The 51,876-nt window shown below is 71.4% G+C and carries 31 protein-coding genes and 1 pseudogene; 20 read left to right on the plus strand and 12 right to left on the minus strand.

Features of this window, described 5'->3' with window-relative positions; genetic code table 11:
• Nucleotides 1-120: 120 nt before the first annotated feature.
• Complete coding sequence (locus ACFWXC_RS47635; protein ID WP_384489593.1) at nt 121-1,503, minus strand: LCP family protein; 1,383 nt, start codon at nt 1,501-1,503, stop codon at nt 121-123.
• 249 nt (nt 1,504-1,752) lie between these two features.
• Between ACFWXC_RS47635 and ACFWXC_RS47640 the strand changes: the two genes are divergently transcribed.
• The gene (locus ACFWXC_RS47640; protein ID WP_384489595.1) at nt 1,753-2,790 is read left to right on the plus strand and encodes a glycosyltransferase family 2 protein; all 1,038 of its coding nucleotides are present in this window, start codon (nt 1,753-1,755) and stop codon (nt 2,788-2,790) included.
• Nucleotides 2,791-2,818: 28 nt separating this feature from the next.
• Here the strand turns inward: ACFWXC_RS47640 and ACFWXC_RS47645 are convergent, their stop codons facing one another.
• From ACFWXC_RS47645 to ACFWXC_RS47665, 5 genes are all read right to left on the minus strand, one after another.
• Complete coding sequence (locus tag ACFWXC_RS47645; RefSeq protein ID WP_384489642.1) at nt 2,819-4,378, minus strand: LCP family protein; 1,560 nt, start codon at nt 4,376-4,378, stop codon at nt 2,819-2,821.
• Between the two features lie 224 nt (nt 4,379-4,602).
• The gene (locus tag ACFWXC_RS47650; RefSeq protein ID WP_384489597.1) at nt 4,603-6,228 is read right to left on the minus strand and encodes an LCP family protein; all 1,626 of its coding nucleotides are present in this window, start codon (nt 6,226-6,228) and stop codon (nt 4,603-4,605) included.
• 241 nt (nt 6,229-6,469) lie between these two features.
• The gene (locus ACFWXC_RS47655; RefSeq protein WP_384489599.1) at nt 6,470-8,218 is read right to left on the minus strand and encodes an LCP family protein; all 1,749 of its coding nucleotides are present in this window, start codon (nt 8,216-8,218) and stop codon (nt 6,470-6,472) included.
• 242 nt (nt 8,219-8,460) lie between these two features.
• Nucleotides 8,461-9,585 carry an LCP family protein gene (locus ACFWXC_RS47660; RefSeq protein ID WP_384489601.1) on the minus strand — a complete coding sequence of 375 codons (1,125 nt, stop codon included), beginning with the start codon at nt 9,583-9,585 and terminating at the stop codon, nt 8,461-8,463.
• Nucleotides 9,586-9,791: 206 nt separating this feature from the next.
• Entirely contained in the window at nt 9,792-10,547 is a 756-nt protein-coding gene (locus ACFWXC_RS47665; RefSeq protein WP_384489603.1) for a TIGR03089 family protein, read from the minus strand.
• A 111-nt stretch (nt 10,548-10,658) separates the two neighbouring features.
• Between ACFWXC_RS47665 and ACFWXC_RS47670 the strand changes: the two genes are divergently transcribed.
• On the plus strand, nt 10,659-12,044 hold the full coding sequence (locus ACFWXC_RS47670; protein WP_384489604.1) for a peptidoglycan recognition protein: 1,386 nt from the start codon (nt 10,659-10,661) through the stop codon (nt 12,042-12,044).
• Nucleotides 12,045-12,205: 161 nt separating this feature from the next.
• Nucleotides 12,206-13,288: a sugar phosphate nucleotidyltransferase gene (locus ACFWXC_RS47675; protein ID WP_384489606.1), complete on the plus strand. Its 1,083-nt coding sequence runs from the start codon at nt 12,206-12,208 to the stop codon at nt 13,286-13,288.
• Between the two features lie 193 nt (nt 13,289-13,481).
• On the opposite strand, the gene ACFWXC_RS47680 is transcribed toward ACFWXC_RS47675, so the two are convergent.
• The 4 genes from ACFWXC_RS47680 to ACFWXC_RS47695 form a co-directional block, all read right to left on the minus strand.
• On the minus strand, nt 13,482-14,492 hold the full coding sequence (locus ACFWXC_RS47680; RefSeq protein ID WP_384489608.1) for a DNA-3-methyladenine glycosylase family protein: 1,011 nt from the start codon (nt 14,490-14,492) through the stop codon (nt 13,482-13,484).
• Between the two features lie 143 nt (nt 14,493-14,635).
• Complete coding sequence (locus ACFWXC_RS47685) at nt 14,636-15,991, minus strand: coenzyme F420-0:L-glutamate ligase (protein ID WP_384489610.1); 1,356 nt, start codon at nt 15,989-15,991, stop codon at nt 14,636-14,638.
• On the minus strand, nt 15,988-16,947 hold the full coding sequence (gene cofD, locus ACFWXC_RS47690) for a 2-phospho-L-lactate transferase (protein WP_384489612.1): 960 nt from the start codon (nt 16,945-16,947) through the stop codon (nt 15,988-15,990). Before cofD ends, ACFWXC_RS47685 begins: the two co-directional genes overlap by 4 nt.
• 33 nt (nt 16,948-16,980) lie before the next feature.
• The gene (locus ACFWXC_RS47695) at nt 16,981-17,475 is read right to left on the minus strand and encodes a cysteine dioxygenase (protein ID WP_384489614.1); all 495 of its coding nucleotides are present in this window, start codon (nt 17,473-17,475) and stop codon (nt 16,981-16,983) included.
• A gap of 616 nt (nt 17,476-18,091) precedes the next feature.
• Here ACFWXC_RS47695 and ACFWXC_RS47700 point away from each other — a divergent pair.
• From ACFWXC_RS47700 to ACFWXC_RS47710, 3 genes are all read left to right on the plus strand, one after another.
• Nucleotides 18,092-18,355, plus strand: coding sequence for a WhiB family transcriptional regulator (locus tag ACFWXC_RS47700; RefSeq protein ID WP_003975777.1), 264 nt, complete (start codon nt 18,092-18,094; stop codon nt 18,353-18,355).
• Nucleotides 18,356-18,557: 202 nt separating this feature from the next.
• Nucleotides 18,558-22,223, plus strand: a complete 3,666-nt coding sequence (locus ACFWXC_RS47705) for a glycosyltransferase (RefSeq protein WP_384489616.1) — start codon at nt 18,558-18,560, stop codon at nt 22,221-22,223.
• Entirely contained in the window at nt 22,220-23,707 is a 1,488-nt protein-coding gene (locus ACFWXC_RS47710) for a DUF5719 family protein (protein WP_384489618.1), read from the plus strand. Before ACFWXC_RS47705 ends, ACFWXC_RS47710 begins: the two co-directional genes overlap by 4 nt.
• 35 nt (nt 23,708-23,742) lie before the next feature.
• Here the strand turns inward: ACFWXC_RS47710 and ACFWXC_RS47715 are convergent, their stop codons facing one another.
• Nucleotides 23,743-24,195 (minus strand): metallopeptidase family protein, encoded by a 453-nt coding sequence (locus ACFWXC_RS47715; protein ID WP_384489644.1) that lies wholly within the window; start codon nt 24,193-24,195, stop codon nt 23,743-23,745.
• A 278-nt stretch (nt 24,196-24,473) separates the two neighbouring features.
• Between ACFWXC_RS47715 and ACFWXC_RS47720 the strand changes: the two genes are divergently transcribed.
• The 7 genes and pseudogenes from ACFWXC_RS47720 to ACFWXC_RS47750 form a co-directional block, all read left to right on the plus strand.
• The gene (locus ACFWXC_RS47720) at nt 24,474-24,896 is read left to right on the plus strand and encodes a DUF3499 domain-containing protein (protein WP_351706829.1); all 423 of its coding nucleotides are present in this window, start codon (nt 24,474-24,476) and stop codon (nt 24,894-24,896) included.
• 173 nt (nt 24,897-25,069) lie between these two features.
• Nucleotides 25,070-26,686, plus strand: coding sequence for an L-lactate permease (locus tag ACFWXC_RS47725; RefSeq protein WP_384489646.1), 1,617 nt, complete (start codon nt 25,070-25,072; stop codon nt 26,684-26,686).
• Nucleotides 26,687-27,048: 362 nt separating this feature from the next.
• Nucleotides 27,049-28,413, plus strand: a complete 1,365-nt coding sequence (locus ACFWXC_RS47730; protein WP_384489620.1) for a phosphomannomutase/phosphoglucomutase — start codon at nt 27,049-27,051, stop codon at nt 28,411-28,413.
• 132 nt (nt 28,414-28,545) lie between these two features.
• Complete coding sequence (locus tag ACFWXC_RS47735) at nt 28,546-28,716, plus strand: Trm112 family protein (protein ID WP_020940431.1); 171 nt, start codon at nt 28,546-28,548, stop codon at nt 28,714-28,716.
• Nucleotides 28,717-28,777: 61 nt separating this feature from the next.
• On the plus strand, nt 28,778-29,905 hold the full coding sequence (locus tag ACFWXC_RS47740) for an SIS domain-containing protein (RefSeq protein WP_384489622.1): 1,128 nt from the start codon (nt 28,778-28,780) through the stop codon (nt 29,903-29,905).
• Between the two features lie 255 nt (nt 29,906-30,160).
• Nucleotides 30,161-31,312, plus strand: a complete 1,152-nt coding sequence (manA, locus tag ACFWXC_RS47745; RefSeq protein WP_384489624.1) for a mannose-6-phosphate isomerase, class I — start codon at nt 30,161-30,163, stop codon at nt 31,310-31,312.
• A 170-nt stretch (nt 31,313-31,482) separates the two neighbouring features.
• Nucleotides 31,483-31,926: pseudogene (locus tag ACFWXC_RS47750) on the plus strand (cation diffusion facilitator family transporter); the annotation flags it as partial.
• A 352-nt stretch (nt 31,927-32,278) separates the two neighbouring features.
• Here the strand turns inward: ACFWXC_RS47750 and ACFWXC_RS47755 are convergent.
• On the minus strand, nt 32,279-33,010 hold the full coding sequence (locus ACFWXC_RS47755) for an ABC transporter ATP-binding protein (RefSeq protein ID WP_384489626.1): 732 nt from the start codon (nt 33,008-33,010) through the stop codon (nt 32,279-32,281).
• A 353-nt stretch (nt 33,011-33,363) separates the two neighbouring features.
• Here ACFWXC_RS47755 and ACFWXC_RS47760 point away from each other — a divergent pair, with 353 nt between their 5' ends.
• The 7 genes from ACFWXC_RS47760 to ACFWXC_RS47790 all read left to right on the plus strand — a co-directional run bounded on the left by ACFWXC_RS47760 (nt 33,364) and on the right by ACFWXC_RS47790 (nt 51,822).
• On the plus strand, nt 33,364-36,156 hold the full coding sequence (locus ACFWXC_RS47760) for a carbohydrate-binding protein (RefSeq protein ID WP_384489628.1): 2,793 nt from the start codon (nt 33,364-33,366) through the stop codon (nt 36,154-36,156).
• A gap of 235 nt (nt 36,157-36,391) precedes the next feature.
• Entirely contained in the window at nt 36,392-39,952 is a 3,561-nt protein-coding gene (locus ACFWXC_RS47765; RefSeq protein WP_384489630.1) for a choice-of-anchor D domain-containing protein, read from the plus strand.
• Nucleotides 39,953-40,024: 72 nt separating this feature from the next.
• The gene (locus ACFWXC_RS47770) at nt 40,025-41,998 is read left to right on the plus strand and encodes a discoidin domain-containing protein (RefSeq protein WP_384489632.1); all 1,974 of its coding nucleotides are present in this window, start codon (nt 40,025-40,027) and stop codon (nt 41,996-41,998) included.
• 145 nt (nt 41,999-42,143) lie between these two features.
• Complete coding sequence (locus ACFWXC_RS47775; protein WP_384489634.1) at nt 42,144-43,130, plus strand: hypothetical protein; 987 nt, start codon at nt 42,144-42,146, stop codon at nt 43,128-43,130.
• Between the two features lie 101 nt (nt 43,131-43,231).
• A complete protein-coding gene (locus tag ACFWXC_RS47780; protein ID WP_384489636.1) occupies nt 43,232-45,079 on the plus strand; it encodes an HSP90 family protein in 1,848 nt (615 codons plus the stop codon).
• 2 nt (nt 45,080-45,081) lie between these two features.
• Nucleotides 45,082-48,009, plus strand: coding sequence for a hypothetical protein (locus ACFWXC_RS47785; RefSeq protein WP_384489638.1), 2,928 nt, complete (start codon nt 45,082-45,084; stop codon nt 48,007-48,009).
• A gap of 489 nt (nt 48,010-48,498) precedes the next feature.
• Complete coding sequence (locus ACFWXC_RS47790; RefSeq protein WP_384489640.1) at nt 48,499-51,822, plus strand: lectin; 3,324 nt, start codon at nt 48,499-48,501, stop codon at nt 51,820-51,822.
• Nucleotides 51,823-51,876 lie beyond the last annotated feature (54 nt).

Raw genomic sequence — 51,876 nt, forward strand, 5'->3', positions numbered from 1 at the left:
AGGGCTACGAGGACTAGGCTCCGGCCCCGCGCCCCTCACGGGGCGCAGCACCAGCGCCCCTACAGGGGCGCGGGGAACTGCGCGAACAACCCCCACGCGCCCGCAGCCGGGACACGACCCTCAGCACACCGTCTCGTCGCCCCGGATAACCGCCGCTTCTCCCTGCGGCGCCGGGTCCTCCGCCCGTACCTTCCGGACATTCGCCGGCCCCTTGAAGTCCGCCCCGGTCGTCACCCGCAGCACCGGGCCCATCCCCTTCACCGCCCGCACCTCGCTCCCGGGCAGCGCCGCCGCGAGCGACCGGGCCGAGCGGTCCCAGCGGGGGTCGTAGGAGATCACCGTCCGCCGCACGTCGTGCCGGGCGCCGGTGACCGGCTGGTGGTTCGTCGCGAACCCCGCCGCCGCCAGTGCCGCGTCCATCCGCCGCGCGAGCCCCGCCGTCCCCGTGCCGTTCTCCACCTGCACACGGATCTGTTCCGGCGCCACCTCCACGGTCACCGGCACCGGCCCGGCGGGCCGCTTGGGTGCCGGCGGTGCCAGCGGCTTGTCGTCGCGCAGGGACTGGAACAGCTGGTCCGACTTGGCCTGGTCCCACTTCAGCGTCGAGCCGATGCCCTTCACGGGGTACGCGATCTGCCCGATGGGGACGGTCGTGAACTCGGACGAGGACGGGGAGAAGTTCCGCATCGCCCGGCCGAGATCCAGCAGCTCGTCCGTGCCGAAGCCCGTGTCGGCCCGTACGGAGCCCAGCACCGCCCGTGTCACGTCCCGGAACCTGATCGGGTTCAGCAGCACCCCCGACGACGACACCCGCTCGATCAGCGCGGCCAGGAACCGCTGCTGCCGTTTCATCCGGCCGAGGTCGCTCGCCCCGTCGACGTGCCGGGCGCGGACGTACTGCAGGGCCTGGCCGCCGTTCAGCCTGTGCGTGCCGGAGGAGAGGTCGAGGCCGGTGTAGGAGTCCTTCAGCGGCTGGGGCGTGCAGATCCGGACCCCGCCGAGCACGTCGACGGTCCGCATGAACGTGATGAAGTCGACCTCCAGATAGTGGTCGATCTTCAGATGGGTCATGGCCTCGACCGTGCGGACGGTCAGCTGCGGGCCGCCCTCCGCGTAGGCCGCGTTCAGCTTGATGGGATGGGCGCTGTGCGTCCGGCCCGTCGTCTCGTCGACGTGCGGCGGGACCTCGGCGTACGAGTCGCGCGGCAGGCTGACGACCGTCGCCCGCTCCCGGTCCGGCGAGATGTGCACGATCATGATCGTGTCCGTGCAGTGGCAGGGCGCACCGCCCAGCCGGTACCGGCGCCGCTCCTTCTCCGTGATCTTGTCGCGGCCGTCGGTACCGACCAGCAGGACGTTCATGCCGTGACCCGGGGCCGGACGGTTCTTCATGTCCTTGAACGGGTCGACCCGGGCGATGTCCGCGTCCAGACTGGCCATCACCGAGTGTCCGATCCCGGCCGACGCCAGCACCACCACCGAGAGTGTGGTCACGGCCCGCATGGCCCAGCGCGGCCGCCGGGGCCTCGTGGGTCGTACCGGCGGCCGCGGGGCCTGACGGGTGGGCTGCGGTCGACGCTGCGGCGGGGCGGGCCGGGCGGGGGACCGGGGCGGGCTGGCGGCCAAAGGACACCTCCGGACGAGGCCGTACGTGGGATCCGTGAGAACCGTAGGCCGATACGACCTTCAGCCCGCGGCTTGGCCCCGGCGGCGCGCACCGGTGTCCCCCGTTCGCGGTAACGTGAGCCCCCTATGAACGCCAAGCCCGACGTGCGGCACCCCGCAGTTTCTGTGATCATGCCCGTCCTCGACGAGGAGCGGCATCTGCGTGGGGCCGTCCAAGCGATCCTCGCGCAGGAGTACGCCGGCGAGCTGGAGGTCGTCATCGCCCTCGGTCCGTCCACGGACCGCACGGACGAGATCGCGGCTCAGCTCGTGGCGGACGACCCCCGCGTGCACACCGTCCCGAACCCGACCGGCCGCACCCCGGCCGCGCTGAACGCCGCGATCAAGGCCTCCCGGCATCCGATCGTGGTGCGCGTGGACGGCCACGGCATGCTCTCCCCGAACTACATCGCGACCGCCGTACGGCTGCTCGAGGAGACCGGCGCGCAGAACGTCGGCGGCATCATGCACGCCGAGGGCGAGAACGCCTGGGAGCACGCGGTCGCGGCGGCCATGACCTCGAAGATCGGCGTCGGCAACGCCGCCTTCCACACGGGTGGCGAGGCCGGTCCCGCCGAGACCGTGTACCTGGGCGTCTTCCGGCGCGAGGCCCTGGAGCAGCAGGGCGGCTACAACGAGGAGTTCATCCGCGCCCAGGACTGGGAGCTGAACTTCCGGATCCGCGAGGCCGGCGGGCTGATCTGGTTCTCGCCGGAGCTGAAGGTGTCGTACCGGCCGCGGCCGTCGGTGAAGGCCCTCGCCAAGCAGTACAAGGACTACGGCCGTTGGCGGCACGTCGTCGCCCGCTACCACGAGGGCTCCATCAACCTGCGCTACCTCGCCCCGCCGACGGCGGTGTGCGCGATAGCCGCGGGGATCGTCGTGGGGGCCCTGGTCACCCCGTTCGGGTTCGTCGTCCCCGGCGGCTACCTCGCGGCGATCGCCGCCGGGTCCCTCCCGGCCGGCAAGGGGCTGCCGCTCAAGGCGCGGCTCCAGATCCCGCTCGCCCTCGCCACCATGCACATGTCGTGGGGATACGGCTTCCTGACCAGCCCCAGGTCCCTGGCGAAGCGGGTCATCGCGTCCCGCCGCCCCGCGGTGCTCAGCCCCACCTCCTCCGGCTGAGCACCCGTCTCAGGCGGCGCGGCCCGGACTACCAGGTGTAGTCCGGGTCGACGTGCATGCACGCCTTGGTGTCCGCGGCGTTGAGGGCGCTCGCCGAGGCCGGGGTGGTGTCATCGTCGTCGGCGGTGTACTTCGTGCCCGAGCGCCAGTCGGCGCCCACCACCAGCGTGACCCCGTCGACGTCCGTGGACTTCTTCACCTGGTCGGCCGGGACGCCCAGCGCCTTCGCGACCCGCTGGGCGTCGCCCGCCAGGTCGGCGCTCGGATAGCGCACCAGCGTCCGGTCCTCGCTCAGCAGCGCCGAGGAGTCGGCGGCCGCCCTGGTGAAGCCCTTGCCGACGAGCAGTTCGGTGACGGCGGCGGCCCGGCCGGTGACGGCGGACTCCGTACTGCTGCTGGTGCCGTTCTGCACCTGTACGGCGATCCGGTCGTCGGCCGCCGCCTTGTCGGTGACCTTGGTCGCGGTCGTCGTCTTCTTCTTGTCCTTGCCGTCGAGGGCGATGTCCTCGCGGACCAGCCGCCACAGCTTGGCCGCGTCGGTGGGCTTGGGCAGCACGCGGTTGCCGTCCGCGGAGTACACCCACGGCATGGTCGTCATGGTGATGCGCTCGGTGGGGACCTTCTTCAGCTCCTTGCTCAGGTCGTAGAGCTCGGTGACCGTGCCGAGGCCGTCGTCCACGGTCAGTGCCTTGGTGGCCGTCTCGGCGAGCTTGAGGAGCTTGTCGGGGTTGCTGAGGGTCGCGTTGGAGCGCAGCTGGCGGACCATCGAGTTCATGTACATGTGCTGGGCCTTGGTGCGGGCGATGTCGCTGCCGTCCTCGAAGCCGTACCGGGTGCGCAGCCACTGCAGGGCCTGCTTGCCCTTGACGGAGGTGGTGCCCTTCGTCAGCTTCAGGCCCGAGCCGTGGCCCGTGGAGGTGTGCGAGTAGATGTTGGCGTCCACGCACACCGGGACCCCGCCGATCGCGTCCGCCATGGACACCACGCCCGAGAAGTCGACCATCATGAAGTGGTCGATGTGGATGTCGGTGAGCTTCTCCCAGGTGGCCACCGTGCAGCCGGGGCCGCCGCGCTCCAGGGAGGAGTTGGTCATGGTGTCGGAGGTCGCCGCGTAGACCTTGCCGGTGTCGGTGTCCGTGCACTTGGGGATATCGACCAGGGTGTCGCGGGGCATGGACACCACCGACATGTTGGTGCGGTCGGCCGAGACGTGCAGCAGCATCTGCACGTCGGCGCGGGCGGCGGTGCCGATGTCCTTGGCGCCGCCCAGCTTCTGGTTCTCGGCGGTGTCCCGGGCGTCGGAGCCGATCAGCAGGATGTTCAGGGGCGTCTGCCCGGCCGCGTTCGCCTTCGACTCGGCCGCGCGGTCCTTGGAGTCCCCGATGTTCAGGGACTCCTTCTTGATGTTGCCGTTGAGGTGCTCGTAGTACAGGTATCCGGCGGTGGCGGTGCCGGCTATCGCCAGCGCCACGACCGAGGCCGACCAGCGCAGCACCCCGCGTCTGCGCCGCCCGCGGTCACCGTCCGCCCCGCCGTCGCGCCGTCTGCCGCCGTGCCGACCGCCACCGTCCTGGGGCGTCAGGGTCATCGTGTCGTCGACCACGGCCACGTCGGACACCTCCCCTCGCACATTGCCGCGCACCAACTGCCCGCCCTCCCGCTCGCCACTGCCGCCGCACCCGACTCCCGGGCACCTGGGCACGGCGGCAGTGTCATGCAGTCGTTTAGGAGTTGCCTGTGCTTACCTGTGCGGTTCTGTGTGTGAGGGGACCGTGCCGCCTGTAATGACCTTGTATGGGACCGGGTGCCGGGCTACCAGCGATAGGGCGCGTACACGTCCATGCACTGCTTGGTGTCCGAGCCGTTGATGGCGTCGGAGTTGTCGGGCAGGTCACCGGCCTTCGGCGCGGACTGCTTGGGATACGTCGTCCCCTCGCGCCAGTCGGCACCGACGACGAGCGTGACGCCCGACACATCGGTGGTCTGCTTCACCTGACCGACCGGGATCCCCAGCGCCTTGGCGACCGCCTGGGCGTCGCCCTGCAGGTCCGCGCTCGGATACTCCACGACTGTCTTCTCCACGGACTCGGTGGCCGCCGAGGTGTCCGCCGCCGCCCTGGTGTAGCCCTTGGCGCCGAGTTCCGTGGCCATCGCCCGGGCCCGGCCGGGGACCGCGGCCTCGGTCGAACTCCCGGTGGCGTTCTGCACCAGCACCCCGAGTTGGCCGGCGGAGACGGAGGGCGCCTTGGTCGCCGCGGCGGTCGCCGTGGGCTTCTTGCTCTCCTCGGCGTCGCCGTTCTTGTCGAACGCCACGTCGTCGCGGAGCATCTGCCACATCTTGTCGGCGTTGGCGGTGTCCGGCACGAGGTGGTCCCTGTTCTGCGGGTCCTGGAGGTTCGGCATCGTGAGCGAGGTGATGCGGTCCGTCGGCGCCGACTTGAGCTGCATGCCCAGGTCGTAGAGCTTCTTCGGGGTGCCGATCTCCTCGGAGACCGTCAGCGACTTGGTGGCCGCCTCGGCCAGGTCCATCAGCCTGCCGCTGTCGGTGAAGACGTTCTGCCCCTTCAGTGTCCGGATCATCGAGTTGAGGTACATGTGCTGGGCCTTGGCCCGCAGCGGGTCACTGCCCCAGGCGTGCCGGGTGCGCAGCCACTGCAGGGCCTGCTTGCCCTGCACCTTGTGGGTGCCGGCGGTCAGCTTGAGCCCGGAGCCGCCGGACACCGCGGCCGTCGGCCGGTCCCACACGTTCTGCTTCACACAGACGTCGACGCCGCCGATGGCGTCCGCCATGTTCACCACGCCCGCGAAGTCGATCGTGATCCAGTGGTCGATGTAGACCCCGGTGAGGTTCTCCCAGGTGGCCAGCGTGCAGCCGGCGCCGCCGCGGGCCAGCGACTCGTTGATGATGGTGTTGGTCGCCGGGTACACCTTGCCGGTGTCCGGGTCCGTGCACTTGGGGATGTCCACGCGGGTGTCCCGGGGGATGCTCACCATCGCCGCGCTCTTCCGGTCCGCCGACAGGTGGATCAGCATCTGGACATCCCCGAGCGGCGGGCTGCCCCGGTCGTACTTGGCGCCGCCGAGCTTCACGTTCTCGTCGGAGTTACGGCTGTCGGAGCCGATCAGCAGGATGTTCAGCGGCGTCTGACCGGCCGCGTTGGCCGCGGTCTTCCGCGCCTTGGCGTCGCCGATGTCGCGCTCGCCCTTGTGGATGTTGCCGTTCAGGTGCTGGTAGTAGAGGTAACCGGCACCGGCCGTACCGAGGATCACCACCGACAGCACGGTCGCCGACCAGCGCAGCGCGCGCCGTCCCCGTCTGCCCCGTCCGCCGTTCGAGCCCTGCGACCCGGTCGGGCCGTTCGGGCCGTTCGTGCTGCCCTTGTGCCGGCCGCCGCCCGCACCGCCCGGCGCCCCGGATGCCTTCGGTGCGAGGGACATCGTGTCCTCGACCGCAGGCTTTTCCCCCCGCACATCGCTCTGCGTCAACGCCCTGCCCTCCCCGCCCTGCGCTCTGCGCGCACCGGTCCGCCGCCGACGCCCCCCATCGGACGCTCCGCGGACCACACGGGTCCGCCCCGCGCCCGGTTAGACGCGTGACGGACCCATAGGGTTACCTGCTTATTCGCCGTGACTTGGTGTCATCGGGGAGCAACTCCCCGCCACCGCGCGCCGCTTGTCGCTACTTGGCGCAGGTCACCTTGTCCGCGGTGGTCTTGCTGTCCACGTCCGGCGCCTTTGTCGGAGTGGTGAGGGACACCCCCGCCCCCTGGAAGTCCTTGCCCAGCGTCAGGGTCATCGCCGGCAGCCCCTGGGAGTTGGTCACGCTCTTGCCGGGCTTCAGTGCCGAACCGGACAGCCCCATGAGGCTGGCCAGTTCACGCGCCTGGGCGGCCTGGTCGGGGGCGTACTCCAGGGTCGTCTTGGCGAGTTCGGCGGGTGCGTTGCCGGCGTTCTCCGACTTGAGGACGCCCTTGTCGTTCTGCAGCCAGGCGAGGGTCTCCTGGGCGCTGCCGGACGGGGCCCCGCCGTTGAGGATCCGCACCCGCACCTCGGAGGCCGCGGACTTGCTGCCCTCCAGGCGGGCGGCCGCCGCGTCCTTGCTGGCCTTCGCCTGCTTCTTCTTGACGTCGGTGAAGGAGACGTCTTCCTTGATGGCCTGGAACACCGGCGGGGCCTTCGTGTCGTTGAGCACGACCGTCGCCTTGACCGTCTCGGCCGGGTTGTCGATGACCGGGATGGTGGTGAAGGTCAGGTTCTTCGGGTTGAGCTTGCCGAGCTCCAGACCCAGGTCCTTCAGCTTGCCGATGCTGTCCAGCTTGGAGTCGACGGTCAGCGCCTTGGTGCCGACCTCGGCCAGCTTCAGCAGCTTGGTCGGGCTGGTGAGCGTCGAGTTGGAGCTGAGCTTGCGCATCAGCGCGCTCAGGAACTGTTGTTGGAGCTGGATCCGGCTCAGGTCACCGCCGAAGCCGACCGAGTGCCGGGTGCGCACGAAGGCCAGCGCGGTCTCGCCGGAGATGTTGTGGGTGCCCTTGGACAGCTTCAGATGCGAGTCCGAGTCGTCGATGTCCTTGGCCAGGCAGACCTCGACCCCGCCCACCGCGTCGGTGAGCGTCTTCACCGCGTTGAAGTCGGCCACCATGAAGTTGTCGGCCTGGATTCCGGTCAGCTCGGTCACCGTGCGCACCGTGCAGCTGGGGGTACGGCCGTCCTGGCCGAGGCTGGTGTTGAACCGGACGCTCTCGGAACCCGGGATGACCTTCTGTGTCCCGTCCTCCTGCGTCGTCTGGCAGTCCGGTACATCGACGATGAGGTCACGCGGGATGCTCAACGCGGTGGCGTTCGAGCGGTCCTTGGAGATGTGCAGCAGGATCGTGGTGTCGGCGTGCCCGACGCTCCCCGCGTCGCCGTACCCCTCGTTGCCGCTGCCGGTGCGCTTGTCGGTGCCGATCACCAGCAGGTTGATCGCCTTGTCCTTGCTGAAGCCACCGGTGCTCGCGCCATCGTCGGAGACGGACGTGATGTTGTCGTTGAGGTGCTTCACGTACAGATAGCCGGCGGCCGAGACGGCGACCAGGACGAAGGCCATCGAACCGCCGGTCCACAGCAGCACCTTCTTGGCCTTCGACTTCTTCTTCACCGGCCGCCGTGAGCGCCGCCCGGCCGGCGGCTCGGGCTCACTTCGGCGCCTGCGCTGCCCCGGAACCTGCCCCGGAACCTGCCCCGGAATCTGGCCCGGAACTTCCCGGTCCGCCGTCTCCCGCGGCGCGTTCGTGCCGGCGCGCGACGAAGTCGGTCGGCGCGGTCCGGGTACCGACGACTGCGGTGCGGAAGGTGTCAGTCGCAGTTCGTATTCGCCGGTGTTCGGATTGAGTACCCACTGGTCTGCGGGATCGATGTTGTCCGCCCGCCCACGGCCTTGCGCGTCCACGGTTGTCCGAATCCTCCGTCGGGGCCACGCGGCGCCTTCCCCCCATCAAGGCGCTCGGTCACGGTTAACAGTGCACGACCCCAGGTCGGACCTCGCGGCCGGGTGCACCGGAGGGCTCACACTATCCGTCCAGTTCGGCGTCAAGTGACGCCAGTGACAAATTAGTCATCCCTACAACCGGGCAATCCATCTCATTTAACTGACAACGAACGGCGCGGAAGTTCGCCGCCTTGGCTGGTGCTTTACGCGCAACTGTCCTCGGCGGCGGTGTTCCCGCGAAACCCGGGTGCCTCGGAGTTTTCGGAAGCGGGAACGTTCTTCTTGGTGACCGGCACCGGTCTGTCGGCCCGCAGCAGCGCGAAGAGCGCGTCCGCCCTGCCCTCCACGAGCTGGTCACGATTGGAGTCATATACATACGGCTCCCTCGGAACGGTGAGGAACTGCACCTGTTCCGTGGGGATGTCCCGCAGTCCGCGGACGAGTTGGTACAAACCGCGCAGACTGGCCAGCTCCGGGTCGGTGGTGAGCGCGGAGGTCGCCGCGTCCAGCAGCGGATAGAGCTTCGCCGGGTTCAGCAGTACGTCACTGCCCCGCACCTTGCTGACCAGCGCCCCCAGGAACAGCTGCTGCCGCTCCATCCGCTCGGTGTCGCTGCCGTCGCCGAGCGACTTGCGCACCCGTACGTACCCGAGCGCCTGCTCCCCGTCGAGGGTGACCCGCCCGGCGGGCAGCCGCAGTTTGGCGGCCTTGTCGTCGATCGGTTCCTTCAGGCAGACCTGCACCCCGTCGATCGAGTCGACCATGTTCTTGAACCCGCTGAAGTCGACGACGACGTGATGGTCGATCCGGATGTCCGTGAGCTTCTCGACGGTACGGATGGTGCAGGCCGAACCCCCGACCTCGAAGGCCGAGTTGAACAGCGTGAACGAGGACTCGCTGCGGCGGCCGTCGCCCCGCAGACAGCTCGGCACGTGCACCATCAGGTCCCGGGGCAGGGACACCGCGGTGGCGCTGCGCCGGTCGGCGGCGAGATGCAGCAGGATCGTGGTGTCGGACCGCTCGGTGCCCAGGTCCTTGCCGTAGTGGCGGTTCCCGTCCCCCGCGCGGGTGTCGGAACCGATGAGGAGGATGTTCTGCGCGCCCCGCACCAGCGCGGTGGGCCGCTCCCGCTCGTAGCGGGCGAGCTCGGCGGCGGCCGCTTCGTCGGGGGTGATGTTGTCACTGAGCCGGTCGTAGAGCACCCAGCCGCAGGCGAGGGTGCCGGCGCCGAGGAGCCCGGCGGCCGCCGCCGCACCCGTCAGCCAACGCCGCCGCCGGCGCCGGGCAATGCCGTCTCCGGTCGCGGTGGCCCCTCCGGCATCGGTCACTCCTCCAGAGTGCCTGGGGGCGGGGGTGGGGGGTGGCGGTAACTACTCCACAAGGGTGAGCGCACCTACCCAGGGGCGCGGGCCGCGGCGATATGCGGCTCCGCCGCGTGGGCGCGAACAACCCCCACGGGCCCGCGCCCGGCGAACAACCCCCACCGGCCCGCGCCCGGCGGACGGCCTCACCGGCCCGCGCCCCGCGGACGGCCTCACCGGACCGTCGCGGTCACCCGCTCGCTCTCGATCCGCTTGGCGATCCCTTCCTCGTCCAGTTCCCCCAGGTGCCGGCACAGCACCACGGATCCCCCGACCGCGAGCGGCGCGTACAGACCCGCGCTCAGCCCCTCCCACGTGTCGAACCCCAGCCCCGACAGCAGCCGCGACCCCGGCCCGGTCAGATCCAGCCCCGGTGCGTCCCCGAGCGCCCGCTCCGTGACCTCGGCCCCGCTCATCTCCGCACCGGCCACGATCAGCGCGGGCTCGTCCGGATCGACGGGCGAGAACGGAGCGAACCGGTCTCCCTGGCTCGGCACCTCCACCGCGTAGTCGGCGAACCCCTCCGGGACCGCCGGGAAACGCCCGCCCAGCGGCCGTAGCGCGAGAGCGATCCGCTCCCCGCGGCAGGCCCGAGCCGCCTCCAGCGCGTCCGGCCCGCTGACCACCACGTCGGCCGCCGCCGGGTCGCCGGCCACGTCGGCGATCGCACCCACCGACGAACAGGCGAGCAGCCACACCGCCGTCTGCCAGTGCGCGGGCAGCAGCAGGGCCACCCGGTCGCCGGGCTGTGCCGCGAGGTCGCCCTGGAGCAGGTTCGCCGTCTTGGCCACCCAATTGGCGAAGGTGGCCACGGACAATTCGACACGTTCACCCGTGGCGTCGTCGTAGAAGGTCACCAGGGGGCGTCCGGGGTCCGCGGCGAGCGCGGAACGCAGCAGGTCGGCAGGGGTGCGATCGGTGGCGTTCACCCGGGCAAGCGTACGCCGCGACCGGTGCCCGCACCGACCGGCGGGGCCACCGGTTCGGCGCAATCGCTCCCGACGGACCGTCAGATCCGCAATGGACATATATGTCTGACTATGTTCAAGATCAGGAGCATGCGTGGATTCCTGACTTCCTCGATCGGCGTCACCTGCGCGGCGGCCCTCACCCTCCCCGTGGCCGCGCTGAACGTGCCGTCCGCGGCCGCCGCACCGGCGGAGCGGGCCACGACGACCACCGGCCGTCCCGCCGGGACCGCTGCCCTCGCCGGCCGCACATGGTCACTGCCCCTCGTCCCCCGCACCCGTGAGCGCGTCCTCGGCCGGGCCCCCGAACAGGGCCTGTACCGCGACGACCTGGAGCACTTCTCGCTCGTCGGCGTCAGCTGGGACAACCCCGGCACCGAACTGCACGGCCTGGTCCAGGTCCGCACCCGGTCCGCCGCCACCGGCCACTGGTCGGGCTGGCAGGACGTCGAGACGCACAACGCCGACCACGGCGCCGACCCGGACACGGCCGAGGCCGACTCGGGCCATGTGCACGGCGGCACCGCGCCCCTGTGGGTGGGCGACTCGGACGGCGTCGACGTACGCGTGCGTGCCGAACTCGACGACGATCCCGGGCCGCGCGGCAGCACCCCCACCGGCGGGCACGACCTGCTCCCGGCCGGCCTGCGCCTCGAACTCGTCGACCCCGGCGAGGAGGCCCCGCCCCAGGGCTCGCCGGCCGACGTCCCCCGCACCGGCACCGAGGCCGACGCGGCGGCGGCCGTCAACACCGACCTCGCCCCCTTCGGCGCCGCCGAGATCCCGGCCCTGGACCGGCAGGACACCGAGGACGAACTGGCCGAGCTGACCGGCGTACCGCGCGCGAAGCCGTACATCGGACCGCGCCCGAGGATCGTCACCCGCCGCGGCTGGGGCGCCGACGAGTCACTGCGCGAGAAGGGGTTCGTCTACACCGGAAAGGTCAAGGCGGCCTTCGTCCACCACACCGCCTCCGGCAACGGTTACAAGTGCTCCCAGGCCCCGTCCGTCATCCGCAGTATCTACCGCTACCACGTGGTGAGCATGGGCTGGCGGGACATCGGCTACAACTTCGTCGTCGACAAGTGCGGAACCATCTACGAGGGCCGCGCCGGGGGAGTGGCGAAGGCCGTCAAGGGCGCCCACACCCTCGGCTTCAACAACAACAGCATGGGCATCGCGGTGATCGGCTCGTTCGGCTCGCACAAGCCGCCCGCCGCCGTCGTGACGGCCATCGCCAAGCTCACCGCGTGGAAGCTCGGGCTCTTCGGAGCCAATCCGAAGGGAAAGACATATCTGAAGTCCGGAGGTGGCAATCTCTACCCAAAGGGGAAGAACGTACGACTGAACGTGATCTCCGGTCATAGGGACGGGTACGCCACCGAGTGTCCCGGCGCGAAGCTCTACGCCAAACTCGGCTCGGCCCGGACCAGCTCCGCGCACCTGCAAGGACGCTGAGCACGGGGGCCGCGTTCAACGCCGTCGGGGGCAGTCGGGGGAAACCGCACACCCATGCCGCGTGGCACCGCGCGGCCGTCGAAGGCGCCGTCGCACGGTCTGCATACACTGGCCGGCCGACAGAGAGTTCGGCCGGTCCCGGCAGGAAGCAGAGACGACAGGTGACAGAAGCGATCCTCCTGGTCGGCGGCAAAGGCACCCGGCTGCGCCCGCTCACGGTCCACACGCCCAAGCCGATGGTCCCGGCGGCGGGTGTGCCGTTCCTGACGCACCAGCTGGCCAGAGCCAGAGCGGCGGGCGTGGACCACATCGTCCTCGCGACGAGCTATCTGGCGGAGGTCTTCGAGCCGTACTTCGGCGACGGCACGGCACTCGGCCTGCACATCGAGTACGTCACCGAGGAGGAACCGCTCGGCACCGGCGGCGCGATCCGCAACGTGGCCGCCCGTCTGCACTCGGGCCCCGACGACCCGGTCCTGATCTTCAACGGCGACATCCTGACGGGCCTTGACATCAGGGCACTCGTCGAGATGCACGAGACGACGAACGCCGACGTGTCCCTCCACCTCACCAAGGTGACGGACCCGCGCGCCTACGGCCTGGTCCCCACCGACGCGACGGGCCGGGTCCTCGCCTTCCTGGAGAAGCCGACGACGCCCGAGGAGATCGTCACCGACCAGATCAACGCGGGGGCGTACGTCTTCCGGCGCTCGGTCATCGACACGATCCCGCAGGGCCGCCCGGTGTCGGTGGAGCGGGAGACCTTCCCCGAGCTGCTGTCGGCCGGTGCCCACCTCCAGGGCATGGTGGACTCCACGTACTGGCTGGACCTGGGTACGCCGGCGGCCTTCGTCCGGGGCTCGGCGGACCTGGTCCTGGGCCGCGCCCCGTCCCCGGCCGTTCCCGGCCGCTGCGGTGACCGCCTGATCCTGCCCACGGCACGGGTCGCGCCGGACGCGAAGCTGACGGGCGGCACGGTGGTGGGCGAGGGCGCGTTCGTGGCGGAGGGCGCGCGCGTCTTCGGCTCCACGATCCTGCCGGGCGCCGTGATCGAACCCGGCGCGGTCATCACCGACTCCCTGATCGGCAACCGCGCCCGGGTCGGCGAACGTGCGGTCCTCACCGGCACGGTGATCGGCGACGGTGCGACCGTCGGCGCCGACAACGAGCTGCGGGAGGGTGCGCGGGTGTGGTGCGACGCGATGATCCCGGCGGGGGCGGTGCGGTTCTCCTCGGACCAGTAGGGGGTGGCTGAGCAGGTACGCCGACTGCGGGTGCGTGGGGGCTGGCCGCGCAGTTCCCCGCGCCCCTGACGGGGCGCTTCGCCCGCCGTCTCTCCTAAGCTGCGGGCAGTCGTGCCGCTGGGGCGGCACGGGTGGGCGCAGGCGGCACCCTGCAAGCGCCGGTAAGCGACCCCCATCCACCCCCACCGGCGCTTCACAACCGGCCGATGTCCCCCCGCGGCATCCGCGGCGCCCGCCGCTTCGGCACCTGCCCGCTCAGCAGGATCAACCGAGCCGCCCGATGCCGCTGCCCCGTATACGGCTCGAGCAACCGCAGCATCGCCTCGTCGTCGGCATGCCGGTCCCCGGCCAGCGCGAACCCCACGATCCCCGGCAGATGCAGGTCCCCGACCGTCACCGCGTCCGCCGCCCCATGACTGCGCTGCACGGTCTCCGCGGACGTCCAGGGCCCCACCCCCGGCACCACTTCCAACCGCGCCTGCGCGTCCTCCGCCGCCATCCCCACGGCCTGCTCCAGCCGCGCGGCGACCCGTACCGCCCGCAGAATCGTCGACGCCCGCTTGTTGTCGACGCCGGCCTTGTGCCACTCCCAGGAGGGAATCAGCGCCCAGGTCCGAGGCGCCGGCATCACCCACATCGGCCGCTCGCCCACCCCGGCGGGGCCGGGCGCCCGCTCCCCGAACCTCCGCACCAGCAACCGCCAGGCCCGGTACGCCTCGTCGGTCGTGACCTTCTGCTCCAGGACCGACGGAATCAACGACTCCAGCACCAGCCCGGTCCGCGTCAGCCGCAACCCCGGCCGCCGGTGCCGGGCAGCGGCGAGAACCCGGTGCCGGGGCACGAAGAGGGACGGGTCGTCGGCGGAACCGAGCATCTCCGGCAACTGCTCCAGCAGCCACTCGGCACCGGCCCCCCAGGCCTCCCCGCGCACCTCACCGCCGTACGCGGCGACCCGCAGCGTCCCCGGCCCGCCAGGCGTGAGACTGGCCCGCCACACGGCCCCGTCGGAGGCGGCCCGAAACGTCGGATCCCCGGGCCCCCGCCGGAGCGGCCCCAGCACGAGCCCCAGATCAAGATCTCCGGTCGGCTTCCAGACCCGGACGCGCCCGGGTACAGCGGCCTGCCGAGGCACCCCAGCAGGCACGACAACCTGCCCACCCCGCACAGTCGCGCGGGTGGACCGAGGAGCAAACCGACCAGCCACTCAAAAGATCCTAGGTGCCAGGCGCCCCCTCAGGGGCGCGGGGCTGTGTTCGATATGCGGCTACCGCCGCGTGGGCGCGACAAGCCACACTCAACCCGTACTCGCCCGTGCACCTGCTCTCCTTGGACCGTAGGCGTAGAAACTCACCGCACCTCGATAAAGCCCTCGGGATCCCTCTCGGCCCTGGCCCGCGGCACCTCCGCCGCCTTCCCCACAGCCACCGCCCCCATCGGATCCCACCCCGCCGGAAGCGCCAGCACCTCCCGCACCACGTCCCGGCAGAACATCGTCGACGACACCCACGCCGACCCCAGCTGCTCCCCGGCCAGCGCGACCAGCAGGTTCTGCACGCCCGCCCCCGCCGCGACCACGAACATCTCCCGCTCGGCCGCGTCCCGCCGCGCGTCTCCGTACGTGTGCGAACCGTCCATCACCAGACAGGGCACCACCAGGTACGGCGCGTTCCGCAGCACGTCCCCGCGCCGAACCCGCTTGGCGATGGACTCCTCGGACTTGCCGTCCTTCCTCAGGTCGGCGATCCAGGCGTCCCGCATCGCGTCGAGCAGCCGGGCGCGCGACTCCTCCGACTCCAGCAGCACGAACCGCCACGGCGTCGTGTGGTGCGGCGCCGGCGCCGTCACGGCCGCGGCGACCGCCCGCCGTACCGCCCCGGGGTCCACGGGATCGTCGGTGAACGCCCGCACCGTCCGCCGTAGCGCCACGGCCTCCCGGACCGCCTCGGACGTGCCGAGCCGGAACATGTCAGTGGCGGCGTCCCGGATCAGCGCCCGAGCGCTCTCGCCCTCGTCCCCGGCCTCCGTCACGACGTGCGCGAGCCCGCGCACCACGGCCACCGGCAGGCCCGTCGCCTTGCCCTTCACCAGATCGCCGGCGGCGGCCAGTTCGTCGGCCGTGGCGACGACCGTGGCGACCAGCGGATTGCCGTACGCGTCCACGCCACCGCGCAGATCGTCCAGTACCTGCACCCCGGCGGCGCCGATGGTCACGTCCGTGAGCCCGGCGCGCCAGGGGCGCCCGAAGGTGTCGGTGACGACGACCCCGACGTTGACGCCGAGGGCGTCGCGCAGCCCCGCGCGGATCGCGCGGGCGGACGCGTCGGGGTCCTCGGGCAGCAACAGCACGGTCCCGGACGGGGTGTTGGAGGCGTCCACCCCCGCCGCCGCCATGATCAGCCCCTGCCGGTTCTCCACGATCCGCAGGGGCCCGCGCCGGGCCACCACCCGCACGGTCTCGGCGTCGATCGCCGCCTCCCGGTCGGTCGCCTCGACGAGCCGTCCCTCCGCCTTGGAGACGATCTTCGACGTGACGATCACCACGTCCCCGTCGGCCAGTCCCGGCCCGGCCGCGGCGATCAGCTTGGCCAGGTCGTCGCCCCGCTGGACCTCGGGGAGCCCGGCCAGGGCCCACACCCGGTACCCGGGCACCGCGTCCCCGGTCGGGTCCGCCGCTCCGGTCGCGTCGTCGGTCACGTCGGTCATGCCCCGCGCACCTCCTCGGCGAGTGCCAGTGCTTCCCGCGCCATCTGCGCGGCCGCCTCCAGGTCGGTCATCATCAGCGGTACCGCCCGGCAGCGGATGCCGGCCTCCTCGACACGCGCCGCGCTGCCCGCGTCCACGGTGTCCACGAGCCAGCCGTCCAGCAGCCCCGAGCCGTAGTGCTCGGCGACCGCCGCCGCCGTCGACTCCACGCCCACCGCCGCGAGCACCTTGTCGGCCATCCCGCGCACCGGCGCGTCCCCGACGATGGGGGAGAGGCCCACCACCGGCACCCCGGCGTCCGCGATCGCCTCCCGGATGCCGGGCACCGCGAGGATCGTGCCGACGGAGACCACCGGGTTGGACGGCGGGAAGAGGATCACGTCCGCTTCGGAGATGGCCTCCAGGACGCCGGGCGCGGGCTTCGACTGCTCGGCGCCGACCGGGACGACCGCCTCGGCGGGCACGCCCGCCCGCAGCCGCACCCAGTACTCCTGGAAGTGCACGGCCTTGCGCTCGCCGTCGACCTCGACGGCCACATGGGTCTCGACCCGGTCGTCGGTCATCGGGATGAGCCGCACGCCCGGCTTCCAGCGGTCGCACAGCGCCTCGGTCACCGCGCTGAGCGGATAGCCGGCGCCCAGCATCTGGGTGCGCACGATGTGCGTCGCGAAGTCCCGGTCGCCCAGCCCGAACCAGTCGGGCCCGATGCCGTAGGCGGCGAGCTCCTCCTTGAGGTGGAAGGTCTCGTCGGCCCGCCCCCAGCCCTGCTCCTCGTTGATGCCGCCGCCCAGGGTGTACATCACCGTGTCGAGGTCCGGGCAGACCTTCAGCCCGAAGAGGTGGATGTCGTCCCCGGTGTTGCCGATGACGGTCACGTCGGCGTCCGGCACGGCCTGCTTCAGACCGCGCAGGAACCGGGCACCGCCGATGCCGCCTGCCAGAACCACAATGCGCATGGGCCAAGTCTTGCAGGCGGGTCCGACAACGCGTCACGCAGTCACGGGTCGCGCCGCGCAGCTCTGCGCCGTGTGCATCGGCATCTCGGTGAGGCCCGGGTAGTAGACGTGCAGGCTCACCGCGGGCTCCAGCGCGTCGTTCACCACCTCGTGCACGTACCCCGGCGCGAAGACCCGTTGTGCGCCGGCGGCCAGCGCGCGCGTGCCGCGCCCGGTGCGTTCGGTGAGCGTGCCCTCCAGGACGGTCAGCACACCGGAGGAGCGGCCGTGGTCGTGCGACCCGCTGCCCTGACCGGGCACCCAGGACAGCAGCCACACCTCGTAGCCGGGGCCGGTGCGCAGCCGGTGGTACCAGCGCGTGGTGGCGTCGTACCGCACGAGGTGTTCCCACTGCGCGCGGTCGGCGGCGATCGTGCGGGCCAGGCCGGCGAACTCGGCCACGGTGACCGGGTGCTCGCGCGGGGGCTGCAGAAGGTGGGGGACCTCGAGGATGTCGCCGGCGATCTGCAGGTCGTTGTCGCTGTTCATGGGGTGCGGTGGTTCCTCAGTGAAGAAGGTCAGCGGGGAACGGAAGGCGAAAACCGAGCCCTGGGGACTCGGTCTGCAGCTGGAGCGGCGGGATACGGCTACGGCTCAACAGCTGGAACAGCAACAGCTACAGCGAGCGCGGGCAGCACCGTGGGACCCGGCGGTGCGGGTCGAGGTGAATGCCAAGTTCGCGAGCATGCCCACTAGGACATCGGTTCACACCCGCAGTGTCAACTCGGCGCCCGGTATGTGGGACATGTTTCACCTCATCCGGTTCATCTCTCTGCCGAAAGGTTTGTTCAGCAAGCACCCGGGACACATGGCGCACAACTGGGCGCGCGTGTCACTGCGGAACGCGATCGAACATCTGGGCGTCCTTCTCCGTACAAGGTCTGTATGGGGTCGGGGGTCCTCGTGGGCCTCGTCTGCATGTCAAGGTTTATGGCGATTTGAACACTTTCCGCTCGGCCTTGGTTCCGCAGAGTGAATAACGGGCTCAATAGCAGATCTCGGCTTGACTCGCCCGGAGCAGCACACTTGTAATTTCACTCGTGTCGTTCAGCCGAAATCGGTAACGGCCAGGCACGGGGACGTGAAAGACAGACGAGGGGCGCACATGACCGAGCTGGTGCAGCAACTGCTGGTCGACGACGCGGACGAGGAACTCGGCTGGCAGGAGCGCGCGCTGTGCGCCCAGACCGACCCCGAGTCCTTCTTCCCCGAGAAGGGCGGCTCCACCAGAGAGGCCAAGAAGGTCTGCCTCGCCTGCGAGGTGCGCTCCGAGTGCCTCGAGTACGCCCTCGCCAACGACGAGCGGTTCGGTATCTGGGGCGGACTCTCCGAGCGGGAACGCCGCCGCCTGAAGAAGGCCGCCGTCTGAGAACGGGACCGCGGTGCGAACCGGGCGTCCACCCGACGCACAGAACTGAGCTGCGCGAACGGCCCGTCACCCGTGGGTTGTCCACAGGGGGCGGGCCGTCGACATGCCCAGCCGATAGTGTGGGCGCTCGTCCGAGACGCCTCGCCGCCACCAGCGGGCGCAGGAGTCCACCGCAGTCCATCGAACCGGGGCCTGTACCTCGATGTCCGTCCACAGCCACCAGGCAGCCCAGCCAACGGGTGCCCCAGCGGTGTCCGACCCGACCCGCACACCCGAGTTCCCGCGTCATGTGGTGACCGCGGTCCTCGTCTCCCACGACGGCGCCCGCTGGCTGCCCGACGCGCTCGCCGGGCTGCTCGGCCAGGAGCGCCCCGCCCAGTACGCGGTGGCCGCCGACACCGGCAGCGCGGACGACTCCGCCCGGCTGCTCACCGAGTCCCTCGGCGACGCCAACGTCCTGCACCTGGCCCGCCGCACCGGCTTCGGCCAGGCCGTCGAGGAGGCGACCCGCACCGCGCCCGTCCTCACCCCGGACGACCTGCCGTACCTGAAGCGGCCCAGCGGCTGGGACCCGGTCACCCGCCAGTGGCGCGACGACGCCTACGACATGCCCGAGCTGCCGTACGGCGAACCCGTCCAGTGGCTGTGGCTGCTGCACGACGACTGCGCCCCGGAACCCGACGCCCTGGCCCAGCTGCTCCGGGTCGTCGACAACGAGATGGAGCTGGGCCGCGACGACGTGGCGGTCGTCGGCCCCAAGCTGCGCGGCTGGTACGACCGCCGGCAGCTGCTGGAGGTCGGCGTCACCATCGCCCACTCCGGCCGCCGCTGGACCGGCCTGGACCGCCGTGAGCAGGACCAGGGACAGCACGACCACGTCCGGCCCGTGCTCTCCGTCTCCACCGCCGGCATGCTGATCCGCCGCGACGTCTTCGAGGAACTCGGCGGCTTCGACCGCCGGCTCCCCCTGATGCGCGACGACGTCGACCTGTGCTGGCGCGCGCACAACGCCGGCCACCGCGTCCTGATCGCCCCCGAGGCCGTCGTACGGCACGCCGAGGCCGCCTCCCGCGAGCGCCGCGCCGTCGACTGCGCGGGCCGCACCACCGCCTCCCCGCACAAGGTCGACAAGGCCGGCGCCGTCTACACCCTGCTCGTCAACTCCCGTACGGCCGCACTGCCCTGGATCATGCTGCGGCTGGTCCTCGGCACCCTGCTGCGCACGGTCGCCAACCTCGTCGGCAAGGTCCCCGGACAGGCCCTCGACGAGATCCGCGGCCTGCTGGGCACCCTGCTGCGGCCCGAGCGGATCATCGCCGGGCGGCGCAGGCGCGGCCCCTCCCAGCTCGACAAGGGCGAGCTGCGCCCGCTGTTCCCGCCGCCCGGCGCGACCGTGCGGGCCACCGTCGAGCAGGTCGCGGGCAACTTCTTCGGCGCCGACGAGGAGCTGTCCGCGGCCGGCCGGCACGGCGGCGCGGTCGAGTCCGGGCCCGGCGGCGACGACGCCGAGTTCCTGGAGATCGAGCAGTTCGCCCGCGTCAAGCGCATCGCCCGCAAACCGGGCCCGGTGCTCTTCCTGGTGCTGCTGCTGTTCTCGCTGATCGCCTGCCGCGCACTGCTCGGCAGCGGCGCGCTCGCGGGCGGTGCCCTGCTGCCCGCCCCGGGCACCGCGGGCGAGCTGTGGTCCCGTTACCTGGACGCCTGGCACGCGGTCGGCGCCGGTGGCACCCCGGCCGCCCCGCCGTATCTCGCGATCGTCGCCTCGCTGGCCTCGGTGCTGTTCGGCTCGACCGGGTTCGCGGTGACCGTGCTGCTGGTCGCCTCGGTGCCGCTGGCCGGATTCACCGCCTACTTCGCCTCCCGGCCGCTGGTCACCTCCCGCCTGCTGCGCGCCTGGGCGGCCATCGCCTACGCCTTCCTGCCCGCCGCCACCGGCGCGCTCGCGGGCGGCCGTATCGGCACCGCCGTCCTCGCCATCCTGCTGCCGCTGATCGCCCGCGCGGGCATCGCCGCCAGCGGCCTCACCCACGCCTCGGGCGGGCGCGGCAGCTGGCGTGCCACCTGGGCGTACGCGCTGCTGCTGACCATCACCACCGCGTTCACGCCGATCGTCTGGCCGATCGCCCTGGTCCTCGGCGTCGTCGTGCTCGCCGTCCGCCGCTCCGACCTGGTCGCCTCCGGCCTGCGGCTGCTGACCCAGCTCGGCACCCCGCTGCTGGTCCTCGCCCCCTGGTCGCTGACCCTGCTGCCGTTCGGCTTCTTCAAGGAGGCCGGACTGGAGTACGGCGCCTCGGCAGCCTCCGCCCTCGACCTGCTCGGCGCCAGCCCGGGCGGCCCCGGCACGGTCGACGGGCTGATGCTCATCGGCATCGTCCTGGCCGCGCTGGCCGCCCTGCTGCGCTCCGAGCGCCAGTCGGCCGTCCGCGCCGCCTGGGCGGTCGCCCTGGTCGGCCTGGTCTTCGCGGTCCTGTCCAACAAGTCGGCCTGGGCGGGCCCGGCGACGCTCGTCTACGGCATCGCGATCGTGTCCGCCGCCGCGCTCGGCGCCGACGGGGCACGCTCGCGTGTCGCCGAGCAGAGCTTCGGCTGGCGCCAGCCGGTGGCCGCGCTGATCGCCTTCGCCTCGGCCGCGGGCCCGCTGCTCCTGGCCGCCGGCTGGATGATCGCCGGCGCCGACGGCCCGGTCGAGAGGCGGGACGCCACCCAGGTGCCCGCGTTCGTCGCCGAGGACAGCTCCACCACCGACCAGGTCCGCACCCTCGTCCTCGACAGCGACAGCACCGCGCGCGTGGACTACATGCTGGTGCGCGGCTCCGGCGCCCGCATGGGAGACGCCGAGGTGACCGCCGCCGACGGCGAGAACGCCAAGCTCGACAAGGTCGTCGCCAACCTGGTCGCCGGCTCCGGCGCCGACCAGGCCGACCAGCTCGGCGGGTTCGCGGTGCGCTACGTCCTCGTCCACAAGGGCGCGCCGCGTGACCTCACGCGCGTGCTGGACGCCACGCCCGGCCTGTCCCGGCTCAGCCAGCAGAACGGCAGCGCCCTGTGGCGCGTCGACCAGCAGGTCTCCCGCGCGGCCATCATCTCCGCGAACGGCTCGGGCACCCCCGGCTCCGTCGCCGCCGGCCCGGTCGACATCCACACCACCGTCCCGACCGGCGCCGACGGCCGCATCCTGCGCCTGGCCGACTCGGCCGCACCGGGCTGGACGGCCACCCTGGACGGCAAGCCGCTGACCCGCACCACGGTCGACGGCTGGGCCCAGGGCTTCGAACTCCCCGCCTCCGGCGGAAAGCTGGACGTCACCTACGACACCCCCTTCACCCACACCGTCTGGCTGTGGGTCCAGGGCGCGCTCGCCGTCGTCCTGGTCGTCCTCGCCCTGCCCGGCCGCCGCCGCGACGTCGACGACGACCTCCCCGAGGAGGAGACGATCCCCGCCCAGCCCGTCGAGGGCGAGGGCCGCCGCGCCCGCCGGCTGCGCGCCCAGGCGGAGTCCGAGGAGGCGGCGACCGCGGAGACCGGCGGAGACTTCCCGGCCGAGGGGGAGGAACAACCCCCGGTCGCGGTTCCGCAGCAGGCGTCCTACGACGAGTGGGACCCGGCCTCCTACCCGGCGGCGGACGGCTACCAGCCCGGCTACGCCGGCCAGTACCAGGACACCGGCCAGTACCAGACGGGCGGCTACGACCAGCAGACGTACGACCCGTACCAGACCGGCCAGTACGACCCGTACGCCTACGGCGGACAGCAGGGACAGCCGGCGTACGACCCGACGTACCAGCAGGGCTACGACCCCGCCTATGACCCGGCCGCCCAGCACCAGCACGGCACCGGCGGCGAGCACCACGACGGGAGCCAGCAGTGAACCGCACCACCCTGTCCCTGTTCGCCGGTACGGCCGCCCTCGCGGCGGTCACCGGGTTCGCCGCGCTCAACCCGCCGGCCGCCGCACCCGCGCACACCGCCGAGGCGGCCGCCCAGCTGCCCGTGGAGCGCACCAGCCTGCTGTGCCCGGCGCCCAGCCTGTCCGACATCGCCGACACCTCGTACACGTCGTTCACGCCCGTCACCAAGGGCACCACGAGCGACGGCAAGGCCGAACTCCAGGCGGCCACCGAGCAGTCGGCGGACGGGACGAGCGGCAAGAAGAAGGCGTCCAAGCCCGTCCTCACCCCGAAGGCGCCCGGCACCCCGGCCACCGGGGACACCTCCGGTTCCGACGGGCCCGCCTACGTCGGCACCGCCGAGGGCAGGTACGCCCCCGGCTGGACCGTCCAGGAGACCACCGAGGTCGCCGCGGGCACCGGACGCGGCCTCCAGGGGGTCAACTGCACGGCGGCCGACACCGACTTCTGGTTCCCCGGCGCCAGCACCGCCTCGGGCCGCACCGACTACGTGCACCTCACCAACCCCGACGACAGTGCCGCCGTGGTCGACATCGAGCTGTACGGCAAGGACGGCCAGCTCAAGTCCACGGTGGGGGAGGGCATCACGGTCGCGCCGCACGCCGGCGAGCCGGTCCTGCTGTCCACGCTCAGCGACGAGAAGCAGACCGACCTGACCGTGCATGTGAACGTGCGCAGCGGGCGGGTCGGCGCGAGTGTGCAGGCCCTGGACGACAAGACCGGCGGCGACTGGCTGGCCGCCTCCGCCGACCCCGCGGGCAGCCTGGTGCTGCCGGGCATCCCCAAGGACGCGACGGACGTCCGGCTGATCGCCTTCACCGACGGTGACTCCGACGCCGACCTGAAGGTGCGCCTCGCCTCCCCGGACGGCCTGATCACCCCGGCCGGCAACGAGACGCTGCACGTGAAGGCGGGCATGACCACCGCGGCCGACCTCGGCGACGTCACCCGCGGCGAGGCGGGTTCGCTGGTCCTCACGCCCACCGACCAGTCCGTCCCGGTGGTGGCCGCACTGCGTGTCACCCGCGGCAAGGGCGGCAAGCAGGAGACCGCGTACATCCCGGCGACCGCGCCGGTCGGCACCCGCGCGACGTCCGCCGACAACAGCGGCAAGGGCACCACCCTCTCCCTGACCGCCCCCACCGGCACCGCCCAGGTCAAGGTCACGGCGTCAGCGGGCAGCGGCGGCGGCAAGGCGGTGTCCAAGACGTTCACGATCAAGTCCGGCACCACCCAGGACGTCGACGCTCCGGCCCCCTCCGGCCTGAAGGGCACCTACGCGCTGACCGTGGAGCCGATCTCCGGCGCCCCGGTCTACGGCGCCCGCACCCTGGCGGCCACCGAGGACGGCATCCCGGGCTTCACGATCCAGACCCTCCCCGACGACCGTGGCACGGTGGCCGTACCGGAGGCGGACCAGGACGTGTCGGTGCTGCAGAAGTAGGCTCCGCCGCCGGCCCGTGCCGAAGGGACCCCCGCTCACTCCTCGCCGTAGCGGGGGTCCACCGTCTCCGGGGTGAGGCCGAGCAGTTCGGCGACCTGTTCCACGACGATCTCGTGCACCAGCGCGGCCCGTTCGTCGCGGCCCTTGGTGCGGATCTCGACCGGCCGCCGGTAGACGACCACGCGTGCCCGGCGTCCCTCGCGCGCGGGGATGATCCCGCCCAGCGGCACCGCCTCGTCGCTCCAGCTCTCGTCGTGCCGGTCCTGGAGCCGGGGCACTTCGAGGACCAGGAAATCAATGTCGGCCAGCTGTGGCCAGCGCCGCTCCAGGCGCTCCACGGAGTCCTGCACCAAGTCCGCGAACACGTCGGCGCGGCTCGCGGCCAGCGGCACCTGAGGTGGCGCGATCGGCCCGCGCATGCCCCGACCGTGGCGATCGCGTCGACGGGGCCCGGGGCCGGCGGCACGGGGTGGTACACGGTTGTCCATCACTGGTGAAGCGTAGTCCTCGCGGGCTCCGGGCGCGCCGCCCCGCACCTCGACACCGCCCGGGGCGACATGTCGGAGGATGACCATTCCAGCCAAGGTTGGGCTCGTTTCCGTATCTCCACAAGACCGACGAGCTCAAGGCAATTGACGGTGTTTGTACCGAATCATGACCGGATGCGATAGTGTCCGAGATCCTGGACGGTGCCGTCCACGCAGGTCAGCGAGGCGTGTCCGAAGGGGTGTGTGGGGCGTTTCACAACACGACACGGTGGAGTGACCTGGGGGAGAGTCGTCGCGGCCCGCTCAAGAGTGCGGTACCGTCCAACGTCGTGAGCCCTGTACGTCGCTGTTCGCGAACCGCCTGCGGCCGACCCGCCGTCGCGACGCTGACGTACGTCTACGCCGACTCGACCGCGGTCCTCGGCCCGCTCGCCACCTACGCCGAACCCCACTGCTACGACCTGTGCGCCGAGCACTCCGAGCGCCTCACCGCCCCGCGCGGCTGGGAGGTCGTCCGGCTCATCGACGGCTCCGCCCCGGCCCGTCCCAGCGGGGACGACCTGGAAGCGCTCGCCAACGCGGTGCGCGAGGCGGCCCGTCCCCAGGAGCGGGCGGCCGAGGCGGGCGGCGGACGCGGCGCGGACCCGATGGAGGTCGCCCGGCGCGGCCATCTGCGGGTGCTGCGGTCACCGGACAACTGAGCCGTTCCCTGCCTGGTCACCCCGGGTTTCCTCCGGCTCCTCATCGTCGGGTCCTGCCCGCTCCGTCCTGTTCGGTGCTGCACACCCATTGACGTGTCGTTGTCGCGGACACGACCATTCCGGATGACCGGCGGGAAATCGCTTTCCGCATGCCGGAATCCGGGGAGGCGCCCGTGTACGTCCAGGAACTGGAACCCCTCGCCGACTCCCTGGGCCTGTCCGCCCTGGTGGCCGCCCTGCCCCTGGTGATCGTCCTGATCCTGCTCGGCGGTGTCCGGGTGAAGGCCCACCTCGCGGGCCTGACGGGCCTTGTGGCGGCCGTACTCGTCGCCTGCCTCGCCTACGGCATGCCGCTCGGCCAGACACTCTCCGGCGCCGCCCAGGGCGCCGCGTTCGGCCTGTTCCCCATCCTGTGGATCGTCGTCAACGCCCTGTGGGTGTACCGGATGACGGTCCGCACCCGGCACTTCGACATCCTGCGCCGCTCGTTCGGGCGACTCTCCGACGACCCGCGCATCCAGGCCCTGGTGATCGCCTTCTGCTTCGGCGCCCTCCTGGAGGCGCTGGCCGGATTCGGCGCCCCGGTCGCGATCTGCTCGGTCATGCTCGTCGCCCTCGGCTTCGACCCGGTACGCGCGGCCGTGCTCGCCCTGGTCGCCAACACCGCCCCGGTCGCCTTCGGCGCGATGGGCACGCCCGTGGTCACACTCGCCCAGGTCACCGGACTGCCACTGGACTCGGTGGCCTCCGTGGTGGGCCGTCAGACCCCGCTGCTGGCCCTGGTGGTGCCCCTGGTGCTGGTCGGCCTCGTCGACGGCAGGCGCGGGCTCCGCGAGACCTGGGTGCCCGCCCTGGCATGCGGAATCGCCTTCGCCGCCGCCCAGTTCGCCGCGTCCAACTATGTCTCCGCCCAACTCGCCGACATCTGCGCCGCGCTGGCCGGCGCGGCCGCCCTGGTCGCCGTACCGCACGCGCGCGTGCCCGCCGCCGAGGAGGTGCGTGCGGCCGTACTCACCGGCGCCCGCAGCGCGGACCTCGACGAACCCGACCCGCGCCCCGAAGTCCTGCGCGCCTACGCCCCGTACGCCCTCATCGTCGTCGTCTTCTCCGTCGCCCAGATCCCGCCCGTCAAGGACTGGCTGGCACAGGCGAACCAGGTCTACGACTGGCCTTTCCTGGACGTCGTCAACCCGAACGGCCAACCGGTCGGCGGGAATCTCTTCACCTGGCCGGTGGTGTCGACCGGCGGCACCCTCGTCCTGCTCGCCGGCATCGCCACGGCCGCCGTCCTGCGCGTGCACGCGCGCGTGGCGGTCGCGGAGTGGGCGGCGACGGTAAGGGAGTTGAGGTTCGCGATCCTCACCGTGACCTCCGTCCTCGCCCTCGCCTACGTCATGAACCTCTCCGGACAGGCGGCCACCATCGGCCAGTTCGTGGCGGCGGCCGGTGCGGGCCTCGCCTTCCTGTCGCCGGTCCTCGGCTGGTTCGGCGTCGCGGTCTCCGGCTCCGACACCTCGGCCAACGCGCTCTTCGGCGCCCTTCAGGTGAGTGCCGCGCACGAGTCGGGACTCTCGCCGGAACTCCTGGCGGCCGCCAACAGCTCCGGCGGCGTGCTCGGCAAGATGATCTCCCCGCAGAACCTCACGATCGCCTGCGCGGCGGTCGGCCTGGAGGGGCGGGAGGGGGACCTGCTGCGCAGGGTGCTCCCGTGGAGCCTCGGGCTGCTGCTGGTGATGTGCCTGATCGTGGCGGGGCAGAGCTCGCCGGTCCTGGGGTGGATGCTGCCGTGACGGGCGGCGCGGGACTGGCTGTTGGGAGCGGCTGCGTGGGCCTGGCTGTGTGGGACTGGCTGTGTGGGGGCGGCTGCACGGGACTGGCGGTGCTGACCGGGCGGGCGTGACCGGCTGCGCGGACCGGCTGCACGGGACTGACCGTGTCTGACCGTGGTGGATCACATGGGATCACATGGGGTCGTATGCGATCGGCGTAGATCGCCGCAGATCACGGACGGGAGCGCGCTGCGAGTCCGCCGGGAGTCCGCCGGGAGTCCGCGCCGGGAGTCCGTCGGGGATCCGCCGGTGGATCCCGCGTCCGCGCCTCACCCGGGGCAGGTAGTTTGGGGCGACCGATAGGACTTCAGGAGGGTTGGCCCGTGGTTGCTGATCTGTCGCAGATCGTCAAGGCGTACGACGTGCGCGGGGTGGTTCCGGACCAGTGGGACGAGGCGCTCGCCGAGCTGTTCGGCGCCGCGTTCGTACAGGTGACCGGCGCCGCCGCGATCGTCGTCGGCCACGACATGCGGCCCTCCTCGCCCGGCCTGTCCCGCGCCTTCGCGCGCGGCGCGGCGGCCCGCGGCGTCGACGTGACCGAGATCGGCCTCTGCTCGACCGACCAGCTGTACTACGCCTCGGGCGCACTCGGCCTGCCCGGCGCGATGTTCACGGCCTCGCACAACCCGGCGCAGTACAACGGCATCAAGATGTGCCGCGCGGGAGCCGCCCCGGTGGGCCAGGACACCGGCCTGACGGACATCCGGGAGCTCGCGGAGCGCTGGTCGGAGGAGGGCGCCCCGGAGCCGGCCGCCACGCCCGGAACCATCACCTCGCGCGAGACGTTGACGGACTACGCGGCCCATCTGCGCTCGCTCGTGGACCTGACCTCCATCCGCCCCCTGAAGGTCGTGGTCGACGCGGGCAACGGCATGGGCGGCCACACGGTCCCGACCGTCTTCGAGGGCCTGCCCCTGACCCTGGTCCCGATGTACTTCGAGCTGGACGGCACCTTCCCGAACCACGAGGCCAACCCGCTCGACCCCGCCAACATCGTGGACCTCCAGCAGCGCGTCCGCGAGGAGTCGGCCGACCTCGGCCTGGCCTTCGACGGCGACGCCGACCGCTGCTTCGTCGTGGACGAGCGCGGCGAGCCGGTCTCCCCGTCGGCGATCACCGCCCTCGTCGCCGCCCGCGAACTCGCCCGGAACGGCGGCAAGGGCACGGTCATCCACAACCTGATCACGTCCTGGACCGTCCCCGAGGTGGTCCGGGAGAACGGCGGCACGCCGGTCCGCACCCGCGTCGGCCATTCGTTCATCAAGGCCGAGATGGCGAGGGCCGGCGCGATCTTCGGCGGTGAGCACTCGGCCCACTACTACTTCAAGGACTTCTGGAACGCGGACACGGGCATGCTGGCCGCCCTGCACGTCCTCGCCGCCCTCGGCGGTCAGACCGGCCCGCTGTCCTCCCTCGTCGCCCAGTACGACCGTTATGTCGGCTCCGGCGAGATCAACTCCACGGTCGCCGACCAGCAGGCCAGCCTCGCGGACATCCGCGCGACCTACGGGGACCGCGACGACACCACTCTGGACGACCTGGACGGGCTCACCGTCACCGCCGCCGACTGGTGGTTCAACGTCCGCCCGTCCAACACGGAACCGCTGCTGCGCCTGAACGCGGAAGCCAGGGACGAGGCGACGATGACGAAGGTACGGGACGAGGTACTGGCGATCATCAGGGGCTGAGGCCGGCCCTGCCCACCCGGGCGGCGGCAAACGGCCCCGCCCACCCCGGCGGCGGTAATCTGACCGCACGCGAACATCCCACTCCCCGAGTCCCCGCATCCCCGAATCCCCGAATCCCCGAAGGGAAACCCCATGCCGCTCGAAGCCGGCCTTCTGGAGATCCTCGCCTGCCCGGCCTGCCACGCCCCCCTCAAGGAGCAGGACGCCGAGCTGATCTGCACCGGCCAGGACTGCGGCCTGGCGTACCCCGTCCGCGACGGCATCCCCGTCCTCCTCGTCGACGAGGCCCGCCGCCCCGCGTAAGCAGCACGACCGCGACCACAACCGCACCGCACCAGGACCCCGGCAACCGGAGGCCGCTCCCATGCTCGACGAATCGCTGCTCGACACCCCGGAGGGCCTCGCCGAGGCCGACCGCCGAGGTCTGCTGCGCGGCGCGGCCGAGGCCGGCGCCCGCGTCCGTACCGCGGCCCGGCACGCCATCGAGGCAGGTGTCCAGGAGCTGAAGCCGGACGGCCGCCCGCGCGCCGTCCTGATCGTGGGCCCCGGCGTCGCCGCCACCCACGCAGCCGACCTCCTCGGCTCGCTGGCCGGCCCCGGCAGCCCCGTCATCCGGTTGGCCCCCTCCGGCGTCGCCCCGGCCGCCGGCGCCCTGCGCTGGGAACTGCCCGGCTGGGCCGGCTCCGTCGACCTGCTGCTGATCGCCACCCCGGACGGCGCCGAACCCAGCCTTTCCCTCCTCGCCGACCAGGCCTACCGGCGCGGCTGCTCGGTTGCCGCCGTGGCCCCCGCCGAGACCCCGCTCGCCGAGGCGGTGGCCGGCGCCCACGGCATGTTCGTACCGATGGCGACGGCTCCGTACGACCAGGGCGAGCCGCTCGCCGGTTCCTCCCCGGGCGTCCTGTGGGCGCTGCTCACCCCGCTGCTGGTGCTTCTCGACCGCATCGGCCTGGTCACCGCCCCGCCGGAGGACCTGGAGAAGGTCGCCGACCGCCTCGACCGCGTCGCCGAGCGCTGCGGCCCGGCCATCGTGACCTACAGCAACCCCGCCAAGACCCTCGCCTCGGATCTCGCCGACGCGCTCCCGGTGATCTGGACGGAGGGCGTCTCGGCCGGCCCCGCCGGCCGCCGCTTCGCCGCCGCCCTCGCCGAACTGGCCGGCCGCCCCGCCCTCGTCGCCGAACTCCCCGAGGCCCTGGCGGCCCACCACGCCCTGCTCGCCGGCCCGCTCGCCGCCAGCGCCGACCCCGACGACTTCTTCCGCGACCGCGTGGAGGAGGCCCCCGCGCTGCACGCGCACGTGGTGCTGCTGCGCGACCGCCCCCTCGGCGGACTCACCGCCGCGCCCGCCGCCCGCGAGCTCGCCCTCGGCCACGACACCCCGGTCAGCGAGCTGGAGCCCGAGGAGGGCGACGAGCTGGAGACCCTCGCGGAACTGATCGCCGTCACGGATTTCGCTGCCGTTTACCTTGCGCTCGCTTCGGGGGCCTGAGGTGGACACCGACACCGGGCCCGCGGTACGAGGGACGGCCTGAGGGCCGTACCGGAGGCCAACCGGTGGGGGAACACGCGGTGAACACGTCCGTCGTGCACCGGCGTACGCGCTCGTACACCGGCGTTCGCGGTCGTGGACCCGTCGTGGACCCGCCGCGGGTCGTCGTACACCGTCGTACGACGCGCCCCACGTCTCCACGCGACCCTGTTCGCTGATCGCCCCGTACGCAGAGAGAACCGGCAGAGAGAAGTCATGGACCGCCTCGACAACACCACCCGCCCCTACGCCTGGGGTTCCCCGACCGCCATCCCGAAGCTGCTCGGGGTCGAGCCGAGCGGCGAGCCGCAGGCGGAGATGTGGATGGGCGCGCACCCGGGCGCCCCTTCGCGCACCGCGCGCGGCACGCTGGTCGAGGTCATCGACGCGAACCCGAAGGCCGAGCTGGGCGAGGCGGCCGTGGCCAAGTTCGGCCCGCGGCTGCCCTTCCTGCTCAAGATCCTCGCGGCCGGCGCCCCGCTCTCCCTCCAGGTGCACCCCAACCTGGAGCAGGCCAGGGAGGGTTACGAGGACGAGGAGCGGCGCGGGATCCCGCTGGACGCCCCGGACCGCAACTACAAGGACGCCAACCACAAGCCCGAACTGATCTGCGCGCTCACCGAGTTCGACGGCATGTGCGGCTTCCGCGCCCCGGAGCAGGCCGCCGAACTCCTCGAAGCCCTCGGCGTCGACTCCCTCAAGCCGTACGTCGACCTGCTGCGCGCCCACCCCGAGGAAGCGGCCCTGCGCGAGGTCCTCACCGCGATCCTCACCGCCGACCGCGAGGAGATGGCCCGCACGGTCGCCGAGACCGCCGCCGCCTGCACCCGCCTCGGCGGCGACCACGCGCCCTACGCCGACCTCGCCCACCACTTCCCGGGCGACGCCGGCGTGATCGCCTCGATGCTCCTCAACCACGTCCGTCTCCAGCCCGGCGAGGCCCTCTTCCTCGGCGCCGGCATCCCGCACGCCTACCTCAGCGGCCTCGGCGTCGAGATCATGGCCAACTCCGACAACGTGCTGCGCTGCGGCCTGACCCCCAAGCACGTCGACGTCCCCGAACTCCTGCGCGTCGTCCGCTTCGAGGCCCGCGACGCCGGCGTGCTGCGCCCGGAGGCCGCCCCGGACGGCGAGGAGGTGTACGAGACGCCGATCGACGAGTTCCGGCTCTCCCGGTACGTCCTGCCCGAGGGCACCACGGCCCACGACCTGACCCTGCCGACCCCGCAGATCCTGCTCTGCACGGCCGGCGCGGTCCGGGCGGGCGAGTACGACCTGACCCCCGGGCAGTCGGTGTTCGTCCCCGCGGGCGAAAAGGCCGAGGTCTCGGGCGCGGGCACGGTCTTCCGTGCGACGGTGATCGTCTGAGGGGTCCGTGGTTCCGGATGGGTCTGATTGTCGTACCGGGATTGTGGATACCTGACGAGCCGTTCCCGGGCAGGGCTGCAAGAATGACCCATCCGGCAAAGCACGGGTAAAGACGAGCGCACGCCTGGACGGCGTAGACGGAAGACGGCGAGAAGGGACATCGCGGACACATGAGCGCGTCAGGCGGCACCAGGGCGATCGTGGCGGCACTCGGCGCCAACCTCGCGATCGCGGTAGCGAAGTTCGTGGCGTTCGCGTTCAGCGGCTCCTCGTCGATGCTCGCCGAGGGCGTGCACTCGGTCGCCGACTCCGGCAACCAGTTCCTGCTGCTCATCGGCGGCAAGAAGGCCCAGCGCGAGGCGACCCCGCAACACCCCTTCGGCTACGGCCGTGAGCGGTACATCTACGCCTTCCTGGTCTCCATCGTCCTCTTCTCGGTCGGCGGCATGTTCGCCATCTACGAGGGCTACGAGAAGATCAGCCACCCGCACGAAGTGGAGCACTGGTACTGGCCGGTGGGCGTGCTGGTCTTCGCGATCATCGCCGAGGGCTTCTCGTTCCGCACGGCCATCAAGGAGTCCAACGAACTGCGGGGCAAGCTGTCCTGGTCGCAGTCTCGCCCTGGGCCACGGCCAGGTCGAGGCCCTGGAGGGCCTGCACCTCGACGCCCTCGGTCTGGTAGATCCGCACCAGGTTCTCGCAGACGACCAGCCCCTCCTCGCGCCGCGGAACGGCGGCCGCGGCGGCCCGCCGGCGCAGCTCGTCCAAGTCCGGTACCCCGGTCGCCTGTTGGTGAACTGCCACGCGGTCCCCCGAGGAGGTGAAGTCTGCGGATGACACTGTCGGACAGCCGCCAGGGTAATGCGGAAGTCCGTGTCAGGTACTCGCCGTCCAGGGCGTTCCGCACGCGGACGCCGCCGTCGCTGCCCGGCGTAGGCTCCCGCCGCCGGTCCGCGGGCGGTGCCGTCAGCTGTCCTCGACGATGCGGCCGTCGCGGAGTTCGAGCACGCGGTCGGCCAGCGCGAGGAGTTGCGTGTCGTGGGTGGCGACGAGGGCGGTGACGGATTCGCTGCGGACGACGGCACGCAGCAGGTCCATCACGGTGAGACCGGTGTCGGCGTCGAGCTGGCCGGTGGGTTCGTCGGCGATGATCAGGGCCGGGTTGTTGGCGAGCGCGCGGGCGATCGCGACCCGCTGCTGCTGGCCGCCGGACAGCTCGCCCGGACGCTGGTCGGCGTGGTCGGAGAGGCCGACAAGGGAGAGCAGAAGGCCGACGCGGGCTTCGCGGTCGCGGGCCGGGACCTTCCGCAGGCGCAACGGGACCCCGACGTTCTCGGCGGCGGTCAGAATCGGGATGAGGCCGAAGGACTGGAAGACGAAGCCGATGCGGTCGCGGCGCAGCGCCAGCAGGTCGTCGTCGCCGAGGCCGGCCAGGTCGGTGCCGTCCAGGACGATCCGGCCGCCGTCCGGCGTGTCGAGGCCACCGACCAGGTTGAGCACGGTGGTCTTGCCGGAGCCGGAACGACCTCTGAGGGCGACGAGTTCGCCGCGCGCCACGCTGAAGGAGACACCGCGCAGGGCGTGGACGGCGGTGTCGCCGCTGCCGTACGTGCGGCGCAGGTCCTCGACCACCACCATCTCGCCGGTCGGCGTCCCGGCGTCCGCAACAGCGCTGTGACCGCTGGACTGCTCGCTCATACTCCCTCTCCCGCCCCGCCCGGCTCGGCCGGAGCGGTGCTGCATCCGCACCGTACGGTACGCCGGACCTCCGCCGGAAGGTCGGCCATGGACGTACCACCCGGCGGACACCGAACACCCGGCCGCACCCTGCCCCGTCTGCCGCCCCGGCGGGCCGCCGGGAGGTGCCGGAGCCCGAGACGCCCGCTCCGCGATCACCGGCCGTTCCCGTCATCCAGGATTTGCATTCAAAGGAAAGAACCTTGCAGCGACTTGGGAGATTAATTCTTTCCCTCGTCGGAATCTAGCGGGGTGGATGAGGGCTCTGTACGGTCGGGGCGCCGGTTTCCCCCCACTCCGTGAAGGAGCCTCAGATGCTGACGATCTCCAGACCCCGGCGACTGGCGGTGGCCGCCGTCGCCGCGGTCGGCGCGATGTGCGTGTCCGTGTTACCTGCCGCTGCCGCACAGGCGGCGCTGCCGTCCAAGGCGCACGCGGCAGCGAGCGCGGCGGTGGGTGCGACGACGCCGTTCTCGGTCTACGAGGCCGAGGCGGGAACGACGGGCGGGGGTGCGGCCGTCCGGTCGCTGACCTCGGCGCCGACGACGCAGTATTCAAGCGCCGCCCTGGAGGCCTCGGGCCATTCCTATGTCCACCTGGGCGACACGGGCCAGTCGGTGCAGTGGACGAACACCACCGGGCAGCCGATCTCCTTCCTCAACGTCCGCGCCAGCATTCCCGATTCGGCGTCCGGCGGTGGCATCACCGGGACGCTGAACCTGTACGTCAACGGGGTGTTCCGGCAGGCGCTGAACCTCAACTCGAAGCAGAGCTGGGTGTACGAGGGCAACGGCAACTACAACACGAGCGACAACCAGAACCCGGCCGACGGCGACCCGAGGGTCTTCTGGGACGAGTCGCACACCTTCGTCACCGGGTCCCCGATCCCGGCGGGCGCCACGTTCTCGCTGCGCAAGGACGCCGGCAACAGCGCGTCCTTCTATGACGTGGACTCCGTCGACGTGGAGAACCCGCCGGCGCCGCAGACGCAGCCCGCGAACTCGATCTCGATCACGAGCTGCGGTGCGGTGGCGTCCAACACCCCGACCAACGGCGCGGCCGACAGCCAGGCCGTGGACAGCCGGGCCGCCATCCAGACCTGCATCGACCAGGCCGAGGCGCAGGGCAAGATCCTGTGGATCCCGCAGGGCACCTTCTACGTGAAGGGCACCGCGGGACTGAACGCACAGGGGATCACCATCGCGGGCGCGGGGCTCTGGTACAGCACGGTCTACCGTGACGTCCCGGTCCCCAACAGCACGCCGTTGGCTGCCCTGTTCGACCTGACGTCCTGCACGGTGCGTAACTTCCACATCGACGCCAACGCCGTCAGCCGGAGCACCATCGGCGGGGACGGCGGCGCGATGGACACCACCGGTACCGACTGGCTCGCCGAGGGCATCTGGACCCAGCACACCATGTCGGGCTTCTGGGCCTCCGGCACCGGCGGCAAGGTGCAGAACAGCAGGCTGACGTCGATCTGGGCGGACGGGATCAACGTCAACAACGTGTCGCTGAACGCGGACACCGGGAACGACCTGACGGTCACCAACAACTTCGTCCGCGGCACCGGGGACGACGCGATCGCCATCAACTCGGTGAACTACAACACCAACGGCGACGGTTCCCAGACCTTCTACAAGCCGATGACCAATGTCACCGTCAGCGACAACACCTCGATCGCGCCGTGGGGCGGCAAGGGTGTCGGGATCTACGGGGGCAGCGGCCACCAGGTCAGGAACAACTACATCAGCGACACGGCCCGCTACATCGGTCTGGGCGCCGGGCGCTTCGGTGTCAACGGCAGCGACTTGCTGTCCGCGACCGTTACCGGCAACACCGTGGTCCGCTCCGGCGGCAACGCCTACAGCCAGGGCCAGCCCGCCCTGCACATCGGCAACGGCGGCGACGGACAGAACACCGGGACCGTCGACAAGGTCACGGTGACCGGCAACACCGTCATCGACTCCCTCTACGACGGGATCGCCTTCTCCACCTCGACCAACACCCTGCTCCAGGACAACACCGTCAGCAGCCCCGGCCGCAACGGCATCGCGATCTCACCGTCGTTCTACCCCGCGCCCACCGGTTCCGCGACGATCACCGGCAACACGGTCACCGGGCTCGACCCCGGCGCCTCGGCCTTCGTCAACAACTCCACCGGGTTCCTCGCGACGCTGAGCGACAACCACTGGCCGCCGGCCGCTCCCGAGGGCCCCTACGGCGGCATCCCCGCCGCCGTGCCCGGCACGGTGCAGGCGGAGAACTACAACACCGGCGGCCAGGGGGTCGCGTACAACGTCACCTCCGTCAACGGCAACGCCAACTCCTACCGCGCCGACGGCGTCGACCTCGACAACACCTCGGACACCGGCGGCGGGTACAACCTGGGCTGGACCGGCACCGGACAGTGGTTCCACTACAGCGTGGACGTCGCCACGGCCGGCACCTACACCCTCAACCTCCGCGTCGCGGCCCCGTCCGCGGTGGCAGGCGCGCTGCACCTGTCGGACGCCTCCGGCACGAACCTCACTGGAGCCGTCGACCTGCCCGCCACCGGCGACTGGCAGACCTGGGGCACCGCGACCACCCACGTGACCCTGCCCGCCGGCCGACAGACTCTGACGCTCCATCAGGACACCAGCGGCTGGAACATCAACTACCTGAGCTTCACCGGGGGTTCCGACACCCCGGCCACCAATCTCGCCGCGGGCAAGCCCACCAGCGAGTCCAGCCACACCGACGTCTACCCCTCGTCGAACGTGACGGACGGCAACCAGGGCTCCTACTGGGAGAGCGCCAACAACAGGTTCCCGCAGTGGGCCCAGGTCGACCTGGGCTCGGCCCGGAGCGCCTCCCGCGTGGTCCTGCAACTGCCCGCCACCTGGGGCGCCCGTACCCAGACCCTCACCCTCGGCGGCAGCACGGACGGCACCACCTTCACCACCCTGAAGTCCTCGGCGGCCTACGCCTTCGACCCGAGCACCCAGAACACCGTCACGCTCACCTTCCCCGCCGCCACCCAGCGCTACTACCGCGTCACCATCACCGCCAACAACGGCTGGCCCGCGGGCCAGGTCTCCGAGTTCCAGATCTGGGCCGCCTGACCCCACGCTCCCCACGGTGCCGCCGGACGCTCCGTCCGGCGGCACCGCCATGTGTGCGACGCCTTAGATCTTGCGGGTTGCATTTTTATTTGTTGCAGAGTTCTGTCTAGTTATTGCGTGATCATGCCAACGATATTACGGTCCCCCATGCATCGTCACCAACCCCCTGTCTCCCCTCCCTCCCTGGCGGCACTAGAGGGACAGTTCCGGCATTTGGTTACGTAAGGAGTGGCACGTGTTCCATTCCATCCGAGATCTGAGACGCGTCCTCGTCTGGGCGGTGAGCACCGTGATGCTGGCCGCCGTCGGCGTCGTCGTGCTGGCCGTCCAACCTGCCATGGCGGCGTCCACCGCCACCGGCGGCAGCGGCGCGAGCCTGCCCTACGTCGAGGTGCAGGCGGAGAACTCCACCACCAACGGCACGAACATCGGCCCGAGTTACACCCAGGGCCAGCTGGCCGACGAGGCGTCGTACCGCAAGGCGACGACGCTGCAGGGCACCGGCAAGTACGTCACGTTCACCACGCCGGTGGCCACCAACTCGATCAACTTCCGCTACAGCATCCCCGACACCTCGAACGGCTCGGTCTACACCGCCGCGCTGTCGCTGTACGTCAACGACGTCAAGCAGCCCGACTTCACCCTGACCAACGCCTACAGCTGGTACTACGGCAGCTACCCCTTCACCAACACGCCGGGCAGCAACCCGCACCACTTCTACGACGAGGCCCACCGCCTGTTCTCCACCACGTATCCGGCGGGCACGACCTTCAAGTTCCAGGTCGACGCGGGCGACACCGCCTCCTCGTACACGATCGACTTCGCCGACTTCGAGCAGGTCGGCGCCGCCCTGACCGCGCCCTCGGGGGCGGTGTCGGTGACCAGCAAGGGCGCCGACTCCACCGGTGTGGCCGATGCGACCAGCGCGTTCAACGCCGCGATCAGCTCGGCGGGCCCCGGCGGCACCGTGTGGATCCCGCCGGGCAGCTACAACATCCCGGGCCACATCAGCGTCAACAACGTCACGATCGCCGGCGCCGGCATGTGGTACTCGACCGTCATCGGCACGGCCCCCGGCTTCTACGGCAACTCGGCGCCCAACGCGAGCACCGGTGTGCGCCTGCAGAACTTCGCGATCTTCGGCAATGTGCAGGAACGCGACGACAGCGCCCAGGTCAACGGCATCGGCGGCGCGATGAGCGACTCGACCGTCTCCAACCTGTGGATCGCCCACATGAAGGTCGGCGCCTGGATGGACGGGCCGATGGACGGGCTGACGTTCACCGGCCTGCGCATCCGGGACACCACCGCCGACGGCATCAACTTCCACGGCGGCGTCACCAACTCGAAGGTGACCAACAGCGACATCCGCAACACCGGCGACGACGGCATCGCCACCTGGGCGGACGCCGCCATCGGCGCCGACGCCAACGACACGATCTCCAACAACACCGTGTCCCTGCAGATCCTCGCCAACGCCATCGCGATCTACGGTGGCCACGACAACACGGTCAGCGGCAACCGCGTGGTGGACACCGGCCTCGCCCAGGGCGGCGGCATCCACGTGGGGCAGCGCTTCACGTCGACGCCGGTCGGCCTCACCACGATCTCCGACAACACCATGATCCGGGCCGGCAGCCTCGACCCCAACTGGCAGTTCGGGGTCGGCGCGTTGTGGTTCGACGGCAGTCAGGGCGCGATCAACGGCCCCATCAACGTGACCAACGCGCTGATCCAGCAGAGTCCGTACGAAGCCGTCCAGTGGGTCGAGGGCACCATCAGCGGCGTCAACCTCAACAACGTGACCATCGCCGGCACCGGAACCTTCGCCCTCCAGGAACAGACCGGCGGCGCCGCCAAGTTCACCAACGTCACGGCCACCGGCGTCGGTTACTCGTCCCCGGTCTACAACTGCTCGGGCGGCAACTTCGTCGTCACCGACGGCGGCGGCAACTCCGGCATCAGCGGCACGCCGTACTGCGGCGGCTGGCCGGCTCCGGTCTTCCCGCCCTACCCGTCCGAGGGCGTGACGGCCACCCCCGGTGCGCTCAACTTCGGTTCGGTCGCGACCGGTTCGACGAGCGCCGCGCAGACCGTGACGGTCTCCAACCCCACCAACACGGCGGCGTCCGTCTCTGCGATCTCCACCAGCGGCGACTACTCGCAGACCAACACGTGCGGTTCGTCGATCGCAGCGAACGGCTCGTGCACCGTCAGCGTGAAGTTCGCGCCGACGGCGACCGGCAGCCGTAACGGATCTCTGACCGTCAACGCGGGCGGGATCACCAACACGGTCAGCCTCTCCGGTACCGGCACCGCGCCGGGCCCGGTGCTCAACACCGACCCGGCGAGCCTGTCCTTCGCCGGCACGGTGGTCGGCTCGTCGGCCACCGCGCAGACGGTGACGGTGACGAACTCGGGCACCACGTCGGCGACCGTCTCGGCCGTCGCGGCGACCGGTGACTTCAGCCAGACCAACAACTGCTCCACCCTCGCGGTCGGCGCGTCCTGCACGGTGACCGTCGGCTTCAAGCCCACCACGGGCGGAACCCGGGGCGGCAACCTGACCGTCACCAGCAACGCCAACAACAGCCCGACCACCGTCGCCCTGACCGGCAGCGGCATCGACAGCACCACCAACATCGCCGCCGGGCGGCCGGCGTCGGCGAGTTCGAGCAGCAGCCCGTACGTCGCCTCGAACCTCACCGACACCGACGCGTCGACGTACTGGGAGGGCACGAACGGCTCGTTCCCACAGTGGGCCCAGGTCGACCTCGGCCAGAACTACAGCGTCGGCAAGGTCGTGCTCAAGCTCCCGCCGGCGACGGCGTGGTCGGCTCGCACGCAGACCCTGTCGGTGCAGGGATCCACGGACGGCTCCAGCTTCTCGACGATCAAGGCATCGGCCGGGTACACCTTCGACCCGAACACCAACAACAACACGGCGACCATCACGTTCAACGCCGCCACGGCCAGATACGTGCGGGTGAACATCACCGCCAACACCGGGTGGAACGCCGCCCAGTTGTCGGACTTCCAGGTGTTCCCCAGCTCCGGCGGCTCCTCACCGGCGACCTTGTCGACCAGCCCGACGTCCTTGTCGTATCCCACCCAGGCGCTCAACACCACCAGCAGTGCGCAGACGGTCACGGTGACCAACACCGGAACCGCCGCCGCGACCGTCTCCGGCATCACCGTCACGGGCGACTTCGCGCAGACCAACAACTGCGGGACGTCGATCGCGGCAAACGCCTCCTGCACGGTCAACGTCACGTTCAGGCCCACCGCGTCCGGCACCCGCACCGGTGACCTCAGCATCGCCAGCAACGCGTCGAACGGCACGGCCACGGTCGCGCTGACCGGCACCGGTGCCGGCACGGTGAGCCGGAACCTGGCAGCCGGCGCCGCCACCACCGAGTCCAGCCACACCGACGTCTACGCCTCGTCGAACGTGACGGACGGCAACCAGGGCTCCTACTGGGAGAGCGCCAACAACGCCTTCCCCCAGTGGGTCCAGGTGGACCTCGGTTCCGCGCAGAGCGCCGGCAGCGTCGTCCTCCAGCTCCCGGCGGCCTGGGGCGCCCGCAACCAGACGCTGTCCCTGTCGGGCAGCACCGACGGCTCCGCCTTCACCACTATCAAGTCGTCGGCCACGTACACCTTCGACCCGACGACCAACAACACGGTCACCATCACGTTCCCCGCGACCACCCAGCGGTACCTCCGGGTGAACATCACGGCGAACAACGGCTGGCCGGCCGGTCAGATCTCCGAGTTCCAGGTCTGGAACACCTGAACCGACCCGATGGTGCCGCCGAGCGCGAGCGTGAGCGCGCTCGGCGGCACCGACCACCGAGGAGGAGTCCAGATGGGTGTCACACGCAGAGTCTTCTTGAGGGCCGCGGTCGCGGCCACCGCGGTGGGAACCGTGGGCGCCACCGAGACCGTACTCGCCCAGACCGCGTCGGCGGCCAGTCCGCCGGGTGACGTGGTCGGCAAGATCACCGTCGGCTACCAGGGCTGGTTCGCGTGCGTCGGCGACGGCGCGCCCATCAACGGCTGGTGGCACTGGACCCAGAACTGGGGCCAGTCGCCGTCCCGGAACAACACCGCCATCAGTTGCTGGCCCGATGTGCGGGAGTACACCAACACGTACCAGACCTCCTACGCCGCCCTGGGCAACGGCCAGCCCGCCAAGCTGTTCTCCTCCTACGACCAGCAGACGGTGAACACCCACTTCCTGTGGATGCAGCAGAACGGCATCGACACCGCCGCGCTCCAGCGCTTCAACCCCACCGGCGGCGAGGGCCCCACCCGCGACGCCATGGCGACCAAGGTGCGCAGCGCCGCCGAGTCGTACGGCCGGAAGTTCTACATCATGTACGACGTCTCCAACTGGACGAACATGCAGTCCGAGATCAAGACGGACTGGACGAACAAGATGTCCGCGCACACCGCGTCCTCGGCGTACGCGAAGCAGAACGGCAAGCCGGTCGTCTGCATCTGGGGCTTCGGCTTCAACGACCCCAACCACCCCTTCACCCCCGACGCCTGCCTCGACGTCGTCAACTGGTTCAAGGGACAGGGCTGTTACGTCATCGGCGGTGTCCCGCGCGAATGGCGGACCGGGACCGGGGGCTCGCAGTCCGGCTTCCTGGGCGTCTACCACGCCTTCAACATGATCTCGCCGTGGATGGTCGGCGCCATCGGCAACGTGAGCGAGGCCGACAACGCGTACAACACGTACACCGTCCCCGACCAGGCGGACTGCAACGCCAACGGTATCGACTTCCAGCCCTGCGTCCTGCCCGGCGACGTCTCCGGCCGGCAGCGCGCGCACGGCGACTTCATGTGGCGGCAGTTCTACAACATGGTGCGGGCCGGGGTGCAGGGCATCTACATCTCGATGTTCGACGAGTACAACGAGGGCAACCAGATCGCCAAGACCGCCGAGACCCAGGCCTGGGTGCCCACCGACTCCGGCTTCCTCGCCCTCGACGAGGACGGCACCGCCTGCTCCTCCGACTACTACCTGCGGCTGACCGGCGACGGCGGCCGCATGCTCAAGGGCCAGATCGCGCTGACCGCCACCCGCCCCACCCAGCCGACCCTCCCCACCGGCGGCGACACCACACCGCCCGCCGCGCCGGGAGCCCTGACCGTCACCGGGCACACCAGCAACTCCGTCTCGCTGACATGGAACACATCGACCGACAACGTAGGCGTGACGGGCTACCGCATCCTCCAGGTGTCCGGCTCGACCAGCACACAGGTGGGCACCACCGGCTCAACCTCATTCACCGTCACCGGACTCGGCGCGTCCACCGCGTACACCTTCGCCGTCGTCGCCCTCGACGCCGCGGGCAACGTGTCGCAGCCCTCCAACGAGGCCACCGTCACCACCGACCCCCCGTCCGGCACCACCAACCTCGCCCTGCACCGCCCCACCTCGGAGAGCAGCCACACCCAGACCTACGGCTCGGCCAACGCGACCGACGGCGACGCCAACACCTACTGGGAGTCCGCCAACAACGCCTTCCCGCAGTGGATCCAGGTCGACCTGGGCGCCGCCACCGGCGTCAAACGGATCGTCCTCAACCTCCCCCCGGCCACCGCCTGGGCCACCCGCACCCAGACCATCTCCGTCCAGGGCGGCACGGACGCCGGCACCTCCACCCAGCTCCTCGCGGCAGCGGGCTACACCTTCAACCCGGCGACCGGCAACACGGCGACCCTCACGCTCCCCGCCACCGTCACCACCCGCTACGTACGGCTGACCTTCACCGCCAACAACGGATGGCCGGCCGGGCAGGTCTCGGAGTTCCAGGTCTTCGGCGCCTGATACGAACGTGCGCGGCCGGTCTCACCCTCGTCGACCGCTTCGCGACCGCCTCCGTGAACCACCGGTGGAAACCCTGTGGAAGTGGTGTCGGTGGTGCCGCTTATGCTGCACCCGAAGATCACGCGGATCCTGGGGAGGGCGCGGCATGTTCGACAAGCTGTTCGGCAGAGGCGGGGAGAGACCGGCGGCTGATCCGCATGCCCTTCCCGTGCCGCGCAAGAAGAGAAGCGGGACGTACCCGCTGCGCGCTCTCGGCGACACCAGGGTGCTCGCGCTGGTGGAGGCGGCCGGCACCGGTGACTGGGCGGCGGTCAGGGCGGCGCTGGCCCCCTTCGATCTCGGCCGGGACGACCAGGTCCTCGGTGAACTGGCCGACCTGGACGGTGTGCAGGACTGGATCGGCCGCGCCGCCGAGGAGGACAAGGAGCACCGGGCGACCGCCCTGCTGATATCCGGCGCGCGCCACGTCAGCTGGGGCTGGGAGGCCCGCACCCGCGCGAGAGCCGTGGACGTCACGCCCGAGCAGTGGCGTGTCTTCCGGGAACGGCTGCACACTGCGGAGGAGCAGTTGCTGGAGGCGGCCGAGCTGCGGCCGGAGTGGGTCACCCCGTGGCGTCGCCTGCTCACCTCCGGCCGTGGCATCTCGCTCGGCCGCACCGTCAACGAGGCCCGCCTCGACGCGGCCCTGCGCCGCGACCCGCTGGACCTGGAGACCCACGTCGAGTGGGTGTCGTACCTCCAACCCCGGTGGAACGGCGAGCCCGGCGAGGCCCTGGCCTTCGCCCGCGCGGCGTTCGCCGGGGCACCCGAAGGCCACCGCCTCGGCTGTGTGCTCGCCGTCGCGCACATCGAGGACTGGTCCGAGTCCGACCGTGACAACTGCCTCGTCACCCCTGAGATCCAGGACGAGCTGCTGGAGGCGGCCGAGCGCAGCATCCTCCACCCCGACTACGAGCGCCGCCCTGGCTGGCAGCAGGACTTCAACGTCTTCGCCATGGCCTTGTCCCTCGCCTCGGAGCGGATCGCTCTGCCGTATGTCTTCCGCGAGCTGGGCGGCGCCCTCACCGAGTGGCCGTGGAGGTACACGGAGGAGCCGGAAAAGATGTACGCCCGCGCCCGGCGCAACGCCTGACCCCGGCCGGGCGCACCGCACACCTGCCCCCGGCCCGGCGCACCGCCTGAAGCCGCTACCCCCGCCCGCCGCCCGTCGCTCACCTCACCCCGGACTGCCCGATGACTCTGCCCGACACCCCTTCGAGCCCGGCCGGCGCCGACCGCACCTTCCAGGTGGATCTGCGCGGCCTCGTCGACCTCCTCTCCCACCATCTCTACTCCAGCCCCCGCGTCTACCTGCGCGAGCTCCTGCAGAACGCGGTGGACGCGCTGACCGCCCGGCACGCCCTCGAACCGGACGCGGCCGCCGGTGCGTTCGGCATCCGTCTGTACGCCGACGGTTCGGTGGTCCGGGTGGAGGACGACGGCGTCGGCCTCACCGAGGCCGATGTGCACACCTTCCTCGCCACGATCGGCCGCAGCAGCAAGCGGACCGAGCAGATCGCCGAGCAACGCGCCGACTTCATCGGCCAGTTCGGCATCGGCCTGCTCTCCTGCTTTTTGGTCGCGGACGAGATCCAGGTGCTGAGCCGGTCCGCCCGCACCCCCGGCGCCCCCGCCGTGGAGTGGCGGGGACGCGGCGACGGCAGCTACTCGGTGCGCACCCTGCCCGCCTCCGCCCGCCCACGGCCCGGCACCACCGTCACGCTGACACCCCGCGCCGACACGGGCGAGTGGACCCGCCCGGTCCAGGTGCAGGCGCTGGCCCGGCACTTCGGCTCCCTGCTGCGCCACCCGGTGACCTTCGACGGCGGCACCGGCGGCCCGGGTGCACCCGTCAACCCCGAGCCCGCACCCTGGGCGCGTACCTACCCCACGCCGGGAGCACGCTCGCGGGCGCTGGCCGCGTACGGCGAGGAGATCTTCGGGTTCACGCCGCTGGACACCATCGAACTGGACCTGCCGGCCGTCGGCCTGAAGGGCATCGCGTGCGTGCTCCCCGAGACGGTGCCGGCCGGGCGCCGCCACGGCCACCGCGTGCACGTCAAGGGCATGCTGCTGTCCGAGCAGGCCCAGGAGATCCTGCCCGAATGGGCGTTCTTCGTCCGCTGCGTCCTCGACGCCGAGAGCCTGCGCCCGACCGCGTCCCGCGAGTCCCTGTACGAGGACGACACCCTCGCCGCGGTCCGGGACGCCCTCGCCGAACGGCTGCGCGCCTGGATCGCCCGGACCGCCGCCAGCGACCCGGACCTCCTCGGCCGTTTCCTCCAGGCCCACCACCTGGCCGTGAAGTCCCTCGCCGTGCACGACGACGAGATCCTGCGGATGCTGCTGCCCTGGCTGCCGTTCGAGACCACCGCCGGACACGCCACGCTCGACGAGTTCGCGCGCACCCACCGCACCGTGCTCGTCACCTCCAGCGTGGAGGAGTTCCGGCAGGTCGCCGCGATCGCCTCGGCCGCCGGACTCGGCGTCGTCAACGGCGGCTACACCTACGACCGTGAACTGGTCCACCGGCTGCCGGAGATCAGGCCCGAGGTCAGTGTCGCCGACCTCGACCCGGCCACGCTCACCGCCCACCTCGACCCCGTCGACCGGGAGACGGAACTCGCCGCCGCGGCCTACCTGGCCCAGGCCCGTGACGCCCTCGCCGTCTTCGACTGCGACGTCGCGCTGCGCACCTTCCAGCCCGCCTCGGCCCCCGCCCTCCTCCTCGACAGCCGCGAGGCCCGGCACGAGCGCACCCGCTCCCAGCTCGCCCGCGAACAGCAGGGCGGCATCTGGGGCGACATCCTCGGACACCTGAGGCAGGAGGCCCCGCGGGCCCAGCTGATCCTCAACCAGCTCAACCCGCTGGTCCGTACCGCGGTCACCATCGACGAGCCCGAACTGGCCCGCACCAGCGCCGAAGCCCTCTACGGGCAGGCCGCGATGCTGTCCCGGCGCCCGCTCAGGCCCGCCGAGTCGAGCCTCATCAACCGCTCCTTCCTCGACCTCCTCGCCCACGCCCTCCGCAAGGACAGCTGACGATGCCGACCGCACCCCATCCCCAGAACACGGACGAGCTGTACCGGGCGCTCCAGGAGAACGACCGGCGCCCCTACGGCCGTACCCGCACCGTCACCGCCGAGGAACTGGTCGACGCCGCCGAGCAGTTCGCGGAGCCCCGCCCGCTGGTCCACGCGCTCTTCGCACTCCAGAAGGCGTACAACTACGGCTCCGAGCCCAGGAAGTCGCCCGTCGTCTTCGCCCGCGTGCTCACCCTCTTCGACGAGCAGCCCGACGTCTTCGACGAGCGGCTGCGGCACACGCTGTTCTGGCGGTTCAAGTGGGTCGCCGTCGCCCTGCTCGCCCTGCCCGAGATACCTCTGGCCAGCCTGCGCCAGTGGCTGACCGAGATGCGCGACCGGTACGAGAAGGCCGATCTCGAACTCCAGCCCTACTACGGACAGGCGTACCATCTCGCCGCCCACATCGGCGAGGACACCGACCTGGCCTACGAGCTGTGGGCCGGACGGACCCGTACCAAGCTCAGCGACTGCGAGGCCTGCGAGATCTGCGAGCGCGCCCTGTACCACCTCGCGGCGGGCGACGACGAGCGGGCGCTGCGCATCTGGGAGCCCGTCCTGGCCGGGAAGGAGTCCTGCCAGGAGGAGCCCGCCCGGTCCGTCTCCTACGCGCTGCTTCCCCTGCTGCGCACCGGCCGCACCGACCGGGCTCGCGAGCTGCACCTCACCGGCTACCGTGCCTGCCGCCGCAATCCCGCGATGTCCGGCGAGGTCGGCCGGCACCTGGAGTTCTGCGCGCTGACCGGCAACGAGGCACGCGGCCTGGAACTCCTCGCCGAGAACCGGTCCCTGTTCGACGACGTCGACTCGCCGCTGGACCTCGTCGGCTTCCTCACCGGCGTCGAGGTCCTCCTCCAGCGCGTCGAACTCCTCGGCCACGGCGACCTGCCCGCCGCCGGATACGCGGGCCGCACCTGGACGGTGGCCGGCCTGCGCGCCGAGGTACGCGGCCGCGCCGCCGACCTCGCCGCGCGCTTCGACGCCCGCAACGCAACCACGGCCCACACCGACCGGCGCACCGCCCGCCTCGACCGTGCACCCCTCCTGGACGCACTGGAGCTGACCCTGCGCGCCCGCGGTCTCGACGACGTGGCCCCGGCCGTCGTACCCTCCGCATCCGCCACCGCCGTCCCTGAGTCGCTGGCCGAACTCATCCTGCGCGCAAGGGAGTCGGAGAAGCAGGGGCATCCGGACGCGACGGCCTGCTGGGCCCGGCTGCGCACCCTCGTCGCCGCCCCCGGCTACGCCCACCCCGACGACCCGGCCGTGGGACCGCTCGAACACCTGCGCGCGGACCTGCTGGCCGACGAGGCGGGCCAGGTGGGCGAGAAGGACGAGTTCGACAAGGCGGCCGCCCTGTGGGAGGAGGCCGCGAATCTGTACGACGAGGCCGGAGCGCCAGGTCACGCGGCACTCGCCCGCGCCTGCGCCCTGCTCCCCACGGGGGATGTCCCCGCGGAGGGCGGCGACGGAGCCGAGGCGAAGGCCGCCGCGCTGACCGCCGCCTACGCGGCCCTCGTCCGTCTGCAGGCGGAGACGCCCGATCTCGCCCCGTACCAGGAGGCCCGTGTGCTGCGGCTGCGGGCGAGCGCGCTCGGCCTGCGGCTGCAGGAGACGAGGGACGAGGAGCACATCGCGCCGGTGCTCGCCGAGGTGGACCTGCTGCTCGCCTTCGCCACCCGGCACGACATCACCGGCCAGGTCTCCGGCGCCCACCTGCTGCGGGCCAGTACCCACGCCCTCTCCGGCGATCTGCCCACCGCGGTCACGGAGATCGACGCCCTCCTCGACCGGCTGAGGGCGGACGGCCCCGCCTGGCACCTGCCCCGCACGCTCGGCCTGCGCGGTCGGCTCCGGCTCGGCCTCGGAGACGCGCAGGCCGCGCACGCGGACCTGGCCGAGGGGCTGCGGCTGGCCGCCGACTGGCCGTCCGACTCCGGCGGCACCGCACGTCTCCACGGCGATCTGGCCCAGGCCTGCCTGCGCCTGGGCCGCCCCGACGAGGCGCTGCGGCACCTGTCGCGCTCAGCGGAGCTGGACCTGCGCCACGGCAGCCGGACGGACGCGTTCTGCACCTACGGCAACGCCGCCCAGCTCAGCCTCGAACTGGGCCGCGTCGAGGACTGCATCGCGCTGCTCGACTCCCTCCTGACCGAACCGGACGTCGCCGCCGGACAGCTGGACGACCGGCTCGTCGCCCAGCTGCGCCTGTACCGCGCCCGCGCGCTGCACGCGGGGGAGGACCTCAAGGCCGCCACGGCGGAGTTCGCCGCCCTCGCGGCCGAGTCGGCCGGCTGGGACGACGACCCCGGGAGCCACGCCATGATCGCCGCGGAGACCGCCGTACTCCTCGCCGAGTCCGGCGAGTTCGGACGGGCCCGCGAGGCCGCGGACCAGGCCCTCGCCGCCCATGCCCGGGCCCCGCGCTACGAGCAGCTCAGCAGCTGCCTGCGTGAACTCGCCCGCCTCCAGACCCAGCGGCAGGGGGCCGAGGGCCTGGCCGACGCCCTCGCCGTCCTCGCCGACGCGGGCCGGGTCGCCGACGAGGCCCGCGCCGCGGAGTTCGAGGCCCGCGACCGCTCCCTGGACAGTGCCCTCGCCTACGAACACGGACGGGTCAACGCCTACGCCGGTGAGTACGAGACCGCCCTGGCCGCGCTGGACAGGGCCCTCACCCTGCTCGGTGAACCGGGACCGGACGACGGCCACGCGGGCGAGTGGGCCGAGTGCGTCCGGCTCGCGTCCGTCGTGGAGGGCCTCTACCTGGAGCGCCCCGCCCCCGCCCTCACCCGCCTCGACGCGGCGATCTCCCGCCTCACCCCCCTGGGCCACACCGAGGAGACCGAGTCCCTGGCCTCCCTGGCGGCCCAGCTGCGCGACGAGGGGTGAGGACGGGCGTAGGGAAAGCGCGTCGGCCGGAACCCGCCCGCGCCGAGAAAGAAGCCTTTGCCGGGGAGTCGTAACTCCCGCAAGGAATCGCACGGTTCGGCGCGGCTCTGGGTCCCTCCCGCGCCGAAGGCGGGCTCGCGTCCTCGACGGCGCGGGCCCGCGTGGACGGGCCGACCGGGGTGCGGCCGCCGGGGGCTCGCTACCCGGCCGTGCGTGAACTTCGCACGCAGAAAGTCTTGTTGGCCTCGTTGACACGCCACAAGCACAGGCGTTTCACTCGACACTCGTGCATGGCAACGTTGTCAGGCCGTGGGAGCGACTCGAACCGTTGCCTGTCGCCGGCATTCCGGTGTTTTTCGGCGCGCCGACACCTGATGTGCGAAGCACGAACCGCTGCGGAGGCAACCGATGGTGAGACCCCGACGTTCAGCAGCACCAGCCGACCGAGCAGGATTCCGCCGACGCCTCGTTGTGGTCTGCGTCCTGGGCATGGCAGCCCTTCCGCTTCCGGCGATCGGAAGCGCCCAGGCCGCGGGCAACGCGACGCCGCCCCTCGTGAAGGACCCCGCGTCCCTCGTCAACCCCCTCATCGGCACCTCCGGTGCGGTGGACACCTTCCCCGGCCCCGACATGCCGGCCGGCATGGTGCAGTGGGGCCCCGACACCACGCCCCACCGCCCCGACGGCGGCGGCTACGAGTACGCCGACAGCAAGATCTCCGGCTTCAGCCTCACCCACGTCTCCGGACCCGGCTGCCCCGTCGCGGGCGACCTGCCCGTCCTGCCGGTGACCGGTGCCCTGTCGGGTGACCTCGGCAGCACGTCCGTCGGCTTCGGGCACGACAAGGAGCAGGCCGGCATCGGGTCCTACAAGGTCACCGACGCCAACGGGGTCAGCACCGAGCTGACCGACACCACCCGCGCCGGGCTGGGCAGCTTCACCTTCCCCTCGGGGCAGCAGGCGAACCTGCTGTTCAAGCTCAGCGGGGGCGCCACCCAGGTCGACGGAACCCGCGTCCAGGTGGTGAACAGCAAGGAGATCAGCGGCGCGATCGACAGCGGTCACTTCTGCGGCGCGAACAACCGGTACACACTCCACTTCGACATCAAGTTCGACCAGCCGTTCACCGCGAGCGGCACCTGGGTCGGCAGCACCATCACCCCCGACGCGAAGTCGCTGAAGGCGGGCAAGGTCAGCCAGACCCCGCGGAAGTCCACGTCGAAGCCGCTGAAGGAGAAGCACTTCACCGTCCCGGCGAAGCCGGCCCCGACGGTCCACGGGAACGCCGCCAAGGCCTCCGCCACGGCCTCCGCGGCCCCGAGCGCCAGTGCCGCCTCCCGGCTGTCCAAGGCCGCCGCGGCCGCCCAGCCGCCCACGACCGGCGCCAACGGCATGTACCTGACCTTCGACACCTCCTCGAACACCACGGTCACGGCGAAGGTCGGCATCTCGTACACGAGCGACGCGAACGCGGCGGACAACCTCGCCCGCGAGATCGGGAACTGGAACCTCGGTACCGTCGAGCGGGCCAACCACGACGCCTGGAACACGGTGCTGAAGAACATCCAGGTGGGCGGCGGTTCCGCCGACCAGCAGACGCAGTTCTACACCGCGCTCTACCACGCGCTGCTGCACCCGAACGTCTTCTCCGACGCCAACGGCCAGTACATGGGCATGGACAACCAGGTCCACAAGCTGGCCAAGGGGCAGAAGGCCCAGTACGCCACCTACTCCGGCTGGGACACCTACCGCTCCCAGACCCAGCTGATGGCGATGGTCGAGCCCAAGGTCGCGAGCGACGTCGTCACCTCGATGCTCAACGGCTACGACCAGACGGGCCTGCTGCCCAAGTGGGCCTCGAACAACGGCGAGAGCTACGTGATGGTCGGTGACCCGGCCGACGGCATCATCGCCGGCGCGTATGCCTTCGGCGCCACGGACTTCGACACGGACAAGGCCCTCGCGGCCCTCCAGCACGAGGCCACCGTCCCGAACAACGACCGTCCCGGCGAGTCGGTGCGGGACGCGAAGGGCAACCTTCCGCTGGACGAGAGCTACGGCTGCTGCAACTTCTACGGCCCGGTCTCCACCCAACTGGAGTACGACTCCGCCGACTACGCCCTCGCCGCCTTCGCCAAGTCGCTCGGCAAGACGTCCGTCTACGAGAAGTTCGCCACCCGCGCCCAGGACTGGATGAACGTCTTCAACCCGGGGACCGGCTACCTCCAGGCCAAGAACAAGGACGGCCAGTTCGCGGGCGGTTTCACCCCCGGCACCTCCAACGGCTTCGTGGAGGGCACCTCCGCCCAGTACACCCCCATGGTCCCCTTCAACCTGAAGCAGCTCATCCAGGCACGCGGCGGCACCAAGGCGTACTCGTCCTACCTGGACAGCCTGCTCGACGACATCACGAGCCCCGGCAGCACCGACGCCGACCTGAGCAACGAGCCCAGCGTGGAGATCCCCTGGGAGTACGACTACACCGGCGAGCCGTGGAAGACCCAGGCGGCCGTCCGTGAGGCCCAGCAGGACCTGTACTTCAACGCGCCGGTCGGCTCGTTCGGCAACGACGACCTCGGAGCCATGAGCTCCTGGTACGTCTGGTCCGAGCTGGGCCTGTACCCGGAGACCCCGGGCGCGGACACCCTGGTGCTCGGCAGCCCGGTGTTCCCGGCGGCCCAGGTGACCCTCGGCGGGAAGACCGTGCGGATCAACGCCCCGCAGGCCGCGCCCGACGCGCCGTACGTGCAGTCGCTCGGCGTCAAGGGCAAGGCATGGAACACCTCCTGGCTGACGTACCAGCAGTTCAAGGGCGCCGGCGCCCTGGACTTCACGCTCGGTACCGAGCCCGACACCTCCTGGGCGTCCGGCCCGTCGGCGGTGCCGCCCTCGGACACCACGGGCGGGGGGCGGGTACTGGCGGCGACCGGCCCCAGCAACGGCCTGGTCCTCCAGCCGGGCACGGGCGATGACGGCACCCTCGACCTGACCAACCTCGGCGGCCAGGCCGTCACGGTCGACTGGACGGCGACGGCGCCCACCGGCGTCACCCTGGACACCGCGTCCGGCTCGCTGACCGTGCCCGCCTCGGGCAGCGGCGAGGCGAAGGTCCACGTGACGGCGGGCACGGACGAGGGGACCTACCCGGTCGCCTTCGCCCTGACCGACCACGCCACCGGAGCGGCACTGCCGGGGGCGGTCCTGCGCGTGGCCGTGGCCAAGGCCGGTGCACTGTGGCCGTACGACACCAACGAGGGCATCTACCCCGACGGCAGCGGTTTCTCGGGCGGCTTCGACGGCGGCGGCTGGGCCTTCTCGCAGAACGCGCTGGCGGCGGCCGGCGTCACCAGCGGCTCCCCCCTCACGGTCGACGGCATCTCCTACCTCTGGCCGACGGTGACGTCCGGGCAGCCCGACAACCTGGAGATGGCCGGCCAGACCATCCCCATGCCCGCCGGCACCTCGGGTGCGTCGCTCGGTCTGCTGGGCGCGGCGGTCAACGCGCCGACCGACGGCAGTGGGGTCTCCGGCACACTGACCGTCACCTACACCGACGGCACCACCTCCCGGGCGACGGTCGGCTTCTCGGACTGGACGCTCAACGGCGGACCGAGCAAGCCGCTGCCGGGTGACACGACGGCCGTCACGACGACCTACCGGAACACCGGGAGCGGCGGCCGGGACAACGTGAAGACCTACGTCTTCGCCACGAAGGTCCCGCTGGACCCGTCCAAGCAGGTGGCATCGGTCACGCTGCCGGTGACCGGCCAGACGGGCACCGACCACCTGTTCTCCTACGGCTTCGGCCAGTAGGAGACACCGCGGCACCGAACAGGAGGGCCGGTTCCCGGACTCACGTCCGGGAAC

The sequence above is a fragment of the Streptomyces sp. NPDC058683 genome (assembly GCF_042716195.1).
In the GTDB taxonomy this organism is placed as follows: Bacteria; Actinomycetota; Actinomycetes; order Streptomycetales; family Streptomycetaceae; genus Streptomyces.

Excerpts from the sequence above, each read along its gene's own strand:
- ACFWXC_RS47635 (WP_384489593.1), bottom strand. The coding sequence starts at position 1,503 with ATGCGGGCCGTGACCACACTCTCGGTGGTGGTGCTGGCGTCGGCCGGG.
- ACFWXC_RS47640 (WP_384489595.1), top strand. The coding sequence starts at position 1,753 with ATGAACGCCAAGCCCGACGTGCGGCACCCCGCAGTTTCTGTGATCATG.
- ACFWXC_RS47645 (WP_384489642.1), bottom strand. The coding sequence starts at position 4,378 with ATGACCCTGACGCCCCAGGACGGTGGCGGTCGGCACGGCGGCAGACGG.
- ACFWXC_RS47650 (WP_384489597.1), bottom strand. The coding sequence starts at position 6,228 with ATGTCCCTCGCACCGAAGGCATCCGGGGCGCCGGGCGGTGCGGGCGGC.
- ACFWXC_RS47670 (WP_384489604.1), top strand. The coding sequence starts at position 10,659 with ATGTTCAAGATCAGGAGCATGCGTGGATTCCTGACTTCCTCGATCGGC.
- ACFWXC_RS47685 (WP_384489610.1), bottom strand. The coding sequence starts at position 15,991 with ATGACCGACGTGACCGACGACGCGACCGGAGCGGCGGACCCGACCGGG.
- cofD (WP_384489612.1), bottom strand. The coding sequence starts at position 16,947 with ATGCGCATTGTGGTTCTGGCAGGCGGCATCGGCGGTGCCCGGTTCCTG.
- ACFWXC_RS47695 (WP_384489614.1), bottom strand. The coding sequence starts at position 17,475 with ATGAACAGCGACAACGACCTGCAGATCGCCGGCGACATCCTCGAGGTC.
- ACFWXC_RS47700 (WP_003975777.1), top strand. The coding sequence starts at position 18,092 with ATGACCGAGCTGGTGCAGCAACTGCTGGTCGACGACGCGGACGAGGAA.
- ACFWXC_RS47705 (WP_384489616.1), top strand. The coding sequence starts at position 18,558 with ATGTCCGTCCACAGCCACCAGGCAGCCCAGCCAACGGGTGCCCCAGCG.
- ACFWXC_RS47715 (WP_384489644.1), bottom strand. The coding sequence starts at position 24,195 with ATGGACAACCGTGTACCACCCCGTGCCGCCGGCCCCGGGCCCCGTCGA.
- ACFWXC_RS47735 (WP_020940431.1), top strand. The coding sequence starts at position 28,546 with ATGCCGCTCGAAGCCGGCCTTCTGGAGATCCTCGCCTGCCCGGCCTGC.
- ACFWXC_RS47740 (WP_384489622.1), top strand. The coding sequence starts at position 28,778 with ATGCTCGACGAATCGCTGCTCGACACCCCGGAGGGCCTCGCCGAGGCC.
- manA (WP_384489624.1), top strand. The coding sequence starts at position 30,161 with ATGGACCGCCTCGACAACACCACCCGCCCCTACGCCTGGGGTTCCCCG.
- ACFWXC_RS47755 (WP_384489626.1), bottom strand. The coding sequence starts at position 33,010 with ATGAGCGAGCAGTCCAGCGGTCACAGCGCTGTTGCGGACGCCGGGACG.
- ACFWXC_RS47760 (WP_384489628.1), top strand. The coding sequence starts at position 33,364 with ATGCTGACGATCTCCAGACCCCGGCGACTGGCGGTGGCCGCCGTCGCC.
- ACFWXC_RS47770 (WP_384489632.1), top strand. The coding sequence starts at position 40,025 with ATGGGTGTCACACGCAGAGTCTTCTTGAGGGCCGCGGTCGCGGCCACC.
- ACFWXC_RS47775 (WP_384489634.1), top strand. The coding sequence starts at position 42,144 with ATGTTCGACAAGCTGTTCGGCAGAGGCGGGGAGAGACCGGCGGCTGAT.
- ACFWXC_RS47780 (WP_384489636.1), top strand. The coding sequence starts at position 43,232 with ATGACTCTGCCCGACACCCCTTCGAGCCCGGCCGGCGCCGACCGCACC.
- ACFWXC_RS47785 (WP_384489638.1), top strand. The coding sequence starts at position 45,082 with ATGCCGACCGCACCCCATCCCCAGAACACGGACGAGCTGTACCGGGCG.
- ACFWXC_RS47790 (WP_384489640.1), top strand. The coding sequence starts at position 48,499 with ATGGCAGCCCTTCCGCTTCCGGCGATCGGAAGCGCCCAGGCCGCGGGC.